Here is a 57,671-nt window from a genome sequence, read left to right on the forward strand (position 1 = left end):
AAGTTAACAAAAATAAGTATCCTAAAATCGGGATCCGCCCGATCATTGATGGTCGCTTGGGCGGGATCCGTGAATCGCTTGAGGATACAACAATGAGAATGGCCAAAGCCGTTGCGGCATTGTATACGAAAGAATTGAAGTACCCGGACGGTACGCCTGTTGAATGCGTGGTTGCCGACACCACTATCGGCGGGGTAAAAGAAGCGGTGGATTGCGCAAAGAAATTTGAGGCCAATGATGTAGGTGTTTCTTTGTCGGTAACCCCTTGCTGGTGCTATGGGTCGGAAACGATGGATATGAATCCTTTGGTCCCGAAAGGCATCTGGGGTTTTAATGGAACCGAACGCCCGGGGGCCGTATATCTTGCGGCTACATTAGCCGCGCACAATCAGAAAGGATTGCCCTGCTTTGGCATTTACGGTAAAGATGTGCAGGATATGGGCGACACCACTATTCCTGCAGACGTGCGGGATAAACTGCTCAATTTTGCCCGAGCAGGTATGGCCGTTGCAATTATGAAAGGACAAGCGTACCTGGCGATCGGGTCCGTATCAATGGGTATTGCCGGTTCTATTGTGGACCCCCAGTTCTTTCAGGAGTATCTTGGCATGCGTAATGAGTATGTCGATTCTTCCGAGGTACTGCGGAGGATTCAACTGAATATTTTTGATCCCGAAGAATATAAGAAAGCGATCGCCTGGGTAAAACAGCACTGTAAAGAAGGAAAAGATTATAACCGGAAAGAGAAAATAAAATCGAGAAAAGAGAAGGATAAAGACTGGGAGTTTGTTGTAAAAATGACGATGATCATCCGGGACCTGATGATGGGTAATGCTAAACTCCAACGGTTGGGGTTTGCTGAGGAAGCACAGGGGCATAGCGCCATCGTATCAGGTTTCCAGGGGCAGCGCCAGTGGACCGATTTTTTGCCTGACGGGGATTTTTCTGAAGCGCTGCTCAATTCCTCCTTCGACTGGAATGGCATCCGCAACCCTTATATGGTGGCAACGGAAAATGATTGCTATAACGGCGTATCCATGCTGTTCAATTATTTGCTGACCAACACGGCGCAGATCTTTGCAGACGTGCGTACTTACTGGAGCCCTGCGGCAACCGAACGCGTATCCGGTTGGAAGCCCGAGGGCCGTGCAAAGGATGGCTTTATTCATTTGATCAATTCCGGATCGGCTACACTGGATGGTACCGGGCAGCAATCAAAAAATGGAGCACCGGCAATGAAGCCTTTCTGGGAGATCAAAGAAAAAGAAGCGGCTGCTTGCCTGGCGGCTACTACCTGGAGCCCTTCTAACAGGGACTACATGCGCGGCGGGGGCTACTCTTCAACCTTTCTTACAAAAGGCAATATGCCGGTTACCATGTGCCGCCTCAATTTGATAAAAGGGCAGGGACCGGTATTGCAGATCGCCGAAGGGTTTACGATTGATTTGCCCGAAAAAGTGCATACTATATTAAACGAGCGTACGGACCGCATATGGCCCACTACCTGGTTTGTGCCGAACCTTACGGGTGACGGTCCGTTTAAAGATGTCTATTCGGTAATGGCCAATTGGGGAGCCAACCACGGTGCCATAAGCTATGGCCATATCGGCGACCAGTTGATCACGCTGGCAGCTATGCTGCGTATTCCTGTGGCGATGCACAATGTAGCGGCAGCAAAAATATTCAGGCCCTCTGCCTGGGGAGCGTTTGGGATGGATCCGGAAGGGTCGGATTACCGGGCCTGTTCGGTCTACGGTCCGCTGTATAAATAGTGAACGGTGAATAGTCAATAGTGAATCAACACCGTTTCCATAAGCGGCGGATTCGGGAGAATGCAGAATAAGAAATATTGAATAAGGAATGTAGAAGGGCATTGTTTTAGTGATATGCGGTGTTCGTTCTTTTTTGATGTTTTTTAATCGGGAAAGAAAGCATCTGAACGGACGGTCTTTGCCTATTTTGTATTGATAATTCAGTATCACTTTCTTAAAAAATACGAAAAATACATCTCTATAAAAGGACAATCGAACTTCCTGGAACGGATGTTACTTAGAAGGATTTGCGCCGGGCAGTGAAAGGGCAAATCAAGCGGAACGGCGGTTTTGACGCCGCGAGGCGACTTTTCAAAAATAGGGCAGCAGGAAGGTGTCATAACCAGGCCTGTAGCGCCGAGTTGACCGGTTCCGCCCCAGCCCGGCCGCGAAACAGGGGGCGGAATTCACCTTCCGGCGGAAAAAGATTTTTTGCTTACTTTTTTATTCCCGATAAATCGGGAGAAAAAGTGAGAGAAGAAACAAAATAAAATGAAGGCATCAATAAAAATGAAAAGACAATATTAGCAATCAAATTTTGAAAAGATCCGTTCCAAAAGCTTAAGGAAACGACATTGAATAGTGAATAGGGAAGAATGAAGGTGGATCGACCAATAAATTCGTGTCTGATTAAAGAATATTTACATTTTTATACCTTATATAAGTATCTCCAACGGATATACTAAAAAATATGTATTTTACCGCATTAAAGCGCAGCTAATAGTTTATAGGTGACTGCCAGGCAAATGCACTCCTGATGTTGGAGCCTGAAACCTGTAACTTGAAACCTGCAACATTCAAATAACCCATAATACTTTATTCGACGATTATGAGCGAAAAGAAATCATTATTTACCAGGGACGGTGTTAATTACGCAGCTCCCTTTGCAGCGATCAGTGCGTTGTTTTTTCTTTGGGGCATTGCCCATGGAATGCTGGATACCCTGGACAAGAATTTTCAGGAAATGCTCCATCTTAAAAAATGGCAATCCAGTTTTATCCAGTTTTCCTTGTACGGGGCGTACTGTATCATGGCAATACCGGCAGGGTTGTTTATGAAAAAATATGGCTATAAGAAAGGTATTATATTTGGATTGCTGCTTTTTGCTTCCGGCGCTATCATTGCTGCTGCTACTGCACCCTTACAATCATTCATATTGTTTTTACTTTGTTTGTTGATTATTGGCTCCGGCCTCGCTACGCTGGAAACGGCTGCCAATCCTTACACCACAAAATTGGGGCCGCCGGAAACAGCAGAGCGCAGGATCAATTTCTCGCAGTCCTTCAATGGCCTGGCCTGGACGATTGGCCCGTTGATCGCCTTGTATATTTACGGTAATCAAAGCCATGTGGAAGGCGAAAAAATGATGTCGATTGTTTTACCCTTTGCGATCATCGGCCTTGCCGTACTGGCGGTTGCGTTTATTTTTATGCGTCTGAAACTTCCGGAAATTACAGAGGAAGATGAGAACGCTGCACATGGCGCCCACGGCACATCAGCTACACCGGGCGCAACGGATATTGAAATAACAGATCCCGAAAACCCTGCGTATATTACTAAGAAACCTTTGTGGGCAAACCGCCATTTTAAACTGGGCTTTTGGGCGCAGGCCTGCTATGTTGGGGCACAAACAGGTGTTTTCAGCTATTTGATCAACTTTGTCAGCGATCATGATATGGAGCCTCACTTTGATGCAAAATACGGCCCTTATTTTTTAGCTATCGGGTTTGCACTATTTATGATTGGCAGAATTTCGGGCAGCGCATTAATGAAATATTTTAAGCCGGCCCGGTTACTGGCCTTTTATGCCCTGGTGATATGTATTTTATTGCCTCTTGTGGCGTCAGAAGCGGGGTGGATTTCATTGATAGCGCTTTATGGGGTGTTCTTTTTTATGTCGGTTATGTTCCCCACTATATTTGCTTTAGCCATTAGAGGTTTGGGGCCACAAACAAAACGCGGTGCATCATTTTTGGTTATGTCTGTTGCAGGAGGGGCTATATTCCCGCTTTTGATGGGTGCTATATCCGATACTTACGGCATGGCTACAGGATTCCTGGTGCCTATTCCTTTGTTTGTATTTATTCTTTACTATGCAACGAAAGGGTATAAGGTGGTAAACTGATTTTTAGCGATGCCCCTGCAAAATGATTGGAGCGTATCTTCCTGATGGAGGGTATGCTTTTTTTGTCGCCCCCCATTCGCCGCAAGTTTTTCCCGGATGCGCTGTGCGATCGATCTGTGCAGACCATTACTGTCGTCGCCGTTTCAACAGAACCTAATCCCGACAAAAGTCCTGTTGGGTGAATACATTTCTTGAAGATCATTAAGTAACGGGTACTTCAGCATCACCGGATGTGCGACAACTCAATAACGAATACCTGTTGAAATAGAGTTGGTGTAGTGTGCCCGGAGGGCATGATGTGAATAGCTCCTGGCGTAGCCAGGGGGAGCAGATGTCGTAGAGAATGCGGCCCCGGAGCGGTTGGATGTGATGAACGCAGATCCGTTTTTCGAAAGCTAAATGTAAATCATCCTTCCGCGTCGGGCTCATCGAAATGCGATGGCTTAATATGTTAGTGCCTTGATGATGTGGCTCCGCAAATCCTAATTCAGGTAACGGTATTCTTTTAATGTATAATTGGTATAAGAATAATTTTTTTTATTCATAAAGAAATAACTACTTTTGTTTAAACGATTAAGCTTTTGTGAGGCGATTGAACTTGTTTGCAGGAAAAATTGAGGGTGGGCTCGTAGGCGAAATGCAATAACCAGGCTGTATTATGTTTCTTTGCTTAAACGTTTAAGTAAATAACTCCGGGTACTTGAAATTCATTTCCATTTTTAATTTTCTATATTATGAACCCAAAAAGAATCTTCCTATTTCGCCGGCTGCTGCGCTATTGTATCATAGTTGTATTGAGCAGTTGTCTTGCCGGTGTGTATGGGCCGGCATTCGGCCATACCATGCGCAATGACGGTCTTTCCGGGCTTGCGAAAACTTTTTTTCAGGATACCCGCCCCGGAAATAGCTGGGTGTTGCACGGTACCGTAAAAGATGAAGCGGGTAAGCCCGTTCCGGGTGCTACGGTAAGAGTACTAAGAACCGGTGCTCCGGCAACTGCTACGGACCGGAACGGCAATTTTATGGTAGAGATAACTAGTGCGCAGGATACACTGGAAGTATCCTTTGTAGGGTATCAGACCCAGCACCTGGTTGTGGGAAACCAGCGAACGATTGTTATAACACTTTTGACCGATGTAGCCGCCCAGAATATGGAAGAAGTGGTGGTAAACACGGGGTACATGACACAACGGAAGGCAGATCTTACGGGAGCCGTATCCGTAGTTTCAGCCAAGGAACTTTCCAAAGGGCAGGGCGTCACAAACGTATTGCAATCATTGCAGGGGGTGGTGCCGGGCCTGCATATTACTACAGATGGTAACCCCACCGGTAATGTAGGCGTGCAATTAAGGGGCCTTACCAATATTGGAAACACCGCTCCGCTGATAGTAATAGACGGAGTGCCCGCCTATATAAATTTGAGAGATGTGAACCCGGAAAATATTGCTTCAATAACGGTTTTAAAAGATGCTTACTCCGCCAGTATTTATGGTACACAGGGTGGGGCCGGCGTTATTTTGATCGAAACAAAAAAAGGCAAGCCGGGCCGAACAAAAATAGATTACAGCACTACTATGGGCTTTGCCGAATTTAATAATAAGCCCGAAATGATGAACACCCGGCAATATGGACAGGCCATGTGGCAGGCGGCAGTCAATACCGGACTGGACCCCAATACTTCTACAAGAATATACAAGTACGACTGGCACAAAGATGCAAACGGCATTCCTGTTTTGGATAAAGTGACGCCCATTCAATACCTGAATGCAGACTCCACCATGCTTTCGGCTAATACGAATTGGCTGGATGCTATTTCCCAACGGGGGATCCAACAAAGCCATCAGTTAACGGTTTCGAGCGGCAGCGAAAAAGCCACTTCTTTGTTTTCCCTGAATTATACTGAAAATCAGGGAACACAGATCTACACCGGGTTTAAACGGTTTACTGCCCGTGTAAATACAGAGTATAAATTGCTGAATAACCGGGTGATCATTGGTGAGAACCTGGAGGCCTCGCATTTGATCGAACGGAATAATAACCAGATGCACCAGGCATTGGTGGAACCACCCATTGTACCCGTGCATACTACTACCGGCGGCTGGGGCGGCTCTGCTGTAGCGCTGGGTATGGATGATTACTGGAACCCCGTGCGGGAACTGACACTGAATAAAGACAATGGGAACAACTATAATAAATTGATAGGGGATGTGCATGCCAGCGTCCGGATCCTTAAGGATTTTGTGTTTCGTACGCAGTTAGGATTAATTTATACCGACGGCTACCACCGGAATATACAGTTCACCTTTAAGGAAGGCGGGGGAAAGGTCAATAACATCAATAGTGTAGATCAATGGTATTGGAGGGAAGCTGCTTTTGACTGGGCGAATACCTTAAATTATAGTTTGAGAAAAGACAAACATAGCTTGGATGTGGTAGCGGGGATAGATGCCAACAAATATGTTTCAGAAAATATGACGGCAAACCGTCAGGGACTGGCTTTTGAAAATTATGATTTTGCCTATGCATCCACAGCAACAGGCAATATGAGCGTATCAGGTGGCGGAGATAAGTACAATTTGTTATCCTATTTCGGAAAATTTAATTATTCTTTTAACTCAAGGTATTTATTATCCGGTTCGGTGCGGTATGACGGGTCCTCAAAATTTGGTTCCAACAATCCCTACGCATTGTTCCCCGCCATTTCAGCGGGATGGCGCATCAGCCAGGAAGATTTTTTGAAGGATAATGATGTGCTTTCTGATTTAAAACTAAGAGCCAGTTGGGGGAGAAATGGCACTCTCTCGAATATTAACTCCCTTAATAAGTATGCCTTTTATGGCGTAAATTATAATTTTACTTCTTATGCCATTGGGGGTAACGAAACCGGCAATCTGCCCTCCGGATTTTACAAATTACAAACCGCCAATCCGAATTTACAATGGGAAACAACCACCCAAACGGATATTGGTTTAGATTTTGGATTCCTGCATCAAACACTAACCGGGGCATTGGATTTTTATCGCAAATACACTTACGGGATGTTGATAACCCCTCCTTATTTGGGTACTATTGGAGAAGGCGGCTATCAAAATATTAATGCTGCAAATATGACCAATACCGGGGTGGAACTTACATTGGCTTACAATAGCACCGCAAATAAAGACTTCAGGTATCAGTTGGCAGGCAATGTTTCTTATAACCGGAATATGGTCAATGACCTGCCGGCTTCTGTAACCTATATCTACGGTGGTACGGCGCAAAAAAAGGATGGGATTGCCGGCCACCCATGGGGGGCTGTATATGGATTTATAGCAGACGGATTATACCAAAACCAGCAGGAAGTGGATAACGGTCCCAACCAGCCGGGCAAGGGCATTGGCCGGATACGTTATAAAGACATTTCCGGACCGGATGGAAAACCAGACGGAAAAATTGATTACGACTATGACCGGGTGTGGATCAGCGACGGCGACCGGCCAAAGGTCGAATTCGGGCTTAATATAAACCTGGCTTATAAAAACCTCGATTTCTCCATGTTCTGGCAGGGCGTAGCGGGCGTAAAAGTATATGATCAATGGAAGACTTACAGCGATTTTTGGAATGTATGGGTGCAAAACGGCTTTAATCATCCCACCCGCGTACTGGATGCCTGGACACCCGCCAACACCGGTTCTACCATCCCTGCGCTTTCCTGGAACAATTCAAATGATGAGCTAAGAGCATCTACTTATTTCATTGAACCCGGCCAGTATGTAAAACTCAGGAATATACAATTGGGATACAGCATACCCAAGTCGCTTATTTCAAAGATCAATATGGATCGGCTATATGTGTTTGTGATGGGGCAAAATGTATTAATGATCAAGAGTAAGAAATTTACAGGTCCCGATCCTGAAAACCCGGATGGCAGTTCTTATGCCAACCCCTATGTTGTTCCAAGAACTTTTAAAGCGGGTATACAACTATCTTTTTAAAGGATTGCAAAACATTATAAAAATTAAGAAGATGAACAAGATCTATCGTTATATCCTATTTTCAATAGTGATTTTTTCAGCAGGCAGTTGTAAAAAATTTTTAGAGGTAACCCCGCAAGGCGCGATTACCGAGGCCAATGTAAGCACACCGGATAAGGTGGACGGACTGGTGTTGGCAGCCTACGCCTGGCTGCCGCATGAGGGCACCATCAATGCCCGGATGAGCCCCTGGCTGGCCGATATTAAATCGGATGACTCTTATAAAGGTGGCGGCGGTATTGGCGATCAGCTACCCTGGTACCAATGGGAGGTTTTCTCATTAAACAATGCCGCCACCGGCAATAATGATGGTATCTGGTACGCTGAATACGAAGGCGTTTCACGCTGTAATCATGCCTTAACCGCGCTCAACAGCCTTAAAGAATCGGACTATCCTTTAAAGCAACAAAGAATTGCCGAGATGCGTTTTTTACGGGGTTATTTTTTCCTGGATCTGAAGCGCTGGTATAAGTGGATCCCTTATTTTGATGAAACCGTTTCGGTAGATGATATTAAGAAAGTGCCTAACCGGCCGGATGGGGCTACCAATGACCTTGCCATCTGGCAAAATATTTACAACGATTTTGATGCGGCGGCCAAAGGCCTGCCCGAAAAACAGGATGAAGTGGGGCGCGCTACCAAATATGCAGCACAGGCATTGATGCTGGAATGTAAGATGTGGATGGCCTATGAACAGGATGTAAACAATAAGGTCGTGAACATCAACAAAGAAACCCTGACGCAGGCGCTGACCATTGCCGATGGGATCATCAACAGCGGCAAATACAGCCTGGCGCCGGATTATGCCATCAATTTCCTTTTTGATTTTGATAATAAATCGCCCGAATCTATTTTCGAATGGCAATATTCACATAGTGACGGTACGCCCAATGGTAATTTAAATGCCGGCACACCGCTGAACGCACCCTGGTGGCCGCCTAATTTCAGTTGCTGCGATTTTCATAAAGCATCTTATAACCTGGTGAATGCCTTTAAAACAGATGCGAATGGCATCCCCGAGTTTGATGACTTTAACAACCAGGAAATTACTAATAAAGCGGCCTATTTCGCCAGTAGTAAATGGGATCCGCGTATTGGTCATACCGTAGCGATACCCGGCCTGCCCTGGAAATATCAGCAGAATTTGTTGTACGACAGCAGCGGCTCACGGGATCCGGCTAACTATGGTTATTTTAACTCTCTTAAAGAAAATGTGGAATCCAACTCTCCCGGTCTTGTAAACCTGTTCTGGATGTGGAATTCCAAGAATGAAATCGCTATAAGATATGACAGGATCCTGCTTCAAAAAGCCGAAATACTGATCCGGCTGGGACGGGAAGCAGAAGCATTGCCCATCATCAATTCGATCCGGCAACGCGCAGCTAACAGTACCGGGAGATTGAAATTTGCCAACGGGGCGTCCACACTATCTTATAATATCAGTTTATATCAAAATGGTGTAAATTGTAACTGGACGAATGATTTTGCGTGGAAGGCGCTGATGTTTGAAAACCGGCTGGAGTTTGCAATGGAAGGAACAAGATGGTATGATCTGGTTCGGTGGGGTATAGTGGCCCCAACGCTGAATGCCTATTTTGCCAAGGAATTACCCCGCGGCAGATCCTGGTTGAAGGATGGTAAATTTACAACCGGACGCGATGAGTTTATGCCCATACCGCAACCCCAGATGAATTATTCTTTTGGCGTGTATAAGCAAAATCCCGGCTATTAAGATTTAGTGTGGAAGTTTTTAAACCACATGGGGTCGGTAGAAAGCATGGCGTTTAAAGCGGTATAGAGGTAAAAGTTTTTTTGGCCCGCAGATCGCGCATCCTGATCAATCGGGAGCCGATGACGGGGTGCAGATCACACTTTTTTCGTCTGTGATCCCGATAGCTCTCGGGATCTGCGAAATCCGCGGGAGACTTATTTACAATAAGGTGAAACAGGTTCATCATCATCAAAAACAATGACCCATAAAAGTGAAGCATTTTCTTTTCTTGTTTTTTTTCCTGAATTGCACGGTAACTGTTTTTTCCCAAAAAGAAAAGACGGCTATTCCGCCTTTTAAGATCCGGTTAACCAATGGCGAAGGATTTACTTATCAGCAGGTAGATAAAAACAAGCCGCTGGTGCTTATTTATTTTTCGCCTTCCTGCGATCATTGCAAAGCCTTCACAGAAGCATTGCTTAAACAAAAAAAGAAATGGGCGGGCAAACAAATTGTAATGATCTCCTATGTGCATATAAAAGAGGTGCAGGCGTTCGATAAGCAATATCATTTGTCGGAGCATCCTAATATAAAAATAGGATCAGAAGGACAGACTTTTGTGGTGCAGCAATATTACCAGATACAGCATTTTCCGTTTGTAGGGGTGTTCGACAAAAATGGGAAACTGGTGAAAATTATTTCGGATAAATTACCACCGGAAAAAATGGTAGCGCAGATTTAAAAAATCTAAACAAGTTCATTAATATCTGATTAAAATGGACCGTACAAAGTTGCTGATTACAGGCGGCTTCCTGGGCGCCGGAAAAACTACGTTATTACAGCGGGCTTCAGCGCTTTTGGCGTCGAAAGGCCTGTCTGTGGGAGTGATCACCAATGACCAGGCGGAAGAGTTGGTAGATACGCACCTCCTGGCAAAAAGCAATGCTGTTGTCAAAGAGATCAGCGGCAGTTGTTTTTGCTGTAATTACAGTGGATTTGCTGATGTGGTTAAAGAATTAGCGGATCGTAAAAAAGCGGTTGATATAATCCTGGCAGAACCCGTGGGCAGTTGCACCGATATCTCCGCCACCATCCTTCAGCCTTTAAAAGAGCAGATGCGAACGCTTGTGGCAATGGCACCCTTTACTGTGCTTGCCGATCCGCAAAGACTGGAAAATATTCTCGATGGCGGCAATGCAGGGATGCACCCTTCCGCCGCCTACATTTATCGCCAACAGCTTGCGGAAAGTGATGTACTGCTGATTTCTAAAACGGATACCATTACAGCCGGGCGGCTGCAGGTGCTCACCGAAAAATTAAAACTGAGCTACCCCGGGCAACAAGTGTTGACGGTAAGCGCCAGAAGCGGGGCAGGCGTGGAAGCATGGCTGAACGATGTTTGTCAAAGCGCCGTTTCCGGAAGCAGGATCCTGGAGGTGGATTATGCAATTTATGCGGAAGGCGAAGCCGTACTGGGTTGGTTGAATGCATCCATACGCTTGCAGGGAAAAGGAGTGGATTGGGATTCGTTTCTGAAACAATATTTTCACCGGTTGAACAATTTGCTGGGTAATGAAAGGGCCATTGGTCATATAAAAATTATGATGGAAGCCATGGATAATCACTATATTATCGGGAATCAAACGGGACCGCCGGATACATTACAATTCAATAACAGCGCGGGGACCGGTAATATTGCGGATATGATCATTAATGCGCGGGTGGAATCGGATCCGGAGCAACTGAAGCAATTTGTATTTGAAGCGCTGGCGGCTACAACAGGGGGGCTCTTTTATGAGATCAGGCAATGTAAAACATTGAGCCCCGGCTACCCCCGGCCCCAGCACAAATACCAGCATGTTGTTGCATAAAGGGTTCAGGTTTTATAAAAATAAAAATGCGCGGGATGGATAATTATAAAAGCAGAAGATCGTTTCTAAAAAAAGTTGGGTTAGGCGGTTTAGCCACAGTAACCTCCGGGGTGGCGGGTGCCGTTGTTGCGGGTGAAAAAAATATCGATTCCGTCTTGTCAGGAAAAGAAGAAACACCCCGGACCTCCAGGGCTTACAACAGCGCCTACCGGGATGAACACCTTTCACGGGTGGCATTTCCTATTGGAGGGTTGGGTGCCGGAATGTTTTGCCTGGAAGGATCGGGTGCGGTTTCACATATGTCCATCAACAACCACCCGGAGATATTTTTTGAGCCCAATATATTTGCAGCAATAGCCATAAAAGGGGCGCAACCTATGGCGAAAGTACTGGAGGGGCCGGTACCGGAATGGAAAATCTTTGGTCAGCGGGGTACCGGCAACGGAGCGAGCGGCACCAACTACGGGCTGCCTCGTTTTGACAACGCCTCGTTTTTAGCCCGCTTCCCATTTGGGACGATTGAGCTAAAAGACAATGAAATGCCGATGGATGTGGCAATAAACGGCTGGAGCCCTTTTATTCCGGGAGATGAGGATAACTCAGGTATTCCGGTAGGAGCATTGGAGTATACATTTGCAAACAGGTCTTCAAAAACAGTTGAAGCCGTTTTTTCTTACAATGCAAAAAACTTTGTAGCAAGGGGTGAAAAAGCAGGGATCCGCAAGCTGGAAAATGGTTTTATTCTTTCGCAGGGACAGGGTAAGGATAAGCCGTTCACTCAAACGGACTTTGCTATTTATACTACCGCCAATGAACAGCCGGTAGTAGATTATTGCTGGTTCAGGGGCGGCTGGTTTGATCCCGTAACCATGATCTGGAATACGATAGCGGATGGAAAAGTTAGTAACACACCTCCGGTAGCGGCCGATGCGCCCGGCGCTTCACTATTTGTTCCCTTTAAGTTAGCCCCCGGTGCAAAAAAAATAATAAGGGTAATGATGGCCTGGTATGTGCCGGAATCAGATCTGAGTATACAGGATAAGGGGCCGGATGGAAAAGAAAACTGTCACAGCGCCGCATGTTGCATTACGCCGGCGGATTCCGGGCTGGAAGAGTATCCAAAATTTACAGGTAACAAATACAAACCCTGGTATGCGGCTAAATTTAAAAACCTGGAGGCCGTAGTGGATTATTGGACACGGGAGTATGATTCGCTTAAACATAAATCAACGCTATTTAAAGAGGCGTTTTACAGCAGCACGTTGCCGGCAGAGGTATTGGAGGCCGTTGCGGCAAATCTGACCATATTAAAATCGCCTACGGTGTTGCGCCAGTATGATGGGCGCATGTGGGCCTGGGAAGGATGTGGTGATGATAATGGCTGCTGTCACGGCACCTGCACCCATGTGTGGAACTATGCGCAGGCCGTTTGCCATTTGTTTCCCGGGTTGGAAAGAGGATTGCGGAATACCGAATTTTGTGAAGATCAAAGCGCGCAGGGCCATCAGACCTTTAGGGCTAATATGCCCATCAGCCCGGTGAAACACGATTTTCACGCGGCCGCAGACGGACAGTTGGGCGGCATTATGAAAGTGCACCGGGAATGGCGCATCAGCGGGAACCATACCTGGCTGAAAAAGATCTATCCCCTGGTAAAACGAAGTCTTGATTATTGTATCGAAACCTGGGATCCCGGGAAGAAGGGGGTGTTGGAGGAACCGCACCATAATACCTATGACATCGAGTTCTGGGGACCCGATCCCATGTGCACGACCTTTTACCTCGGCGCCCTGCAATCTATAATAGCCATGGGGCAATTCCTGAAGGAGGATATAACGGGTTACAGCTCCTTATTGAAGAAAGGGAAAATGTTTCTGGAAACCCGGTTGTTCAACGGCGAGTTTTTCTTTCAGCAGATACAATGGGAAGGGCTTAAAGCACAAAACCCCGCCCGGGCCCAATCTTTTGGAGGCAATTATTCGCAGGAAGCCATAGAAATATTAAAAAAAGAAGGACCGAAGTATCAGTATGGTAAAGGTTGTTTGTCAGACGGCGTATTGGGGAGCTGGATCGCAGCGATGTGCGGCCTGGAAGATCCTGTTGACAAGCGAAAAATTACCGGCCACCTGCTTTCGGTTCACAAGTATAATTTAAAAGCGACGCTTAAAGATCATGTTAACCCCCAGCGGCCGGCTTACGCCATGGGGCATGAGGGCGGCTTGTTGTTATGCACCTGGCCTAAAGGCGGGAAATTGTCTTTGCCTTTTGTGTACAGCAATGAAGTATGGACAGGTATTGAGTATCAGGTTGCGGCGCATTTAATGTTGATGGGGGCTGTAGAAAAAGGGCTCGATATTGTAAAGGCCTGCCGCAACCGGTATGATGGCCGCATCCGGAACCCTTTTAATGAATATGAGTGCGGACACTGGTATGCAAGGGCGATGTCCAGTTATGGGTTGATGCAAGGGCTTACCGGATTAAGGTATGACGCCGTGGAAAAAAAGTTATATGTGCTTTCGCGCATCGGCGATTTTACCTGCTTCCTGGCCACTGCTACAGGTTTTGGAACGGTGCGTTATAAAGGAGGCAAGGCTGAAGTGCAGGTGGCGTCCGGGAAAATTGAGGTTAACGATGTGGTCGTGCAAACTGCATAATATTTTCTCATCAAATCCTTTACGGAAATTCTTAAACAAAACGGATGCCGCTGTTTTTACTTTCCCTGTTGACGATGATCAGTTGCCGGGGGATCAATAAAATACCCTATAAAGATTCATTGCCGGTCGCAGCGCAAAATGAAATAGTACCGGTTAATTTAAAAAGAATCGCCCGGGTAACCGGTGCGGCGCTTAAAAAGGACAACTGCCCCAGCCCTAACAATACGGCGGTACGCTATAATGTTGGCGGCACTGACCTGGGCATTGCATGGGATATGGGAAAAGGTATTAAAGGACTTTTTTTTGGAGATACCTATGGGCGCGATTTTGTACCGGGTACGGGTGGGCCAGGCAATGCAACAGGCTGGCGTTCCAACGTCCTTGCATTTTCAACAGATGAAAACCTGCAGGATGGACTCTCCTTTTCGGGTATGCTGCCTGATAAAGGGCAGGAGGCAAAGGAAGTGATCGCTAGCAGGCACGACGCGAATTGCAAAGGTGACCGTACCATGATCCCTACTGCTGCTATTCATGCAGGTAATGCGGATTTTGTGCATTGCATGAATATAAATTGCTGGGGCGCCCCCGGTTACTGGACCACTAATTACTCCGCTTTGTTTAAATCCGCAGATCAGGGAAGAACCTGGAGTAAGTGCAGGGTTCTTTTTTCACCAGCAAGCAAATTCGGGCAGGCGGCCTTTGCAAAAAAAGACGGTTGGGTGTATCTGTTCGGAACCCCACCGGGAAGGCATGGGGCCATTTATCTGGCAAGGGTCCGCGAACAGGAAATGGAAATACCGGAAAGGTATGAATATTGGAACGGCATAAAGGGCTGGGTGAGCGGCGGCGAAGAACAGGCCCGTAAAGTAATTGACGCTCCCGCCGGGGAACTGTCTGTAACGTATAATACTAAATTCCGCCGCTGGATCGCCACTTATCTTGATGTAAGTAAAAAGGCAATTGTGCTGCGAGACGCACCGCAGGTAACCGGTCCCTGGAGTGCGCCGAAAATAGTGGTTCGCTCCTCAGAATACCCCGGTTTGTACGGCTCTTTCATATATCCGGTCGCCAATAATGAAGCGCAGCTTTTTTTCCTGATGTCAATCTGGAACGACTACAATGTGTTTCTAATGCGGGTTGATTTAAAGCCGGCTTCCGCACTCCCAGGCAGGAAAAGTGCATTTTAGTATTGATCTCCGTTCAAAAAAGGGCGTATGCTGATGAAATTGTTTCAAAAGTTCAGAAACATAACCACAGAATAAAGATTTATAGGCCGGGCCCGCCCGGATAGACCGGTTGGATGGGCCGATGGCTCTCTGGTTTCCTTCAGTCCCTTGTTAACTCATTAAACCGAGGCCACGCCTCTTCCAAATTCACGGATTGGGCGTTCAGGTTCGGTACGATGATACCCTTTACGTTGCAGAAAGCCAGAGGCTTCTTCATCAGATAAATCCGGAATTTATTCCGGATTAAAGGGCCTGGTAGAGAATTGAGTGCCATTGGCACGATCCATTTGAGCTTAAAAGTCATGAACAAGATTTTTTAATCGCTTGTTGCCTTCACCCATAGCCGGCTAAAAAATACTTTTTGATTACGTCCTTCTCAATGTAAAGCCAAGAAAACATAGGTCACAGAGATTTTTCTGTGCTTCAGGGCTTCTGTGGCATATTATCGGCCAATCTGCTAAATTTGCAGACTATGAACGGAGAAAATAAAGCAGAAGAACAAAAAAGTCTGAATTTCCTGGAAGAGATCGTGGAAGCCGACCTGGCGTCAGGGAAATATAAATCAATCGTTACCCGTTTTCCGCCGGAACCCAACGGCTACCTGCATATTGGCCACGCCAGCAGTATTTGTTTGAATTTTGGCCTTACACAACAATACGGGGGCTATACCAACCTGCGGTTTGATGATACCAACCCGGTTACGGAAGATACCGAATATGTAGAGAGCATCAAACAGGACATTCAATGGCTGGGATTTCAATGGAAAAATGAATTTTACGCATCCGATTATTTTGACCAGTTGTATGCCTTTGCAATAAAGCTGATTAACGAAGGCCTGGCCTATGTTGATGACAGCACCAGCGAGGAGATCGCTGCTCAAAAAGGAACGCCCACGCAGCCGGGGCGCCGGAACCAGTTCGCAGAAAGAAGCGTAGCCGAAAACCTGGAGTTGTTTGAAGCCATGCGCGACGGAAAATATAAGGATGGGGAAAAAGTGTTGCGGGCAAAAATCGATATGGCATCCCCCAATATGATCATGCGCGACCCGATCCTGTACCGTATCAAACATGCCCATCATCACCGTACGGGCGATAAATGGAATATTTACCCGATGTATGACTTTGCTCACGGGCAAAGCGATTCTATTGAACATATTACCCATTCCGTTTGCACCATGGAATTCGTGCCGCACCGCGAAGTGTATAACTGGCTGATCGAAAAACTGGAGATCTATCCCTCCCACCAGTATGAGTTTGCGCGCCGTAACCTTTCCCATACGGTCATGAGCAAACGCAAGTTGCTGCAACTGGTGAATGAGCAATATGTGAGCGGCTGGGATGACCCGCGGATGCCTACCATTTCCGGATTAAGAAGAAGAGGCTATACCCCTGAAAGCATCCGGGATTTTACCGGGCGTATTGGAGTGGGAAAAAGAGATAATATTGTGGAATTGGGGTTGCTGGAATTTTGCGCGCGGGAGCATCTTAATAAAATCGCCCTGCGACGGATGGTGGTATTTGATCCGTTGAAAGTGATGCTTACGAATTATGAAGGAACCGGCGAATTGCTGTCTTCAGAAAATAATCCTGAGGATGCCAATGGTGGCAGCAGGGAAATTACTTTCAGTAATGAGTTGTATATAGAGCGGGAAGACTTTATGGAAGATCCACCAAAAAAATATTTCCGCCTGGCGCCGGGCAAACAAGTGCGCCTGAAGAGCGCCTATATTATCCAGTGTGATGAAGTGGTGAAGGATGAGACGGGTAATATTGTTCAGTTGAACTGTACTTATTTTCCCAATAGTAAAAGTGGCGAAGACACCTCTGGGTTGCATGTAAAAGGAACGCTGCATTGGGTGAATGCCAAAGACTGCATACCGGTTCAGGTGAACGAATACGATCGCTTATTCACCGTGGAAAACCCTTCGGATGAAGAAGGTGCATTCACTGACTATATCAATAAGGACTCGTTAAAAATTGTTGAAAAAGCATGGGCCGAACCGGCGCTAAAAGCCGCTGTGGTTACGGACCGCTTCCAGTTTTTACGGAAAGGTTATTTTACGCTGGATCCGGACAGCACCGCCACGCACCTGATCTTTAACCGCACGGTTACTTTAAAGGACAGTTGGGCAAAAGCGGGCAGTAAGTAAGGGCTCTTAGATAAGGTATAACAATTGTTGAATGCCCTCAGTGCTTCAGCGGCAAAAAAATCGCCGGCTGCGAAATACTTAACGGGTAGAAAATTAATAAAGTATTAAATTTTACCCTTCGGATAAGCGGTTCCCCAAAAAAGAGGTAACTTACTGTAGTAAACGATTTCAAAACTCTTTAAATTTTTGGTTATGGAACTGAATGAAACGGTTTTTACTGAGGATGAATTGCAGGTGACGCGTATTACAGGAAACACTATTACCGAAATGGATGGTGACGGGGCCGATGGGGATGGTAGCGATGGCGACGGTTCGGATGCTTCAGACGGCGACGGAGGGGCGGATGGTGATGGGGGAGAAGATGGCGATGGGGGAGATGCAGACGGTGCTGATAATGCCTGATCCGGAAATGAATTAGCAAAAAGCTGTGGTGTTTTTTATGCTGCAGCTTTTTTTAGTATCTTGAATAAAATAACTACATGGCCTTCTTTTTTGATAAATTAATTGCTCCGTTTAATACGGAGGCATTTTTTAACGCCTATCATGAAAAGGACCTGTTACATATTCAGCGAAATAATACTGATTATTATAAAGACGTTCTTACCGCTTCCGAGCTCTCTGCCTTCCTGGACCGGCAGGATATTTTTTATCCATCATTAAGAATTGTGAGGGACGGCAAGGAAATCCCTTCGGGAGAATATACGCTAAAGGGTGTTCCCATTGGTCATCACAAGAAAGATGGTATTGTTAATACGGAAAAAGCATTTGCCTTATTTAATGATGGCGCTACGCTGGTTGTACAAGCGGGGCAGCGGTATTTTGACCATTTGTCGGCCTGCTGCATGGAGCTCTCCCGCAGGTTTAATGCACCGGTTCAGGCAAACCTGTATCTTACTCCCAATAAATCGCAGGGATTTAATCCGCATTGGGATACGCACGACGTTTTTGTACTGCAGCTCTCGGGCACAAAGACCTGGCATTTGTACGGATTTGAAAAGGAACTACCAACGAAAAGCCAGGGGTTTGTGAGTAATGATTATTCCAAACAGCCCCTGCAAACGATCCAACTGGCCCCCGGCGATTTTCTTTATGTACCCCGGGGCTATGTGCACGATGCGGTTGCGGACGACGGGATATCGGCGCATATTACCATCGGGATTTTATCCTTTACCTGGGTGCGCTATTTCGCAGAATTATTTGGTCAGTTAGAAAATGAAAAAACATTCAGGGAAGCGATTCCATTCTGGCGGAGCGATATAGAAAGCATCGTAAAGGAAAAAACCGCATTGTTAAAAAATACAATCGATCAACTGGATGCGGAGGACGTGTTGAAAAAGCTAACCGCTCAATACGAAAAAATACAGCCGCAGGCATTGCATAATTATTTTGGAAGCCTGCTGCAATTGGATAAGCTACATGAGGACTCCGTGATACGGCTAAACCGGGAAGTGTTTTTTGAGCGGGGCATGCAGAACGGCCAGGTATATGTCAAATGTTTTGGAAAGATTATCAGCTTTCCGCAATCTTTAAAACCGGTTATTGACATAATATTTGAAACTACCAGTGTTACCCTGCGGGAACTGCCGGGTGAAATAGACCCGGACAGCAAACGGGCTCTCATAATTAAATTAATTAAAGAAGGCGTGGTGCATCTGTTAGAGCGCCATTAACCGATTATATATTTCTTTTGAGTAAGAAACAAACAGAGAACGTATTTTTTTGCAGCGCGGCTTCCAGGTATTTTAAAGAAGATATTCATGGAACCGCAGCTAATTACAATGGATTTATCCTGCTGGAGCATTTTGATCCGTTTCCGGAAAAAATAAACGCAGCTCATTTTGATCAGCAGTTTATAGCCAGCCTGCAGGATCTTGCAAAACGTAAAAAAGCAAAGCTGTTGCTGATAAGGAACAGGAGCAGTAATACCCGGACCTGTCATCTTTTATACGTAGATTGTTTACGGCAACGTTACCTGCGGTTAAGCGCCAATACCGCAGATGTAGCGGCCATCCGGCTTGAGCACTACATGGAACATCCGGGAACCATTTGGGAATCAGATCCGTTTTTTGTGGTATGCACTAATGGGAAAAAAGATAAATGTTGCGCCAAGTTCGGATTCCCTGTTTTCAAGTTTATTGAAAATCATGAAAGCCGGGTTGCTGTTTTTGAGAGCACACACGTTGGGGGCGACCGGTTTGCTGCAAATGTGGTGTGTATGCCGGTAGGTATTTATTACGGCCGTGTAATGGTGGAAGATGTAGATCCGATCCTGGAAGCAACAAGCCGCCGGCAAATTTATTATCCTAATTACCGGGGGAGCTGCACCCGGTCGTTTTTTCATCAATCGATAGAGTGCCTGTTACGGGAGCGGCTGAACGATTTTTCGCTCGGTTTCGCAATGAGCATAGAATCAGTAGCAGAGGAAGCAAATCGTTTCCGTGTTATTGCCTCAACCGTAAATACCAGCTTTCAGCTAACCATTCGCAAAGAAACCATTCCTTACCCGTATCTGCTTACCTGCAAAGCATCCAAAACGGGAACTATTACCAAGTATCTGCCGGAAGCCATCGAAAAAATTTAATGCAGGCTACAATGGCCCCACGGAAAAGGAAACGGTCACGATGGTGGCCCCATTTTGTACCCGCTCCACCGGGTCCAGCATAACAATGCTGCGCATATTTTCCGAACCGTAATCGAACTCTTTCCCAAAGGCAAGCCGCCCATGCTTGTTATCAGCGGTATGCTGAATTAAATCATCGAGCTTGTGGATGCCCTTTGCTAAATCAATAGGGGCATTCAGGCCCTGCAGCACTTCTTTCATAAGCATGCTCCCGGCTTTAAACCAGTATTTTTGAGAAACTGAGTCGCGGTTAAACCGGGAAGTTTCAAACCGGAAAATCAGAGAGCAATACGCACAACCTGTATTGGTGATGGTAAGCTTGTCGCTATTGTCAAATAACACCGTTTCAACACCGCTAAGGCTGTCTTTTTGTAAAACAAAATTTGTTTTTGGAAAGACTTTCTTCCTCACGATCGGAGCGGGGATCCCTCTTACACAGTCGGATGCATGAACGGCTGTACCCGGGGGGCTTTTTACAGCGGCGTAAGGAAGTGTTGCGGTAGTGTCAAACGAGGCTTCTTCTTCGGAGTTGGAGTAATTGCTGAAAGAACCCGTACCGCAGCCGGTTATTAAATAGAATAGCAACAGATGTAGAGGGAGGGCCGTTTTTTTCATGATACCCGTTTTGGCTGATCAAATTTAAATGAATTCTGCTTTTTACAGAATAAATTCTGCCAAATAGTAGATACAGTTTCTGGTAATATCGAAAGGGTATACCATATTGGTAATGAAAAATCGCTGCCTGCTGGTCGGCATTCAACTTTGAGATATTCTTGTTGACCGATTGTTATCGCCTGTTGAGCCACTGGTTCTTTTTTTGATCAGAAACGGCTCTAACTTCAATTAGTTTATAAAACTCATATTGTTTAAAACCTTTAAAACTAAAAAGAGATGAAACGTTTACTTCTTGCATTGATCCTGAGTGGAGGTCTGTGTGCAGCGACGCAGGCACAAACAGCAACACCGGCAACAACCGCGAAGGCATCAAAGAAAGCTACAGGGCTTACCAAATCCGGCAAGCCGGATATGCGTTTAAAAGCGAATAAAGAAGCGGCAAAGGCCCAGGCGCAAGCGCCTGTAGCTCCGGCCCCTGTTGCACCTGCACCCGCTCCCAAAGCAAAAGCTGCGGTTGCTAAAAAAACAGCCCCGGCCCCGGTAGTGGCTCCGCGTCCCGCAGTTGCACAAAAGGCACCGTCTGCAGACCAGACAATTGGCACTGATGCGAAAGGCAGAACCTTGTACAGAGGGCCCAGGGGCGGAACCTATTACATTAATAAAAACGGTCACAAAGAATACGTTAAGCAATAATAAAATTTGTCTCTATTCAATATTGATCAATAATGGCGCAGCGATGCGCCATTTTGTTTTAAACGATGTATTTTTATCCGGATGGATACCACAATTATAAAAAAACTGAAGATCATAAATGTTGTAACGGAAACCAATGATGCCAAAACGTTTATCGTGGAACCAATGGAAGGATGGGGGCCGGTGTACAAAGCGGGTCAGTTTATTACGCTTGTTTTTTACAATCATTTGGGAGAACAACGCCGCTCCTTTTCTATTTCCTCCAGTCCGGATACTGATAATTTTCTATCCTTTACCGTTAAGAAATTAGACAATGGAGAGTTCAGCAGGCAACTGGTCTATAAAGCAACGATAGGAACGATTTTGCTTTCTTCTGGCATCGGCGGTTTTTTTGTATTGCCCAAAACTACAACCGGGAAGGTATTCTGTTTTCTTGCAGCAGGCAGCGGTATTACGCCTTGTTATGCGCTTATAAAAACGCTACTAACCACCACGAAGGAAAAAGTGATCCTGCTGTATAGCAATCGCTCGGAAAAAGACACTATTTTTTACGAGGCGTTAAAAAACCTGCAGGCAAGCTATAGTGAACGGTTTATCATTTATTTTAAGTTTAGCGATCACGAAAAAGTGCTGCATCGAAGACTGAGCCATTATGTGCTGACGGACTTTATAGAAAATAATTTGGGCGCAGCGAAAGCCCACACCAGCTTCTATATATGCGGGCCCTATGATTATATGGTGATGGCGGATATTTCACTAAAAAGCAATGGCGTATTAAAACAACAAATTTTCAAAGAGGATTTTTTCCCTTTTAAAAACGTGTTACATCCGAAACCGCCTGATACGGCGGCTCACAAGGTGCTGTTTTATATTGCCGGACGCCGTTATGAAGTAACCGTCCAATATCCGCATACCATCACCGCGGCGGCAAAAAGGGCGGGCATTGCGGTTCCGTACAGTTGCGAATCGGGGCAATGCGGCAGTTGTGTGGCAACCTGTACCAGCGGAAAAATATGGATGGCCTATAATGAGGTGCTGACCGAAGAGGAATTGGCTAAAGGGCGCGTGCTAACCTGCCAGGGATATCCTGTTGAAGGGGATGCAACAGTAGTCTTTTGATTGTTTTAAGATGATTCGGGTTGGCGAATAAGGCGGCCCCATGAGCTTTGTCCGGAAAATGGAAGTATTCACAGGATAGAACCGCGGTTTCGGCGAATTTTCCGAAATAATATCCGGGTTGCAGGTACTTTTGTGTTACATAACCGCTTAGGAGCAGGTTGACTATTTCCAAAAAATGTATCCAGCCAAAACTAACTGTTCTTAAATATCCTTTTTAATCTGTACCATTTTTATTAAGCCTGTGTTTATCGCCGGGATCCAGATGCCGTGTGCCGGTTGCTGGCGGGAAAACGGAACGATCTTGTTTTCCATCGCTCAAAGTTTACCCGGCAGATAAAAATCTTTTAGAGGCGATGCCGCTCCTCTTGTTTTTCATCAGTGTTAAGTTGATCGTGAAAAGTCATTCCGATACTACAGGATATTTTGCAATTAATACCGATTGAATATCCGCAAGGCAATGTCATTTCTTTTAGAGAAACTGGAACGACTGCCGGGGTGGTGCGTTCTGATGCTTTCTGTTCCAGGTTGCAACATATCAAAAAGAACGAACATTAAATGTTATCGAATAACGCCCTTCTACATTTCTTATTCAAATTCTTTATTTTACATTCAAAGGTGTTTACCATGTATCCCGCAGGGAATTTATTAAGAGAAATCTGTATATTCGTAACCATCCTTTTAATTAAAAATACACACATGAAAAGAGAAAAACTGAGGGTAGGTATGATTGGTGGGGGCAAAGATGCTTTTATCGGCGCCATACATCGCCTGGCGCAGAATATGGATGGACAAATCGAATTGTGTTGCGGGGCGTTAAGCGTGCATCCGGAAGTGGCCAAAGAATCGGGGGAGATGCTTTTTTTGCCTGATGACCGCATCTATTCCAGTTATGAGGAAATGATAAAAAAGGAAAGTGAATTACCGGCAGACAAACGTATGCACTTTGTATCCATTGTTACGCCCAATTTTGTGCACTTTGCACCGGCGATGCTGGCACTGGAGCACGGCTTTCATGTGGTAATTGAAAAACCGATGGTGTTTAGCCTGGATGAAGCCAGGCAATTGCAAAAAAAAGTAAAAGATTCCGGGCTGCTGCTTTGCTTAACCCATACTTATACGGGCTACCCTATGGTAAAGCAGGCGCGGCAAATGGTAGCGGAAGGCGCATTTGGGAAAATAAGAAAAATATATGTAGAATATCCGCAGGGCTGGCTCAGCCGGCTGACCGAACGGGAAGGGAATGCCCAGGCGGCCTGGCGTACGGACCCGTCAAAGAGCGGCAAAAGCGGTTGTATGGGCGATATAGGGACCCATGCTGCTAACCTTGCGGAATATATAACCGGACAGAAAATAATAAAGATGTGCGCAGACCTGAATACAATCGTTGAAGGCCGCCGGCTGGATGACGATGGCGCAGTATTATTGAAATTTGACCAGGGTGCCTCAGGAGTACTGATCGCGAGCCAGGTGGCTGCCGGTGAGGAGAATGCCCTGAAAATAAAAATATATGGAGAAAAGGGCGGACTGGAGTGGCACCAGCAGGAGCCCAATACCCTGCTGGTAAAATGGCTGGATGCGCCTACGCAGGTGTATCGAGCGGGTAACGGCTACCTCGGCAACTACGCTAAACATAATACCCGTACACCCGGGGGGCATCCGGAAGGCTACCTGGAGGCTTTTGCCAATCATTACCGGAATTTTGCGGAGACCTTGCGTGCCCGGCTGAATAATGAAACGCCTTCAAAAGAAAGCCTCGATTTCCCGTCTGTTGATGATGGCGTTAGGGGAATGGCTTTTATCGACAACGTAGTTGCTTCGGCAAATTCGGATCAGAAATGGTGGGATTTTGAGATGTAATATATCCCCGTTAACTAAATAATTGAGAGATAATAAAAAACGCCGCCCGGATGATCCGTTCGGACGGGCATTAAGGGGTTAAGTTCGTTAAGGTGTCCCTTAATATTCTTAATTTCTTAATGGTTAATTTTTTTTATCGCCATTTCGATGAGTCCGCCAAAGGCGGATGAAGAGAAATTTCGTTGTCAAAAAAACGGGATTTCTCTTCATACTGGCGTCGGATTCGAATCCGATATCGGATGATGGAGGCTACTTAATATGTTTCTTTTTTAAGAGCAGATAACGATACCGGACATCGCTGTAAATGATCCCGACAAATAAACAGCCAATAGCGAGGAATAAGATCCGGTTATTATACCGGGTGTAACCCAGGCCGCCGATCACACCGCCCAGGAAAAAAAAGCTAATAATAGCAAAGCGCAATTTTACGGAGGCGTTTAAACGACTCAGTTGCTCTGGTCTGCGGTAAAAAAATAGCTGAGACAATTCAATACCCAGGTCGGTAAACAGTCCTGTGAGGTGGGTGGTTCGTACTACGGAATCAGAGATTTTTGTAACCAGTGCATTTTGCAATCCCATGGTAAATAGTAACGTGCATACGACACTATCGGCATAGCGCTGCATGATAGTTGCCGGCAGCACTGCAACAACCGTAAGCAATACCAGTTCCGCCAGCACCGGTATTGCATTGGCATAACGCTGATTCACTTTGGATGTAAGCTCAATCAGCAGATTAGAGAAAAAAGCGCCCAGCAAAAAACAAATGATGTACAGGAGATAAAGCCCGGCCGTAAAAAAATGCTGTTTTACTACTTCGTCGGCAAAATAGGCAAAGTGCCCCGTTACATTTGTTGTTAATCGCTGCACGGAGAAAAAACCGGCCACATTTACAATGCCCGCAACAAAAGAAAGCAGCGAAGCCAGCTTCAGGTTATGCACTAATGTACGGGCCCTGCCCCTGTGTCTAAACATATATCAAAAATAGATCCAACAAACAAGATCAGCAAAAGCAAAAAGTTAACTACATAGGTACATAGAATGGTTCATCATAAAAGTAACAAATAAAATCCGGACAGGGATGCCGGTCAATGCGCGGCGTCCTGTTTCAGGATAACGCCTTTCAAGCGCATTAATTCTATCTCAGAAACTTTGGCATTATACCGGGCGGCGATCAGGCGGTCGTAGGCCTGGGCCAGGCTTAGTTGCGCTTCGCGCAGTTGTACTAAAGTAGCCATGCCTAATTTGTACGTTTCAAAAACGATCGATACATTTTCTTTTGCCAGCAGGATATTTTCCTCTTCAAGTTTCAGGGCACGTTTTTGCTCATCATAGCTTTTATAGGCATTTACGATCGCCAGGTTCAGTTGGGAACGCTGGCTTTCATAATTGAGCTGCTGCATATTCAATAATAGTTTGCTTTGCTTAATATCCCTTCTCGCGGCAAACCGGTTGAAGATAGGAATATTAGCGCTCAGCCCGTAGTTGTAACCATTGCTCTGGTTAAACAAAGGGGAGAACTGGTTGATCACTTTCTGGTTATTGGTTCTGCTGAAATTGTACATGGAATTAAAAGAGAGCGTAGGCAGTAGCTCCGCCTTGCTTTCTTTTAAAGCATAGCCGGCAACATCCACCTGGGAGCGGGCCAGCAGCAGGGCCGGACTGGTTTGTTCGATCCCTTCCTGCAGATCTCCAAGATTCAGCGTCGAGGTAAGGGGAATAGTATCCGGTATATCGAACGAAGCGCCGGTTATTTTGCTGTTCATCGCCTGGGCCAGTTGTTCTTTCAATTGTTCTACCTGGGTTACCTGCTGCATGCGCAAAGCCTTCTGGCTGTTAAGGTCTACTTTGCTCTGGAGCACATCCGGCTTGGCGCCCACGCCAATATCCAGCTTGTTTTGCGCCAGTTTAGCGCGCTCAGCATTCAGGTCGATCTGCACATCCGTGGCGGCTATTAATTGTTTGTTGCGGGCAATTGCATAATAATTGCTGATAACAGCGGCGATGGTGTTAATGACCTGCTCTCGGGCGGTATAGGATCCGGAAGCTAGCAGCGCAGCGGCTTTGTCTCGTGTGGCAAACATTTTCAATCCGTCGAACAACACCCAGTTCAGTGCCACATTGGCCTGTACATTGTTACTCTTGATCCCGTTTGATTTTCGCTCTGATTTGTCCGCCAGCGTTTGTTTCTGGTTATTATTGTTTTTGGTATAACCGGCTGCCCCATTTAGTGTGGGCAGAAAAGCTGTGTTCCGGTAACTGTAGTCAATTGCGGCAACCAACGAATCATTCCGGGAAAGCTGGATATCATAATTGTTCTGTAAAGCGGTTGCAATTGCTTCATCAAGTGTAAGGATGCGCTGTGCTGCCGCAGGTTTCACCAGTAACAGTATAATACCTGCAACGGCAGGAAGTATTTTAATAAGCTTATTCCTCATTGTCCAGGGGGTGTGGGGGTTGTGTGGCTTCTTCCGCCTGAAGCACTTCGTCAAATTCTTTATTTTTTTTGTTGGCGGACATATAGCTGTACACAGCCGGAATTACATAAAGGGTTAATGCCAGCGAGAAGATGATCCCGCCCACAATTACGATCCCTAAAGGGATACGGCTGGTGGCGGCGGCGCCCAATGAAAGGGCGATAGGCAAGGCGCCCAGGGCCATGGCCATGCTGGTCATTAATATGGGGCGCAGCCGTTGCCCGGCAGCGAAAACTACCGCATCGGCCTTGCCCATTTTCCGCTTCCGGCTTTGGTTGGCAAATTCAACAATAAGGATCCCGTTCTTGGTAACCAGGCCAATCAGCATGATCATCCCTATCTGGGAAAATATATTCAGGGTCTGACCAAAGATCCATAAAGATAACAAGGCGCCTGCTAATGCCAGCGGTACGGTGATCATGATAATAAACGGATCAACAAAACTTTCAAATTGTGCGGCAAGGATGAGATAAATAAGTCCCAGCGCCAGCAGAAAAGCAAAACTGGTATTACCGCTGCTTTCCGCAAAGTCACGCGCGGAGCCGGTCAGTGATGTAGTAAAGGATTCATTCAGCACTTTTGTGGCGATGCGGTTCATTTCCGCCACTCCGTCGCCAACCGTATGCCCCTCTGTAAGCCCTGCGGAAATGGTAGCAGATTTATACCGGTTAAAATGATAAATGGTAGGCGGTGTGGTGGATTCTACTGCGGTGGTGATATTATCCAGGCTGATAAGCTGCCCGGCACTATTTCTTACGTATATTTTTTTAAGATCATTGGGGTCGTCCCGGTTGATCCGGTCTACCTGGGCCATCACTTGGTATTGTTTGCCGCTGCGGGTAAAATAGCCCAGCCGCTGATTGCTGTAGGCGGTTTGTAATGCCTGCGATACATCGGCAATGGTAACGCCCAACTGGGCCGCTTTTAACCGGTCTACATGCACCCTCAGTTCAGGCTTGTTAAATTTCAGGTCGGCATCCGCCTGCTGAAAAACAGGGCTTTCGCTCACTTCCTCCAGGAAGCGGGGCAATACCACAGACAGGGTATCAAAATTATTATTCTGGAGCACAAACTGAACCGCCTGCCCGCCGCGCCGGTTTACCTGTATGGTTTGATCCTGTATAGCAAATGCGCGCGCCTCGGTGAATTTTGAAATATGCCGGTTTACATACTCCACAATCTCTTTTTGCGACCGCTTTCGCTCACCGGGCGGTACCAGCCGCACCCTTACAAACCCTGAGTTGGCATTGCCGCTGGAACGGGAACCGGTAACGGAAAGGACGATCTCATTTTCCGGAACGGAATCGATCAGGAACTGGGATACTTTGTCAACATATTTATCCATTGCGTAGAACGAAGTTCCTTCCGGCGCGGTGAGGTTGAGCCGGAACTGGCTCTTGTCTTCCATCGGCGCCAGCTCTGATTGTATATGGGTGCCCACGAAAACAATGATGCCCAGGCAGGCGGCTATCAGTACCCAGGCCATCCATCTTATTTTCATAAACCCTTTCAGGCTTTTTTCATACAGCCGCTCCATGCCTGTAAAAAAAGGCTCGGTCTTTTTATAGAACCAGGAATGCTTATGCACATCTTTTTTTGCAACCAGCACATTCAGCACCGGCGTTAGGGTGAGCGATACGAATGCCGATATCAATACCGCACCGGCTACCACAATACCAAATTCCCTGAAAAGCCGTCCTACAAATCCCTGCAGGAACACAATGGGGAGGAAAACGACCGCCAGGGTGATCGACGTGGCAATAACGGCAAAGTATATTTCTTTTGAGCCGTCGAGCGCCGCCTTGTGTTTGCCCACGCCTTTTTCAAGCCTTTTGAAAATATTCTCCGTCACTACGATCCCGTCATCTACCACCAGCCCTGTTGCCAAAACAATGGCAAGTAGTGAAAGCACATTGATGGTATACCCCAGGAGGTACATAATAAAGAAAGCACCGATCAGGGAAACCGGGATATCTAAAAGGGGGCGTATGGAAAGGATCCAGTCCCTGAAAAAAAGATAAATGATAATAATTACCAGGCCAATAGCTATAAAAAGGGTTTCTTCAACTTCGGTGATCGATTTTTTAATATAATCGGTCTGGTCCAGGGCGATATTCAGTTTTATATCCTTCGGAACTTCTTTTTTGATCTCTTCGATGCGTTTGTAAAATTCGTCAGAAATGGAAACGTAATTGGCGCCGGGTTGCGGTACCACCGCCAAAGCGATCATGGGAACGGCGCTTTCTTTTAACTGCGATTCTTCATTCTCCGGCCCCAGCACCACTTTGGCCACATCTTTTACCCGTATATCGGCGCCGTTTATATTTTTAATAACAATATTTGCAAATTCTTCTTCCGTATCAAGCCGGCCAAAGGTCCGTATGGTCAGCTCTGTATTATCACCGGTCAGTTTTCCTGAAGGTAACTCAATATTCTCCCGCTGCAAGGCTGTTTGTATGTCGCCCGAAGTAATTCCAAATGCGGCCATTTTATTAGGGTCGAGCCAAAGACGCATGGCGAACCGTTTTTCGCCCCAGGTATCAATACTGCTCACCCCTGGAATGGTTTGCAACCGGTCTACAAGCACATTGGTGGCATATTCGGTCAGTTCCATAGGATTTTTGGTGTCGCTTTGCACCGTCATGGCCAATATCGGGTCGGCGCTCGCATCAGCCTTGCTAACGGAGGAGGGGGCTTCAAGATCGGGCGGCAGTTGTCTTTGGGCTGCTGAAACTTTATCCCGTACGTCATTGGCCGCCGTTTCCAGATCAGCGCCTACATCAAATTCAACATTAATATTACTGCTTCCGTTACTGCTGCTGGAAGTGATGTTCCGGATTCCGGGGATCCCGTTTATGGCATCTTCAAGGGGCTCGGTTATTTGCGACTCAACAATATCAGCGTTGGCCCCGGCATAGCTGGTACGCACGCTGATATTGGGCGGATCGATGGCCGGATAATCGCGCACTCCTAAAAATTTAAAGCCGATAATACCAAATACGATGATGACGATGTTCATCACGATTGCTAAGACCGGCCTTCGTAAACTTAACTCCGAAATATTCATTACCTCTTTTTTTTGATAATTAAGTTGAGTTTAATTATCAATTAACTATTTTATTTATCCTGATCTTTGACCCTGGCCGGGTGGTCATAATGCCAGTGGTAAGAATGGTATCCCCCTGTTTTAAGCCCTTTAATATTTCTACCCGGGAAGAGTCCCTGGCACCTGTTTCCACATCTGAAAACAAGGCTTTACCACCTGTTACCAATAGTACTTGCTTGCCTCTTATATTGGGAATAACGGATTGGGTAGGTATAAAAACTGTATTTGGCCTTGGAGCAAAATTGATCGTTACTTTAGCAAAGGATCCGGGGATCAGTCCCTGGGTGCTTCCCGTAACCAGGCCCCGGACCGTTAAGCTTCTGTTAGTAACAGTAATATTGGATTCCCGCGCCATTACTTTTGCTGTATAAGCGCGGGGACTGCCTTCCACGGTGAAATTTACTATTTGGCCATTCAATATCTGACCAGTATATTTTTCGGGAACGGTAAAATCAATTTTTAAAGCGCTTACCTGGTTGATGGTAGCAATAACAGTTGCAGGTGATACATAAGCTCCCGGGCTGATTTCTTTTAAACCCATTTTACCACTGAAAGGCGCACGAACAATTGTTCTTGATATTTCGGTTTTAACCAGCGCCATGTCGGCCTGAATATTTTTTACGGCCAGCACGCTGTTGTCATAATCCTGTTTGCTGATGCCCTGAATATTGACCAGTTGCTGCGCGCGGTTCTCATTGACCTGTGCTATTTTTAGCTGGGCCTCCAATTTGTTCAGTTGGGCCTGCAGGTCGCCATCATAGATCCTGGCCAGCACCACACCCCGGGATACGAACTGGCCTTCCCTGACATTCAGTTGTACCACCCTCCCCGAAACTTCGGGATGGATTTCAGTAACCTCATTGGCAACAATCGATCCTGGTACCTCAATGGTTTCAGAATAAGGCTCGGTTTTTACAATATAGACATCTACCTTTTCGCTCCCCCGTTTTTGATTCGGCGCTGCTGTTTTTTTCTTCTCAGTACAAGCCAGTATGCACACTGCCAGTAACAGGCAGGAGGCCGTTGATTTCAGGATCAAATGTTGTGGTTTTAGTTAAACGATAATATGTTAAGATTGTTAGACGCTTTTGTGGTCAAAACCTTGTGTAAAGATCTGTATTTTAATTATGTAAAAAGGAGAAGCGTTCTTTTTTTATTTAGAGGGCAGGAGCGCGCTGCTGCAGAGCTGAAATAAAGTACCGGCCTGATTTTCAGAGGTTTCCCATCAGTTAGTTATAGGACGCAGCTCAGGGCAGGAAGACGTGTTTTTTACTCCGGGACCGGTTTGATTGCCCGGAAGGGTTGACCTGCCGGGCCTTTCAGAAGAGGAAAATGGATTCCCGCTGCCTAATCCCTGGTGTGGCTGATTACGGAAAGCCCATGTTTAATTTTATTAGCCTTATGTAATAAATCAGCCTTTTCATTGCTGATGACGGTTACATGGCCCATTTTGCGGCCGGGCTTGGTTTGCTTTTTGCCATACAGGTGAAAAAAAGCGTTCTCTATTTTCAACAGCTCCTTCAGGCCCTCATAGTGGGCTTCGCCGGAAAAACCGTCTTTCCCCAGAATATTAAGCATTACCGAGGGCATGATCGCCTCGGTGCTACCCAAAGGATAATTTAGCAGGATGCGCCAAACCATATCAAACTGCGAACTGTAATGGGCTTCAATGGTGTGATGACCGCTGTTATGCACGCGGGGGGCGGTTTCATTAACCAGCACATTGCCTTCGGGGGTTACAAAAAGTTCAACGGCGAAAATACCGGGAGAGTTAAAGTTCTTTACGGTCGTTAATGCAATGGCTTCCGCCTTCCAATAGGTTTTTTCTTCCATTTCGGCGGGGCATAACTGGAAATCGAGCAGGTTCAACCCTTTATCAAAGATCATTTGTACCGGAGGGTAGATGGCTATATCGCCCGAGCGGGAAATGGCAATCATGAACGCTATTTCCTTTTCGATGGTTACCTGTTTTTCCAGCACCGACATAGCGTCAAAACCCTTTGCAACGTCCTGTTCAGTTTCTATGATCTGCACCCCACGGCCATCGTAGCCGCCTTCAGCGATTTTGTGCACCGCCGGGAAAAAATGCGCCTGGTCCGCCAGCTCCTGGATATTATGGGTAAGTATATATTCGGATGTAGGTATCTGGTGGTCGGTATAATATTTTTTCTGAGTGGCTTTGTTGCGGATCGTTCTCAATACAGAAGGATGCGGGATCACCGTTACCCCTTCTTTTTCGAGCGCCTCCAGGGCATCCACATTTACATTCTCGATTTCAATGGTGATGGTATCCAGGTTCTTGCCAAAATTGTAAACGGCGTCATAATCTTTGATATCTCCTTTGGTAAAATGGTCGCAGAGATGTGCCGCCGGACAATGGTCATCATTTTCAAGTACAAATGTTTCAACCGGGTAATTGGCCGCCGCCTGTAATAACATGCGGCCTAACTGACCACCTCCTAGGATACCTACTTTTTGCATGGCGCAAAGATAGGGAAGGGAGGCTGTCTGGCATTCTTAAATCTGTGTGGGATGGCAACAGGCTGAATTTTCGCGAAATAGGCGCTGATAAACAGGGCGGCCTCATCTGCTTAGATCTGTGCTGCATGCTGATCCGCGAAATCAGCGGGAAATATTATATCCCGTTTTGTACATTCGTGTTTTATAATTCTCTAAAATAAATTGTATGCGTCTTGATTACAGTAAAGCATCGCCTGAAGGGTACAGAGCCCTGTTGGGTATGTATGGATATCTGAGGAACAGCGCTCTTTCCCCGGCATTATTGGATATCGTATATCTGAAAGTGTCCCAGATAAACGGTTGTCCCTATTGTGTGGACCTGCACTGGCAGGATGCTATAAAAGCCGGCGTGGAGGGCCGCAAACTGAATGCCGTTTCCAACTGGAAGCATATGCCTTTTTTTACGGAAGCAGAACGGGCGGCATTGGCGCTGGCCGAAGAAGTTACGCTGCTTCCGGACCAGGAAGTGAGTGACGGGGTATATGAAAAGGCCCGGCAATATTTTAATGACAAGGACCTGCTCGACCTCAGCTTTGCCATCGCGCACATGAATATGCTGAACCGGGTGGCGATCACCTTTCACAAGGTGCCGGAAAAATAATTGTTTCCGGCACGCACTGTTTTATATTTTATCCGTACCCCTGCTTTCTTTATCCAGCTTCTGAATATCTTTTAGCTGGCTTGCGGGAATGAGGTTGTTATAATCCCAGAAAGCCGCAACGCAAACGATCTTCCACTGGCCGTTTTTCTTTTCCATTACCCGAACCTCCTTACTGTGCCGGTAACTGCTGTCTTTGTTACTGTTAAACTGGTCCCAGGTTAAAAAACAGGCATCGGGCCCATAGAATTTGAACCGGATCTGTTTTCTTTCGATGGGCGCCAGGTTCGTCTGGGGTTGGGGGTTGTCATGGATATACTTTCCGATCGTATTATCAATATCGGGCCAGCCTACGCTTGCGTCAAAAGTGCCATCCCGGTTGCTCCAGGCCTGAAAGGCATAATCGTCCTGGGCGTAAGTCGACTTCCAGGTGTCGTAGTCGCGGGCAAAAAAGGATTTACTTTCTTTTTCGATCGTGGCCATGATCGAATCTTTGTCGGCCTGAATTGTTTTTGCATCCGGTTCTTTTTCATTAGCCTTCGAAGTGCAACCGGCAAAAACAATACTTAATGCCAGGGCGAGGAAAAAAGGAACAGTGCTCAGGAAAATGCGGTTGTTGAATGGGGGTGCCGGTACATGCTTCCCACAATCGTTGTTTAGGGGAGTTGTTTGTTGCTGGAACATAGTGACAAGTTTTATTGGTTAAATACATCCCTGTCCTCATCAAAGTCCATTACATAAAACCCATCTTTTAAAAGACGGATTTGCCACTGTTAAGTTAATTCAAAAAATCCTATTTTCCATGATCCGGGGCATATTTATTTTTAAACATGCCCCGCAATCGCCTGAAAATAGGATCTTACAATAAATACCGGAGTGCCTTTAAATCCGGCTTAAAATTTCCAAACCAATAGCGTCTGTTCCCAATATTTTTTCTTTCGGAGTGGTGCTATCTGCAATATCGCCCGTGCGGAATCCGGCTTTTAATACCTGGTCCACCGCATTGATCACGTCTTCGCTTTCTTTTTTCAGACCAAAAGAAATATCGAGCAACAACGCCGCGGACAATACAGAAGCCATAGGGTTGGCAATGCCTTTGCCGGTAATATCGTGCGCTGAGCCATGTATCGGTTCATAAACGCCGGTGCCGTCGCCTATAGAAGCCGAAGCCAGCATACCCATTGATCCGGCGATCTGGGAAGCTTCATCTGTGAGAATGTCACCAAATAAGTTAGCTGTAACCACTACATCAAAACGTTTAGGGTCTTTGATCAACAACATGGCGGTAGCATCCACAAACTGGTGCTCTACCTGCACATCGGGATATTCTTTAGCTACCTGCTGCACCACTTCGCGCCAGAGGCGACTGGTCTCAATCACATTGGCTTTATCAACCGAGCACAATTTTTTACCACGGGTGCGGGCGGCTTCAAAGGCTTTGCGGGCGATACGCTCTACTTCGTAACGACTGTATTGTGCGATATCATAAGCGGTATCGCCGTTGTCTTTGCGGCCTTTTTCCCCAAAATAAATGTCGCCGGTCAACTCGCGGAAAAATAAGATATCCGCGCCTTTTAAGATCTCGGGTTTAATGCTGGAGGCGCTCAGCAGTTCGTCGAATAATTTTATCGGGCGCAGGTTGGCGTAAAGACCCAGTTCTTTGCGCATCTTTAATAATCCCTGTTCCGGCCGCACTTTGGCAGAAGGGTCATTATCGTATTTGGGATGCCCTACGGCACCGAATAATACGGCATCTGATTTTTTCATTTTTTCCAGGCTTTCATCCGGCAGCGGGTTTCCTGTTGCTTCAATAGCAGCATGACCGATCAACGCTTCATCATAAACAAATTCATGACCATATTTGGCTGCGATCTTATCTAATACTTTTTTACCTACGGCGGTCACTTCCTGACCAATCCCGTCCCCGGGAACAATGAGAATATTTTTTTTCATGAACCTTCTTTTAATTGCTTTCAGCCATATGGCCTGTTTGTTAGAAATTATTTAAAACACCGCTTCGGCGGGCCTCTAAGATAAGGAAGCAGAGCTGTTTTTTAAAAAAAACTATAATCATTTCAGGCGGTTTATAACCCTGTACCGGCTTTGCTTAAAAAGCTATGGAGCGAACAAAAAAATAGCTTAGTTGCTCATATACCGGTTTTAATACCTGTAATACTATTATCGAATGCCATCCCGATAGCTATCGGGATGGCATTTCTTGAGTTTATGCGTTGCCCTGGAGGTGTTGCGAACTGGTGAAAAATAAGAGAAATTGAAGTATCTTTCGCTTATGCAACAACCATCGCCCCGATTGCTTTCGCTTGATTTTATGCGTGGATTGATAATGGTATTGCTGGCGCTGGAAAGCACCGGTTTATACGAGCATTTATCCCATGCATCCGCCGGTACCTGGTTTGAGGGTATTATGCAGCAGTTCTTTCACCATCCCTGGCATGGCCTGCATTTTTGGGATCTCATTCAGCCGGGATTCATGTTTATGGCCGGCGTGGCAATGGCGTATTCGCTCCAAAAACAAAAGCAGCGGGATTATACCTGGAACCGGTCGCTTAAAAAAACGTTACGGCGCAGCGGGTGGCTGTTCTTTTGGGGGGTACTGGACTATGCCGTGAGGAAAACAGGCTTGTCCTTTGAGTTGTGGGATGTACTGACGCAGTTGTCGTTTACAACCCTGGTCGCTTTTCTGATATTTGAATGGCGCGTAACGACGCAGCTTGTGGTCTGCGCCCTGCTTTTATTATTAACGGAGGCCCTGTACCGGTTTACCAATATCCCCGGTTTTGATCAGCCGTTTACGGACCAGCATAATTTCGGGAATTATGTAGACCTGCTTTTGATGAATAAAATAAATCGCGGGGGATGGGTGGCCATCAATTGTATTCCTACTGCCGTGCATACCATCGCTGGCGCTTTGGCGGGCAAACTGTTTTTAAGCAACAAGGGCAATAAAGTAAAACCGCTTTTAATTTGGGGAGCGATCTGCCTTGTTGCGGGATATGGGTTAGACGCTGCCGGTATTACGCCCATTATAAAACGTATTGCAACCTCCTCCTTTACGCTGGCTTCGTTAGGCTGGTGTTTGTTGGGGCTGGCGTTTTGTTATTGGTGGATCGATGTGCTGAATCATAAAAAACGGCTGCAGTTTTTCCTGGTGATCGGAATGAATTCACTTTTCATTTATTTGTTTTTCGAGATTGTGGGGCACCGGTGGTTTAATGAATACATCACCGCAATAAGCGGCGGCCTGATGCAAATAATAAAAGTACCTGAACTGCCACGGGCGATTCTTTCATCCCTTTGTATTTTCGGACTGGAGTGGGGGATGTGTTATTTTCTTTATAAGAAGAAAATCTTTTTTAGGTTGTAGGGAGCTTGCAGGTTACAGATTACAAATCGCTGGTTGATCAACGCGGAAGGCTAAACGCGTAATGCTGAATGCTGCTCCAACCCTGAACTATTTTATTCACCATTCATTGTTCAATGTCGGTTACTTAAGGGAATCCGAAGATATCATTGGAATCGACCCTGAAAGGGTCGCCCTTTAATAGCCGGCGGTGCAACCGCCGGTTCGGTTGTAGTAGATGTATTGAACCCCGGCTGGGGTTCAACTGTAATTTTGTGCTAACCCACGCGTTTCACGCGCGGTTAAACGGATTACACCCTTTCAGGGTTTCTCACCGTTTGAGTAAACAACATTGATTAATTGTTCACCTTTTCGTCTACGGTAAACGTCAAACCTCAAACGCAGAATCTTGTTGAAACCTGTAACGTTTCTTAAACCAGGTTCAACATCTTCTGCGTGGCCTTAATTGCAGCTACAGTCTGGTCACTATCCAAACCGGTGGTCTTTATCTCTTTGCCATTATAATCCCAGGTGATGACGGTTTCGCAAAGTGCGTCTGTTTTGCCGCCTGGTGGTATGCGCACCACGTAATCCGTCAGTTTGGCAAGGGGTAATTTTTTTTGAGCGTAGATCTTTTTGAGCGCATTCATAAAGGCGTCGTATTGCCCGTCGCCAGGGGAATTTTCTTCTACCGTACCGTCTTCAAACCGGATACGGATGGTTGCCGAAGGCTTCATATTTTTGGAATGCGTCAGCACATAGTTTTCTACGGCTACTTTTTCACCAATGGCGCTACTATCCAGCACATCGGAAATGATGTAGGGCAGATCGTCCTGAGTTACGGTTTCTTTCCGATCGCCCAGTTCAATAATACGTTGGGTTACGATCTTCAGGTCTTCATCGCTTAGCTGTATCCCCAGTTGCTGTAAATTATTTTCAATATTGGCCTTGCCGGAAGTCTTGCCCAGGGCGTATTTGCGCCGGCGGCCAAAGCGCTCCGGCATCAGGTCGTTATAATAAAGATTCTTCTTTTTGTCGCCGTCGGCATGAATGCCGGCTGTCTGTGTAAATACATTTTCTCCTACAACCGGTTTGTTTGCGGAGATACGGAAGCCTGAAAAAGCTTCCACCAGCTTGCTTACTTTGTAAAGCGCTTTTTCATTAACCGTTGTTTTTACATCTTTTTTAAAGTCGTTCAACACGGCTACAACGCTTTCCAGTGGCGTGTTGCCGGCACGCTCGCCCATGCCGTTGATGGTGAGGTGCAATCCTGTGACGCCGGCATTTACGGCTTCCAGGGCATTGGCAACGCTCAGGTCGTAATCGTTGTGTCCGTGAAAATCGAAATGAAGGGTGGGGTAGCGCTGAATAATTTCATGAAGGTATGCATAGGTTTCTGAGGGGATCAGCACGCCCAGTGTATCCGGCAGCATTATGCGCTGGACGGGTTGGGTCGCTAAAAAGTTGAGGTATTGAAACACATATTCTTTTGAATGGCGCATGCCATTGCTCCAGTCCTCCAGGTATACGTTAACGGCAATTCCTTTTTTATTGGCCGATTTAACAACGGCCGCAATTTCTTTAAAATGCTGTTCCGGCGTTTTCTTTAATTGATGGGTCAAATGGTTCAGCGACCCCTTGCTGAGCAGGTTCATTACTTTTGCTCCCGCTTTTTGCATCCAGTTGATGGAGGTGTCGCCATCCACAAAAGTGAGCACTTCTATTTTATCCAGGTGCCCGTTTTGCGCTGCCCATTCGGTGATGCGTTTCACCGCCTGGAACTCGCCTTCAGATACGCGTGCCGACGCGATCTCGATCCGGTTTACCTTTACTTCGGTCAATAATAACTGTGCGATCGTTAATTTCTCCGATGCTGAAAAGGATACGCCGCTGGTTTGTTCCCCGTCGCGCAGGGTGGTATCCATTATTTCAATGTGTCGTTGCTTCATCTTTTCGGGCTAAGAGCTAAAAAATATTCTTTAAACCGGGGAGGCGGTAAGTCGGTATGTAATCTTTTCCGCCTTCCCGTATTTCCCGGCAATCTTCGGTTCGTGGCTTTTGCGTCAGCCCAATTGTCTAGTATAAACTTTTTGCTGCAAAGGCTTTGATGTCTTCTTTTGCTGACTGCAAATAGTCGATATCATCAAAGCCATTCAGCATATTATGCTTTTTATAGCCATTGATATCAAAACTTTCTTTTTCGCCGGTGGCTAAAATGGTGATAGTCTGCTCCGGAAGGTTTACCTCGATTTCAGCTTTGGGATCTGCTTCGATGGCCTTAAATATTTTGTCCACGAATGCTTCGCTAACGGTTACGGGCAACAGGCCAATGTTTAATGAATTTCCTTTAAAGATATCAGCGAAAAAGCTGGAGACAACACAGCGAAAACCGTAGTCATAAATTGCCCAGGCTGCATGTTCGCGGCTGCTGCCGCTGCCAAAATTTTTACCACCTACCAGGATCTTCCCGGAGTAAATGGGGTTGTTTAACACAAAATCTTTTTTTGGAGTATCATCACTGTTATACCGCCAGTCGCGGAACAGGTTATCGCCAAAACCCTTGCGCTCTGTTGCTTTCAGAAAGCGCGCAGGAATGATCTGATCCGTATCCACATTCTCAATGGGCAAAGGAACTGCTGTGGAAGTGAGTACTGTAAATTTATCGTAAGCCATTTTTCTTAATTTCTGATTTTTAATTTCTGATTTCTGATTTTTCCCGATGCAACTGGTGTTGCTTTTTGTTGTGCCGTACAAGAGTGTCCCGATAGCCATCGGGACAACGAAGCTGATAGTAGTGCTAAAGCCGGGTAAATAGATACGAGGCGCTATTGACCATTGACTATTAACTATTCACTTCTGCCATCAACTCCCGTGGATCGGTTACCACACCCGTTACTGCTACTGCTGCCGCCACATAAGGACTGGCCAGCAACGTGCGGGCACCGGGGCCCTGACGACCTTCGAAGTTGCGGTTGCTGGTGCTTACCGCGTATTTGCCGGCAGGGATCTTGTCCTCGTTCATCGCCAGGCAGGCGGAACATCCGGGCTGACGTAATTCAAACCCCGCTTCATTTAAAATATCCAGGATGCCTTCTTCCTTAATCTGCGCTTCAACAATATGCGAGCCGGGCACCAGCCAGGCGGTGATATTTTCGGCTTTCTTTTTTCCTTTTACAATGGAGGCAAAGGCACGGAAATCTTCGATGCGGCCATTGGTACAGCTACCCAGGAATACATAGTCGATTTGTTTACCGATCAGGGGCTGGCCTTCTTCAAAATTCATATAAGCCAGCGATTTTTTATAAGAGGCTTCGCCGTCTTTTACTTCTGTTGCTTTGGGTATAGAATGGGTGATGCCTGTACCCAACCCCGGGTTGGTGCCGTAGGTGATCTGCGGTTCAATATCGGCCGCATCAAAATGCAGTTCTTTGTCAAACGCAGCACCAGCATCGGTTTTCAGCGTTTTCCAGTAAGCCAAAGCTTTATCCCAGGCTTCACCTTTGGGCGCTTTATCTTTCCCGTTCACATAATCAAAAGTGGTTTGATCCGGAGCGATCATACCACCACGCGCGCCCATTTCGATGGACATATTACAAACGGTCATACGCCCTTCCATGCTCATGTTTTCAAAAACCTCCCCTGCATATTCTACAAAATACCCGGTAGCGCCGCTTGCGGTGATCTGGGAGATCATATACAAGGCCACATCTTTTGGTAATACGCCCCTGCCCAGTTTACCGTTGATGGTGATGCGCATTTTTTTGGGCTTGGGCTGCATGATGCATTGAGAAGACAGCACCATTTCTACCTCTGACGTACCAATACCAAAAGCGATACAACCAAAAGCACCATGTGTTGAAGTATGGGAGTCGCCGCAAACGATGGTCATGCCGGGCTGGGTGATGCCATTTTCCGGTCCTACCACGTGCACGATACCGTTTTTAGGACTTCCCAGCGCCCAAAGCGAGATACCCCATTTGGTGGCATTACTGGAAAGTGCTGCTAACTGGTTTGCTGATAAGGGATCTTTAACCGGTTGGTCCTGGTTAAGAGTGGGCGTATTATGATCTGCCGTCGCAAATGTGCGTTGCGGATATAACACAGGAAGGTTTCTTTTTTCCAGTCCCAGGAAGGCCACAGGGCTGGTTACCTCGTGGATAAAATGACGATCGATAAACAATACATCCGGGCCATCCTCAATATGGCGTACCTGGTGTGCGTCCCAAACCTTATCAAACAAAGTAGTAGCGTTGCTCATGCTGTAAAACTTATTTTTAATAAACTAATGAATCCCTAACTATGAGGGTCTGTAAAATTAGAAATATTTTTAGAGAAACATTCCGTTATTGGATGGTATTTAGCATTTTGAGCGAAACAGTAGAAATTTTGGAAGATGTAAAAAATCCGGATGAGATTGGGTCCCAAAAAACAGGGTGGTATATCAGAAAGTATTTTTGTAAATAATTGATAATAAATATATTATAATTAATTTTATTTAATTATCGGAGAGCAGATTACGATGCGGATCACTAAGGACGCACCTTTGGGTAGCGTATCTGCTGGAAAAATAAATGGCTACTGCCGCTTCAGCGCATATATTTCGCCAACCCCGTTTTTGCTTAAAATCGATAAAAACAAACTGTCACCTTTCTGCTGCAGAGCGTACTTATTGTTAAACAGTACGACAAAGCCGGATGAATAGGGGACCACGGGCAGTGAAATAGTGTTAATAAAAGCGACACTATCGCCTGAAACCTGGTAAGTGCCGCGGTTTATTCCAATGGTGACGGAACCATTTACGATTACCGTATCATTAGGAGTGGCGCTCCATATGCCGTTGTTTAGCAGGAGCTGTATCTTTTGGGGGGGAATGGGGGCAAAAGAAGGCATTACCCGCTGGAAGGTTCCCTCATAATTTCCATTAAGGGCGCTTGAATTATAGCCTGACTTACTACAGGAGATCAGGCAACAAGTAATAACAATTGATAAAAGCGTTTTCATATGACCCCGTTTTTGATAACTGACGCAGTTTTGGAAGAATGTGCAACAGGTTTCCCCCAGATTTGCACAGATTTTAAAAGTGTTCTGTGAGAATCTGTGTAATCCGTGAGCCATATAATTGCGATTAAGCAGTTGGTTATTTATATTTTTTTCTCACAGATTCCGCAGATTTGCACAGATTGTAAAAAGCGTTCTGTGAGAATCTGTGTAGTCTGTGAGCCGGCTGCTCTTCAACATTAAATAAAGCATGTTATTCAACCTGGAGTTGCTTCCGCATCACATAATCGTTCATAAAATAACCATTCCCGATGTTATTGTCTTCTTCTTTTACGATCTCGTATCCCTGGCTTTTGTAAAAATCAACCGCTTTATTATGGCGGTTTACATTCAGATAAAGATAAGTGGCACCATAGTTCTTTACAATTTCTTCCATTGATCGTAACTGGAATTTTCCCAGGCCCCTGCCATGTAATTTTTGTGAAAGATAGATCTTGTGCAATTTATAAGCGGTTTCGTCTTTGCGCTCAATGGCCGTGTAACCTACATCAACACTATCAACATTCAGTATATAAAAGGCAACACCCCGCTCCATTTCTTTTTCTAAAACGTCGACTGCGTACATCATTTGCAGCATATAATCTATTTGCTCCGGCGAAAGAATGGCGGCAAAGGCTTTGGGCCAGATGTCCAGCGCAAGCTGATGCAGCAGCCCTGCTTCCCCGTTTTGCAATTTTCGGATCCCGGTCATCCCTCAAAGATAGGAGAACCCACAAAAAAACCGCTTCAAAAGAAGCGGTTCCCTGTTTAGTGTTGTATAGCTTAGAATTTATAACCCACCGAAATTCCGAATGCGGAATTTTTGAATTTACCGTCAGGCTTTTGTCCGTTAACATTGGGTGCAATATTTACCAGACCTAACTGCCCGTTCAACTGGAACGAAAGTTTGTTTGCAAATTCATATCCTACCAATAAATTGGCGCCAGCATCAAAGGGTTTACCGTAGATGGATTTGTTATCTGATGCGTCTTTAGTATCGTTCTTGAACTCCAACTGTCCGTCGCTGCTGTTAGTAGCTGTAGAACCTCCGCTGGTAGCAACAGCGTCGTATTTCCATTTACCTCCCAATCCATAAGCTACGTATGGACCTGCGCCCAGCAATAATTTACCTTCACCTAATTCAGGCTTGTACAGGAAGTTTACCGGTACCTCAATATAAGAAGCTGTTTCTTTATAAGTGCCGTTGTAGGTAGCGCCCAGAGCACTTGCTGCATCTGTGGTCTTGAATCCTTTAGTACTGAATAATGCTCCCGGCTGAACGTAAAACTCATCAGCAATCGGAATATCAAAAGTTACGCCGGCATGCCAGCCCGGATTCAGCTTTGTGTCTACTTTTTTGCCGTTGGCATCTTTCCAGGTAACGTTTGAAAAGTTTGCCCCGGCTCTGAGGCCGATTTCAACCTGTGCCATTGCCGTTCCTGAAATGGCAACGGCCGTCGCGATCATAATTGTTTTTAATACTTGCTTTTTCATAATGAATAAGGTTTATTATTTGAGGGTGACTAAAAGTATTTACCAGCCGGTAAGGCGGTGACACCGCAAGATCTTTCCGTCTTTCCGCATTCCCGGCTTTTTGGTCTGCCATTAACCGTTGCCGGCTTCTTTCTTGGCGTCGGCCTTCATTTTATCATTTGCTGAGATCACGAATTCTACCCGGCGGTTTTGCGCCCTTCCTTCAGCTGTGGCGTTGGTATACTTCGGATTGTTCAGTCCAAATCCTTTGGTTTCCATACGCTCCAGTGCAATACCATTGCCGCCCAAATAATTGGCAACAGAGGACGCCCTTCTTTCTGATAATGCCTGGTTGTATTTGGCAGTACCGGTATTATCAGTATAGCCTTGAATTTCCAGATCGGTATCGGGATATTTATTTAAGATTTTGATCAGATCATTGAGGGTCCCCTGAGCGTTGGATGTAATGCTGGACTGATCGAACCCAAATAATACGGCGCTGTTAAATTCGACTGTAATGCCTTCGCCCACGCGTTCTACTTTGGCCCCCGGCACTTCCTGTTTGATCTCTTCCGCCTGGCGATCCATTTTTTTACCAATAATGGCTCCTGCTGTACCCCCAACGGCTGCACCAATGATGGCGCCCAAACCGGTATTTCCGGCTGCCTTGCCAATTACGGCTCCCATAGCGGCACCGCCCCCGGTTCCGATTATGGCCCCTTTTTGTGTACGGTTCATTGAATCACAACCGGCAAGTGTTAGTCCGGCTAACGCCAATCCTAATGATAGATGTCTTAACTGTTTCATTCTAATAGTTTTGTAATCATACTTTGCCAAATAATATGCCAAAGCAGGGTTTAATTAACATTGTTCCGGAAAAAGAGGGATTTGCAAATAAAAGGGTTGCCTGTTTTACGGACAACCCTTTTAATTTTACATTTAAATTGATCTGTATCAATTCATTGTAGTCTCTTTTGTAGCGGCGGTGGCAGGTGTTGACGGACCGCCGATTTTTGACCCGGTATAGGTTATACCCTTAATAACAGGTTTTGCCGGCTTTTTAACCTTTTTCGAAGTAGTTTCATCCATAGTAGTCATTGCCATAGCAGCACTATCTGCCCCGGCTGTCATTTCAGGAAAAACATAAGTGGGGTTATCCTCGTTAAATTTGCTGCCGATATTTACATATAAAGCATTGGCGTCCTTATCATAAATAAGGGTTCCTTCGTGTATGGAGCGGCCGCTCACTACTTTACTTTTGGATTTAGTTGTTGTAGACGAACTGGTTTCTGTACTTTCCATAGAGGAAGTACTGCCTGTTTCGTCATTGGCTAATGCTTTTTGAGCAGGGATCATATAGGTTGCTGGTGAGGCTTTTAGAAAAGCTTTGAATTTTCCTTCGGGCAATCCGTTTACCCATACAATACCTTTATTCTCCGCATCTCTTGTGATAGTTACCTGCGCAGCGTCTCCTTTTTTATCCGTGAGATTGAAAGACCCCAAAACAGGGAAGATGGCTTCATCTGTTAAAGAATCGGGCATGGGCAGTAATTCTTTGGGTGCCGGTTTATAATTCCTTGGAACTTCGGGAGTTGATTGGGCAAACGTTACACATGCAATAGCAAAAGCTAAAAATGCAGTAAGAAGCGACTTCTTTTTCATAAATCCATTTTTTTTTAACAATAATTCAATTAATAAAAGCTGTACTGAAATTATTATGCCAAACAGGAGAAACAGGGGATAAAATATATATTTTAATTTTTGCTTATGATATTATTTAAACGAGAAGATTCGTTTAAGTTTATTTTCGAATCACATATTTGGCCGGGAAGCCGGTGCGACGGTAAGTCAAAGGCAATTGAAAAACAATATCTTCCCGTATTTCCCTGCATTTACTATGATTAAAATTTAAAGGACTTAAATAAAGCGCGGCGCTGTTAGTATATTTGTGACCTGTTTTTTTAAAATCCCAAACTTACACATATTTGAAACCTGAAAATGAAGCAATTGAGGTAACCGGGGCCCGGGTGCACAATTTGAAAAATATCAACATCTCCATTCCTAAAAATGAATTGGTGGTTATTACCGGGATCAGCGGCAGCGGCAAGTCGTCGCTGGCTTTTGATACCATCTATTCTGAAGGACAGCGCCGGTATATGGAAACCTTTGGCGCTTACGCCCGCCAGTTTATCGGAAATATGGAGCGCCCGGATGTGGACCAGATCACCGGGTTGTCGCCTGTGATCTCAATCGAACAGAAAACAACCAACAAGAATCCAAGGTCAACCGTAGGCACTATTACCGAAGTGTATGATTTTTTCCGGCTGCTGTTTGCCCGGGTAGGCGAAGCCTATTCTTACAACACTGGCAAGAAAATGGTTAAATGGAGTGAAGAAGAGATCGTTGAAAATATTTTCGAACGCTTCAAAAATAAAAAGATCAACCTGCTGGCGCCGCTGGTAAGAGGGCGGAAAGGACATTACCGGGAGCTGTTTGAAGATGTGCGGAAGAAAGGTTATGTAAAGGTTCGGGTAGACGGGGAAATAAAAGACATCGTGGCCAAGATGCAGGTAGACCGGTACAAGATCCACGATATTGAACTGGTGGTGGACCGGCTGGAAGTGAATCAGGCGTCAAAAGCGCGCCTGAGCCAGAGTGTGCAGGAAACCCTGCGATTGGGTAAGGAATTGCTGTTTTTACTGGAAAACGGCGCCGAACAACCGGTGCAGTACAGCAAGCAACTGATGTGTGAGGATACCGGTATCAGTTATGAAGAACCATCGCCCAATTCTTTTTCTTTTAACTCGCCCTATGGTGCCTGCCCCTACTGCAAGGGCATCGGCACTGCTTATGCGATTGATATGGAGGCCGTTTTGCCGGACCGGAAGCTGAGCATCAGCGACGGCGCCATTGCACCCCTGGGCGAAGAGCGCAATGCCAGTGTGTTTCAGCAGGTGTCAGGATTTGCAAAAAAACATAAGATCAATCTTGCAAAACCGCTGGAAACATTACCGGAGGAACAGCTGAATCTTTTATTATATGGTGATGGGGAGGCCGTTCGCAGCCTGGAGCTGGACGGTTCTGATGATTCTGTTCCCGACTTGTACACCGGCAGTTATGAAGGCATCATCCCGATGCTGAAGCGCTGGTTTTTTTCTACCCAAACCACCGAATGGCTGCGGGAATGGGTAGAGCAGTTTATGGTGTTGAAATCATGTCCTTCTTGCAACGGCGATCGCTTGAAAAAGGAAAGTCTTTGGTTTAAGATCGATGAAAAGAATATCGCGGAGCTGAGTTCTTTAAACCTTGATAAACTGGGCGTATGGCTGCAGGGCATAGAAAAGCGTTTGTCTAAAAAACAAAATGCCATCGCAAAAGATATTCTAAAAGAGATCAGGGAGCGATTACAATTTTTGCTTGATGTAGGCCTGACCTATCTTACATTGTATCGTCCTTCGCGAACCCTCAGTGGGGGAGAATCGCAGCGCATCCGGCTGGCCACGCAGATCGGATCGCAGTTGCAGGGGATCACGTATATCCTGGATGAGCCTTCTATCGGGTTGCATCAAAGAGATAATCATCGTTTGATCCAGTCGCTACAAAATTTGAGAGATATTGGCAACAGTGTACTGGTGGTGGAGCATGATAAAGATATTATGCTGGCAGCGGATTACCTTATCGATATCGGGCCCAAGGCCGGCTTTCACGGCGGAAAAGTTGTAGCGCAGGGAACACCAAAGGAGCTGTTGAAGCTGGATACGATCACTTCCGGGTATTTAAACGGCCATCTTAAAATTGAAGTGCCGGCAGCGCGTAGAAAAGGCAATGGTAAGGTTTTGGAATTAAAGGGCGCCAGCGGTAATAATCTGAAAGACGTAACGGTAAAGTTCCCGCTGGGGAAAATGATCGTGGTTACCGGTGTTAGTGGTTCGGGTAAATCCACTTTAATTAATGATACGCTTTACCCACTGTTAAGCAATCACTCTTTTCCTGCCAGCAAAATGCAGGCGATGCCTTATAAATCCATAAAGGGTTTGGAGCATATTGATAAGGTAGTGGAGATCGATCAGTCGCCCATCGGGCGTACGCCGCGGAGCAACCCGGCCACCTATTGCGGGTTCTTTACAGATATCCGTACGCTTTTTGCGGCGGTGCCGGAGGCGAAGATCAGGGGGTATAATGCGGGCCGTTTTTCCTTTAACGTAAAAACCGGTCGCTGCCCTGTCTGTGAAGGCGGCGGTATGCGCGTTATCGAGATGAATTTTTTACCGGATGTATATGTGCCCTGCGAAAAATGCAATGGCAAACGATACAATCGCGAAACGCTGGAGATCCGGTATAAAGGAAAATCAATTTCTGACGTTTTAGATATGACGGTGGATGATGCTGTGGAATTTTTCCAGGCGGTTCCTTCTATTTACCGCAAAATAAAAACCTTGCAGGATGTGGGCCTGGGCTATATTACCCTGGGGCAAAGCGCTGTAACCCTTAGCGGGGGCGAAGCACAACGCGTAAAACTGAGCACCGAACTTTCAAAGAAGGACACGGGTAAAACCTTTTATATTTTAGACGAACCCACCACGGGCCTGCATTTTGAAGATATCAAACATTTATTGCTGGTACTGAATAAACTGGTAGACCGCGGTAATACGGTGCTGGTGATAGAACATAATATGGATGTGATAAAAGTTGCAGACCACATCATCGACCTGGGGCCTGAGGGTGGCGATGGCGGCGGCCGGATCTTATTTGAAGGCACACCGGAAGCGCTGGTAAAATGTAAAGAGAGTTATACCGGGGTGTATTTGAAGGAGGAGTTGTAGGGGAAGAGCAGTTCGCGGAGCGGTCTTTACGCCGTCATTCAAGTGCAAATGAATTAAAAAGAAGATTAGCTGTTATAATCGCCAGAGGCGATAAAATAAAGCTGCGAGGCGATGGACGCCTCGCAGAGCTGGGGGAGCTAAATTAAAAGATATGCGCGCTGGGTTGTTTAACCCCGCCAGAATGAATCTTTCGGGCCGGCGCAAGGGCGTGGAGGCGCGAGGGGTGTAAGTGGAGCAATGAAGATTTAAGGCTCTTTGTTACCCGTCGCACCAGTCCTACAGGCCCCACCAGGCGTTTGTGGGACAAAGGTGACTTATGGGACAAGCTGCTATTATTTTTCATCCGAAAAACTATTTGCTTTTGAATTTGATTTTGAGGAATGAAAACTTTTTCTGAACTCAATGAAATATCCGTAATCAATGTTCGATTTAGCTCCGTAGGAGCCTTGTGTTTGTAGAATGACAATTATAGGAAACCGGCTCTGGTAGGAAGCCGCGTCAACACGGGGCTCCTACAGAGCCCAATCCTCATGCTTCAACAATGCTATAAACACGGTGCTCCTGACGGAGCAGGGCACACGAGTTCTTAAATATACGCATTTATTCATCGTTAAACGATTGCAATCATTTGCAAATGCTCAAATTCCTGTCTTTGGGAATCTTGTTTTTAAAAACGCCTATCCGCAATTACTGTTCCCTTTTCAATCTGGCTCCGGAGGAGCGATGTGTTTGTAGAATGATTGTCGTTTTAAGAAACCGGCTCCGTCAGGTGCCGCGTCAACACGGGGCTCCCGCAGAGCCCAATCCTCATGCCTCAACAATGCTATAAACACGGCGCTCCTGACGGAGCAGGGTAAATCTTTGAGTGGGAAAAGTGACTAGTGAAAACACCAGTAAATTAATTCATCTCCACCGCCACATTCCAGTTGGCCTGCTTCGCCAGGTATTCGATCAGTTCACCATTCATTTCAAAGCCTTTGCCCTGGGTCATCAGGTCTACCTGTATGTCTTGCGCCACATCCTTGATGGAGAGTTTTAAAACACTTCCGCCCTTGTGCGCTTTTAAATTGGACTGGATAAACTGAATGGCGTCGGTTGTTATTTCTTCTACCGGCAACTCGATCTTTAATTTTTTGGTCTGGTTTTTTATGACGCTTTCTGCGAGATAAATAGAGGTGATCTTAAAATCAAAATCACCATTAAACCGCTGCTTAAAATACCCCGTTAAATAAACGGTAGCGCCTAGTTGCAGCATAGCAGAATACTTCATGTAATCTTCAGAGAAAAGCACGAGCTCCAGCTTGCCGCTGTAATCCTCAATCACAAAACTTCCGAATTTATTACCCGTGCGGGAGAGGCGGTGCTGGGCATCGGAAACCAATCCCATCACTTTAAACGTAGCAGCAGAGCTGATCTTTTCTTTTTCCTGCAGCTTGTATTCGTTCAGATAGGAGATCTTTGAAATGCCGTAATGCTCCATTTCAAAACGGTAATCATCCAGCGGGTGGCCACTGATAAAAATTCCCGTTACCAGTTTTTCATGATCCAGTTGCACTACCAGCGGCCAGGGCGTGCACTCGGGGATTTTTGGTACCTGCACTTCCATCACTTCCGACAGATCACCAAACAGGGTATTAGTAGTGTTTTGCGATTGGGCCTGGCATACCTGCCCGTACTTTACAATCTTTTCCAGACCATTGGTGGTATCGCCCTGCGGCACGTGAAAATATTGTGCGCGGGTCAGGTCGGTAAAACAATCGAAAGCCCCGGCGTAGGCCAGACTTTCCAATGTTTTTTTATTCACCGTGCGTTGGTTTACGCGCTTGATCATATCAAAGATGGAAACATAGGCACCGTTATCGTCGCGCTCTTTGATCAGGCTTTCCACTGCAGCTTCACCCACGCCTTTTAAGCCGCCCAATCCGAAACGGATCTCGCCTTTTTTATTTACGGCAAATCCTTTTTGCGATTCATTGATATCCGGTCCCAGTACCGGCAATCCCATGCGTTTACATTCCTCCATAAAGAAGGTGATCTTTTCCAATGAGCCGGCGTTGTTCAACACACCCGCCATATATTCGCTGGGGTAGTGGGCTTTCAGGTACGCTGTTTGGTAAGCTACAAAAGCATAACAGGTAGAGTGCGATTTGTTGAAGGCATATTGCGCAAAAGCTTCCCAGTCGGTCCAGATCTTTTCCAGGCTTTCCGCCGGGTGCCCTTTCTGAATGGCGCCTTCCACAAACTGCTTTTTCATTTTGTCCAGTACCGCTTTTTGCTTCTTACCCATCGCTTTCCGCAGCACGTCCGCATCCCCCTTGCTAAAGCCGCCGATCTTCTGGCTCAGCAGCATCACCTGCTCCTGGTATACCGTAATACCATAAGTATCTTTCAGGTATTCTTCCATTTCCGGAAGGTCATAGGTCACTTCTTCACGACCATGTTTGCGGTCGATATATTGCGGGATATAAGCAATAGGACCCGGGCGGTACAAGGCGTTCATGGCAATCAAATCGCCAAATCGGTCAGGTTTCAGTTCGCGCAGGTATTTTTGCATCCCCGCACTTTCAAACTGGAAGGTAGCGTTGGTTTCGCCTCTCTGGTAAAGCTCGTAGGTGGGCTGATCATCCAGCGGTATATCATCAATCTCAATATCAACATCATGGTTTTGTTTGATCAGGCGTAGTGCATCTTTAATAATGGTAAGGGTTTTTAACCCCAGGAAGTCCATTTTAATAACGCCCGCTTCTTCAATCACGCTGCCTTCAATCTGTGTTACCCACAAATCCGAATCCTTGGCCGTGCTTACCGGGATCAGCTCCGTTAGGTCTTTCGGTGCAATGATAATACCCGCCGCGTGGATGCCCGTGTTGCGCACGGAACCCTCCAGGATCTCGGCCTCATGCAGCACTTTACTTTGCAGATCGCTGCCGTTGTATACCTCGCGGATCTTTTTTACATTTTCAATATCGTCCGCACCCAGTCCTTCTTTTTCGATCAGCGATTTTTCGCCCGCCTTGGGCTGTATGGGGGCGTGAAGCACTCTTTTGAGTGATATGCCCGGCTTTTCCGGAACCAGTTTGGCCAGGGCATTGGATTCAGCCAGTGGCAGGTCCATTACCCGCGCCACGTCCTTGATGCTCATTTTAGCGGCCATGGTACCATAGGTGATGATCTGGGCTACCTGGTTCTTGCCATATTTCTGCACCACATAATCGATCACTTTCTGACGGCCTTCATCATCAAAGTCAGTATCAATATCCGGCATCGATTTACGGTCAGGGTTCAGGAAACGCTCAAACAGCAGGTCGTATTTTATCGGGTCAATATTCGTGATGCCGATACAATACGCTACCACGGAACCCGCGGCAGAACCCCGTCCGGGGCCGATGAATACGCCCGCATCCCTCCCGGCCTTAATAAAATCACTTACGATAAGGAAGTAACCGGCAAACCCCATGGTCTTGATGGTAAAGAGCTCAAAGTCGATCCGCTCTTTTGTGGAATCGGGCATTGAACCGTATCTTTTTTGAGCGCCTTCATAGGTAAGGTGTTTCAGATACTCCCACTGGTTGAGCGAATCGGCGGTAACCGTTCCCTTATCTGTTTTTTCATCCTGTGTATGCTTCTGGAACCCATCGGGGATGGGGAAATTGGGCAGGAGGATGCTTCGCTTCAGATCCAGCAATTCGATCTTATCAACGATGGCATTGGTATTGTCAATGGCCTGCGGAATATCATGAAACAGTTTGCTCATTTCTTCCGTGTTCTTAAAATAGAACTGGTCATTGGCAAAGGCGAAGCGCATGTTCTTCATGTTCACATCGTCATCCGCAAAATCGCCCCGGAAGGCAGGCGTGGATTGCTTTTCGCCGGTATTGATGCAAAGGAGGATGTCGTGCGCGTTAAAGTCGTCCTGTTCCACATAATGCGAATCATTGCTGGCGATGATGGGCACATTATATTTCGCTGCAAATTTCAGCAGCACTATGTTTACTTTATCCTGGTCGCCGATACCATGACGTTGTAATTCCACATAAAAATCATCTCCAAAAAGATCCAGCCACCATTTAAATTCCTGTTCGGCTTCTGCTTCTCCTTTGCGTAAAATGGCCTGCGGCACGGAGGCTCCGAGGCAACAGGTGGTCGCTATAAGCCCTTCGTGGTATTGCAGGATCAGTTCTTTATCAATCCTCGGGTATTTACCATATAAGCCCTCGATAAACCCGAGGGAGGTCAGTTTGGTCAAATTCCGGTAGCCTTTTTCATTTTTTGCCAGCAGGATCTGGTGGTAGCGTTTATCTTTTTTTTCTTTAGTAAAGGTTTTTTCATGACGATTCTCTACCAGGTAAAATTCGCAGCCTACAACGGGTTTTACTTTGGGTTTGCCATTCTCATCCACATGTTTATACGCCTCCGCGACGAACTGGAAAGCGCCAAACATATTGCCGTGGTCGCTGATGGCCAGTGCCGGCATGCCATCGGCGATCGCTTTTTTATACAGGGAACCGATAGGGGCGGCGCCATCCAGTAAAGAGTATTGCGTGTGAACGTGTAAATGGGAGAATTTCATGCCGCTAAAATGCTATAAAATGATAAAATATGCCGCGAAATTTATGCACATCGTATAATTAACAAGAAACCGGGTAAGGGGTTTAATAAGCCGGACCATGCACAAAGTTTTTTAATTGTTCACAGGCTGAGTTTTAATACTTGTCTAATGCCACTAATACACGAATGCGGGTCTGACCAAAACGACGCGAACAAATGGTTGGCCGGGAATTCGGGAAAATGGGAAGGTCTGTTTTTCAATCTTTTAAAATTTACCGTCTTGCCGCCTTGCCGGCAAAAATGCTTTTAATCACCCCCAAAGGATTTCAGCTTGTTTTCTTTACAGGCGAGATGATAAATGAGTCATTCGTGTCCCGATAGTCGGGATGGGACTTTTAGAACCGGTTTAATATGGGTACTGATTTGTTAGTGTTTTTATAATTATTAGTATATTTTAATATTTAAATAATTTATTATCAAATGATTATATTTTTAATAAATAAAAATATATCAAAAGGGCAATATTCCTTAACATTTGGCGTTTTTACACTATTGTAAAATTAGGATTTGCTTAGACTGGCATTGTTCTGATTAATTCGTAAAAATTTTTAAAAGTACCCGTTTTGAGATATTTATTGACTGGTTTTAGCATTGTGGTGTTGCTGACGAGTTGCTCAACCACAGCTAAAATTTTTGGAACAGCCGATAGAAAAAATGTTGCCAAAACAACTGTTACGCCGCAGCCTCCTGCACCGGCCAAACAGGCATTTATGGACCAGGTGACCATCTCTCCAAGGAATTCTAAGAGCGACACGCGGATGGCGCGTATTGAAAAAACCATCGCTTCCTCAGAAATAAAAGACATTAGTACGGTTGATGATTTTGTTGCCGTACCCAAGGCTCTTCCGGCTACTCAATTACAGATAAAATATGCTTCTCTTTTGAATATGATGCCGGGGTCTATTACCAATAATAATTTGCTGGAAACGCTGGACAACTGGTATGGTACCCGTTATGTATATGGCGGAACCTCCAAGAGAGGTATTGACTGCAGCGCGTTCACCCGTGAAATGTATCGGAGTGCTTATGGCATTGAATTGCCCCGCACGGCGCACGAGCAGTATGGCCGGGTGCGTAAAATCTCTACTACGGAGCTGAAGGAAGGAGATCTGGTGTTTTTTAATACTACCGGAGGCGTATCGCATGTGGGACTGTACCTGGGCAATAATAAATTTGCGCATGCTTCCACCAGTCGTGGCGTAACCATCAGTGATCTGTATGAAACCTATTACATCACGCACTATATCGGTGCAGGACGCATTGAGAACGCCGGCAGTTTTTATGCTACCGTTCCGGCACGCATAGCGGGCACAACCAACTAAAAGTTCGATAATAATCATACGGGCCTCGCAGATGCGGGGCTTCTTTGTTGAGGTTAACCAGCGAAGAGAGCATTAACTGGCCGGGAAGCCGGAAAAACGGGAAGGTATTGTCCTTCATTTACCGCCTTCACGCCTTACCGGCCAAACACTTTTATTTTCTTTTAAACCGCTTCACCAGCGATTGCAGCACGGGTTTGAAATCGGGCGTAAGGTTTAGGAAGTATACACCGCAGATAAAAGAAGCCAGAACGAAACTGCTACGTATAAAAAGACCCGGAAAGCCGTGCATATTTTTAAATAAAAGCCAGCTTATCACATAAACGATGCTGCCTAAGATAATGGCATAAAGAGAGTTTATGGTAAACGGGAACAACCTGAATTTCTTCCAGAGAAATACAATCCGTATGATATTGTAGATCGTGATGGATATAAGGTTGGCAACAGAGGGGCCCATCAGGTCATAGCGTTTCGTCAGGATATAGGTGAGCGGAAGCATAACCACAAGAAGAATAATACTGCTGATCAGGTCAAATTTCCAGTAAGTTGAAGTGCCAATGATCTGGGCATTTACTCCCGTGCCCATATCAACGATCTGTTTTAGGCCCAACAGAATAAACGGCGTAAAACCCAGCAAAAAAGTAGTTCGTAACTTCAGGGCGATGATGGCATCCGTATAATTCAGCGCTATTAAAATAAATAAAAGACTTGCAAATAACAATTGATTGATAGAGGAGCGCTGATAAATACTTTGTATCTGTTGCAGTTTTTTGTCTTTCCAGGCTTTTGATATAAAGGGAATGGAAGCGGCAATGATACCACGTTGCGGCGCCTGGATCAAACTGGTTAAAAATTGGGCCAGGGTAAAGATTCCCACATTCTTTAACCCCGCCTCGGTTACAGAAGCCAGCACGATCGTGTCGAATTGCTGCGATAAAGAAACAATAATTACCCCTGAATACACAAAGAGAACAAAACGGGCTATTTTTTTAAAATACCTGCGGGTGACCTTGCTTACCTTAAACGTAAGATGGATCTTTTTAGTAAGAATGAGATAGGCGAGCAGGATAATGGCCACTACAGGATAGGTGAAAGAATAAAGCTTTATAAATAAATCAAAATCGGGGATAATCTTAAAAATAAATAACACGATAAGCGCTGTTACCAGTATCCGCCATTGCACTTCTTTTAAAAATGTAGTGACGATCGATTTGTTCAGGCTCCATCCGTAGGCTTCCAATATTCCAAAAATGGTTAACCCGAAAGAGATCGGGTACATCCAGTAATAATAGTAAACAGCCAGTGCGGAGCCATTACTGAATTTTCTTGAAAAAAGACTTTCAAACGCAATGCCCAACAAAAAAATAATGGTAAAGCATATTAGCCCTGTTAGCAGAGCCCATGCCAGCATATCGTTTTTTCTTGTTGCGAGGTTATCGTTATAATAATGATAAAACTTATAAATATAAGAGGGCATTCCCAAAGAAGCGAAAGATACAAGCAGTTGGGCTGTGGCCATGAATAGCTGTGTAAGCCCGTACTGTTCTTCCGTAAACAGACCTTCTTTTGTAAACAGATAAACATTTACGGCGCCAATGGCAAACCCCGCGTAGATAACCAAAGATGAAATAATGCTATGCTTTCGTATCTGTACGCTCATGTTCGCTAGTTCCCCGCCTTTTCCACGTTAATAAAAAAGTTTGGATTCACGGCCAGTTTTCCCTCACTTAAAATAGATGCACCGGCCTGCTGTTCTTTTTCTGAGGGCTGCAGCCATTTGCCATTTTCCAGTTGCACGGGCATTGCAAATCCTGCTACACAGTTGGTCCATTTATAGGCTACCTTATTTCCGTTGACGGTATATCTTAAAACAGGCACTTTTGTGGTTCTCAGGTATTGGTCAAATATCTTCTGCAGGGGCTTGCCGGATTGTTTGATGATGTAATCTTCAATCTGTTTTGTAGTTACGGTTTGATGGTAGAACGTCTTATTTAATCCGCGTAAAATTGCTCTGAACTTTGCGTCATCATTAATTATATACCGGATCGTGTTCAGCATATTGCCACCCTTGTAATACATGTCGCCACTGCCTTCCTTGTTCACGCCATAGGGGCCAATGATAGGGATGTCGTTACGTATCGCTCTCCTGGTGCCGATCACATATTCAGATCCTGCTTTTTTCCCGTATTGACATTCGGTAAAAAGGGATTCGCTGTAGTTGGTAAAACTCTCGTGTATCCACATGTCCGCAATATCTTTCGAAGTGATATTATTTGCGAACCATTCATGCCCGCTTTCATGTACAATAATAAAATCCCATTTCAATCCCCAGCCGGTGCCACTAAGGTCGCGGCCAAGATAGCCGTTCTGGTAATGATTACCATAAGCAACAGCACTTTGGTGCTCCATGCCCAGGTGCGGTGCATCTACTAATTTATAACTGTCTTCATAAAAAGGGTAGGGACCAAACCAGTATTCAAAGCAATGCAACATTTGTTTGGTAACCTCCGGGAAATGTCTTTTTGCTTTTCCAAGATTATAATCCAACACCCAGTAGCCGATATCCAGCTTCCCTTTTTCGCCGTGTATCGTATCATTAAAGTTCGTATAATGACCGATATAGGGCGTGATGAGGTAGGTATTGATCGGCTGTGTTACCGTCCATTTCCAGGCGGTGGTGCCATCCTCATTTTTTGTTTTTGCTGTTAACCTTCCGTTGCTTACAGCAGTCAGCTCATCGGGTACGCTGATGCTAAAGGTTACGCCTTTATCAGGCTCATCTCCCTGGTAATCTTTGCAGGGCAGCCAGTTGCTGGCGCCCAGGCCCTGTACAGCGGAGCTAACCCAGGGCCGGCCTAATGAATCTTTGGTCCAGATCCAGCCGCCGTCCCACGGAGGTTTAACGGCTACTTTTGGTTTACCGCTGAAATAGATCCGTATTTTCTTTTGCTGCTCGTTGGCTGTAAAGCCAGTGGTATGTAACCAGAAAACATTCCCGTCTCTTTCAAAACGGATGGGCTTGTGTGTACCAGGCTCCTCTACTTTTTCAATTTCCATCGGCTCCTGTAAATCGATCTGCAGGATGCCATCCTTCGGTTTTTTTAAAACAGAAAAAGTAATATCATTATACCCTTTGATGGCCTGCGCAGCAATATCAACTTTTATGTTGATGTCGTATTTGATCACGTTCCACCAGCTTCTTCCGCTGCCGTTACTGCCCAAAAGAGTATCCTGGTGGGTAAATGTTTTTTTTTGATGCAGCGGTTGTGCATTGGCAATGCCGGAGATCAGGAAAAGAAAAAATAAAGGCCTGATAATATTTTTGAAAAAAATCATTTTAGGAAAGGTTTGAATTGTAAATTTAGGCGTTCATGATAAAAAGAACTTTTGCATATTATTATATTCTAACAGTATTCATTTGTTGTGCCTGTTGCATTGGCTGTAAAGATAACGCAGATAAGGGTAGAAAAATTTTCAGGTATAATGAATTTGCAGGCATCGCATCGCTCGATCCGGCTTTTGCCAAGAACCTTTCCACTATGTGGCCGGCGCACCAGTTGTTCAACTCTTTGGTAGAGATCGGGGATAGTCTTACTATTAAACCGTCGCTGGCTACGCATTGGACTATTGCTGATGATAAACGTACCTATACTTTTTACCTCCGGAATGATGTGTTTTTTCACGATGATGCTGTTTTCCCAAATGGCAAGGGCAGAAGAATGGTGGCTTCGGATATTGTTTTTAGTCTGAACCGGATCATTGATCCAAAAGTGGCCAGCCCCGGCGCCTGGATCTTTAACGGCAAAGTGGATTCCCTGCATCCCTTTACTGCCATCAATGATACCGTGTTTCAATTAAAGCTGGCAAAACCCTATCAACCGATATTGG

Annotated in this window: 40 protein-coding genes (2 of these 40 cut by a window edge); 21 read left to right on the top strand and 19 right to left on the bottom strand. The window is 45.8% G+C overall.

From position 1 onward, the window contains the following. From NIASO_RS00490 to NIASO_RS00560, 12 genes are all read left to right on the top strand, one after another. Window positions 1-1,772 carry the 3' portion of an L-fucose isomerase gene (locus NIASO_RS00490; RefSeq protein WP_025298568.1) on the top strand. It extends 16 nt beyond the left edge of the window, so only the last 1,772 of its 1,788 coding nucleotides appear in the window; its start codon lies off the left edge, out of view; it ends in the stop codon at window positions 1,770-1,772. Between the two features lie 868 nt (window positions 1,773-2,640). Next, window positions 2,641-3,936, top strand: a complete 1,296-nt coding sequence (locus tag NIASO_RS00500) for a sugar MFS transporter (protein ID WP_008582256.1) — start codon at window positions 2,641-2,643, stop codon at window positions 3,934-3,936. Window positions 3,937-4,670: 734 nt separating this feature from the next. Beyond that, window positions 4,671-7,910 carry a SusC/RagA family TonB-linked outer membrane protein gene (locus NIASO_RS00505; protein ID WP_008582255.1) on the top strand — a complete coding sequence of 1,080 codons (3,240 nt, stop codon included), beginning with the start codon at window positions 4,671-4,673 and terminating at the stop codon, window positions 7,908-7,910. Between the two features lie 31 nt (window positions 7,911-7,941). Then, window positions 7,942-9,681: a RagB/SusD family nutrient uptake outer membrane protein gene (locus NIASO_RS00510; protein WP_008582254.1), complete on the top strand. Its 1,740-nt coding sequence runs from the start codon at window positions 7,942-7,944 to the stop codon at window positions 9,679-9,681. 250 nt (window positions 9,682-9,931) lie between these two features. Further along, window positions 9,932-10,402, top strand: a complete 471-nt coding sequence (locus tag NIASO_RS00520) for a TlpA family protein disulfide reductase (protein ID WP_008582253.1) — start codon at window positions 9,932-9,934, stop codon at window positions 10,400-10,402. Window positions 10,403-10,436: 34 nt separating this feature from the next. Beyond that, window positions 10,437-11,531, top strand: a complete 1,095-nt coding sequence (locus NIASO_RS00525) for a GTP-binding protein (RefSeq protein ID WP_025298571.1) — start codon at window positions 10,437-10,439, stop codon at window positions 11,529-11,531. A 35-nt stretch (window positions 11,532-11,566) separates the two neighbouring features. Then, window positions 11,567-14,185: a GH116 family glycosyl hydrolase gene (locus tag NIASO_RS00530; RefSeq protein ID WP_008582250.1), complete on the top strand. Its 2,619-nt coding sequence runs from the start codon at window positions 11,567-11,569 to the stop codon at window positions 14,183-14,185. A 44-nt stretch (window positions 14,186-14,229) separates the two neighbouring features. Continuing rightward, window positions 14,230-15,372 carry a DUF4185 domain-containing protein gene (locus NIASO_RS00535; protein ID WP_008582249.1) on the top strand — a complete coding sequence of 381 codons (1,143 nt, stop codon included), beginning with the start codon at window positions 14,230-14,232 and terminating at the stop codon, window positions 15,370-15,372. 511 nt (window positions 15,373-15,883) lie between these two features. Beyond that, window positions 15,884-17,560 carry a glutamine--tRNA ligase/YqeY domain fusion protein gene (locus NIASO_RS00545; RefSeq protein WP_008582245.1) on the top strand — a complete coding sequence of 559 codons (1,677 nt, stop codon included), beginning with the start codon at window positions 15,884-15,886 and terminating at the stop codon, window positions 17,558-17,560. 192 nt (window positions 17,561-17,752) lie between these two features. Beyond that, window positions 17,753-17,962, top strand: coding sequence for a hypothetical protein (locus NIASO_RS00550; RefSeq protein WP_008582243.1), 210 nt, complete (start codon window positions 17,753-17,755; stop codon window positions 17,960-17,962). Window positions 17,963-18,039: 77 nt separating this feature from the next. Continuing rightward, window positions 18,040-19,230 carry a cupin domain-containing protein gene (locus tag NIASO_RS00555; protein ID WP_008582241.1) on the top strand — a complete coding sequence of 397 codons (1,191 nt, stop codon included), beginning with the start codon at window positions 18,040-18,042 and terminating at the stop codon, window positions 19,228-19,230. Between the two features lie 17 nt (window positions 19,231-19,247). Then, window positions 19,248-20,141, top strand: coding sequence for a sucrase ferredoxin (locus NIASO_RS00560; RefSeq protein ID WP_008582239.1), 894 nt, complete (start codon window positions 19,248-19,250; stop codon window positions 20,139-20,141). Window positions 20,142-20,147: 6 nt separating this feature from the next. Here NIASO_RS00560 and NIASO_RS00565 read toward each other — a convergent pair whose 3' ends face one another. Beyond that, window positions 20,148-20,795, bottom strand: a complete 648-nt coding sequence (locus NIASO_RS00565) for a hypothetical protein (protein ID WP_008582237.1) — start codon at window positions 20,793-20,795, stop codon at window positions 20,148-20,150. Window positions 20,796-21,071: 276 nt separating this feature from the next. Between NIASO_RS00565 and NIASO_RS19995 the strand changes: the two genes are divergently transcribed. From NIASO_RS19995 to NIASO_RS00580, 3 genes are all read left to right on the top strand, one after another. Beyond that, complete coding sequence (locus NIASO_RS19995) at window positions 21,072-21,488, top strand: hypothetical protein (protein ID WP_008582236.1); 417 nt, start codon at window positions 21,072-21,074, stop codon at window positions 21,486-21,488. A gap of 81 nt (window positions 21,489-21,569) precedes the next feature. Next, on the top strand, window positions 21,570-22,607 hold the full coding sequence (locus tag NIASO_RS00575; protein ID WP_008582234.1) for an iron-sulfur cluster-binding domain-containing protein: 1,038 nt from the start codon (window positions 21,570-21,572) through the stop codon (window positions 22,605-22,607). Window positions 22,608-23,303: 696 nt separating this feature from the next. Next, entirely contained in the window at window positions 23,304-24,464 is a 1,161-nt protein-coding gene (locus tag NIASO_RS00580) for a Gfo/Idh/MocA family protein (RefSeq protein ID WP_008582233.1), read from the top strand. A 249-nt stretch (window positions 24,465-24,713) separates the two neighbouring features. Here the strand turns inward: NIASO_RS00580 and NIASO_RS00585 are convergent, their stop codons facing one another. From NIASO_RS00585 to NIASO_RS00600, 4 genes are all read right to left on the bottom strand, one after another. After that, window positions 24,714-25,436 (bottom strand): YoaK family protein, encoded by a 723-nt coding sequence (locus NIASO_RS00585; protein WP_008582231.1) that lies wholly within the window; start codon window positions 25,434-25,436, stop codon window positions 24,714-24,716. A 113-nt stretch (window positions 25,437-25,549) separates the two neighbouring features. After that, complete coding sequence (locus NIASO_RS00590; protein WP_008582229.1) at window positions 25,550-26,899, bottom strand: TolC family protein; 1,350 nt, start codon at window positions 26,897-26,899, stop codon at window positions 25,550-25,552. After that, window positions 26,889-30,005 (bottom strand): efflux RND transporter permease subunit, encoded by a 3,117-nt coding sequence (locus NIASO_RS00595; protein ID WP_008582227.1) that lies wholly within the window; start codon window positions 30,003-30,005, stop codon window positions 26,889-26,891. The genes NIASO_RS00590 and NIASO_RS00595 overlap by 11 nt, the downstream gene beginning before the upstream one ends. Before the next feature lie 37 nt (window positions 30,006-30,042). Continuing rightward, a complete protein-coding gene (locus NIASO_RS00600) occupies window positions 30,043-31,083 on the bottom strand; it encodes an efflux RND transporter periplasmic adaptor subunit (RefSeq protein WP_008582225.1) in 1,041 nt (346 codons plus the stop codon). A 27-nt stretch (window positions 31,084-31,110) separates the two neighbouring features. On the opposite strand from NIASO_RS00600, the gene NIASO_RS20545 reads away from it, so the two are divergent. Then, window positions 31,111-31,239 carry a hypothetical protein gene (locus tag NIASO_RS20545; protein WP_008582224.1) on the top strand — a complete coding sequence of 43 codons (129 nt, stop codon included), beginning with the start codon at window positions 31,111-31,113 and terminating at the stop codon, window positions 31,237-31,239. Window positions 31,240-31,391: 152 nt separating this feature from the next. On the opposite strand, the gene NIASO_RS00605 is transcribed toward NIASO_RS20545, so the two are convergent. Further along, entirely contained in the window at window positions 31,392-32,525 is a 1,134-nt protein-coding gene (locus NIASO_RS00605; RefSeq protein ID WP_008582221.1) for a 5-(carboxyamino)imidazole ribonucleotide synthase, read from the bottom strand. A gap of 205 nt (window positions 32,526-32,730) precedes the next feature. On the opposite strand from NIASO_RS00605, the gene NIASO_RS00610 reads away from it, so the two are divergent. Further along, window positions 32,731-33,165, top strand: a complete 435-nt coding sequence (locus NIASO_RS00610; protein WP_008582220.1) for a carboxymuconolactone decarboxylase family protein — start codon at window positions 32,731-32,733, stop codon at window positions 33,163-33,165. Between the two features lie 21 nt (window positions 33,166-33,186). Here NIASO_RS00610 and NIASO_RS00615 read toward each other — a convergent pair whose 3' ends face one another. After that, the gene (locus tag NIASO_RS00615) at window positions 33,187-33,846 is read right to left on the bottom strand and encodes a hypothetical protein (protein WP_025298574.1); all 660 of its coding nucleotides are present in this window, start codon (window positions 33,844-33,846) and stop codon (window positions 33,187-33,189) included. 198 nt (window positions 33,847-34,044) lie between these two features. After that, window positions 34,045-35,115, bottom strand: coding sequence for a 3-isopropylmalate dehydrogenase (gene leuB, locus NIASO_RS00620; protein WP_008582216.1), 1,071 nt, complete (start codon window positions 35,113-35,115; stop codon window positions 34,045-34,047). A gap of 319 nt (window positions 35,116-35,434) precedes the next feature. Between leuB and NIASO_RS00625 the strand changes: the two genes are divergently transcribed. Next, complete coding sequence (locus tag NIASO_RS00625; protein ID WP_245605207.1) at window positions 35,435-36,547, top strand: acyltransferase family protein; 1,113 nt, start codon at window positions 35,435-35,437, stop codon at window positions 36,545-36,547. Window positions 36,548-36,954: 407 nt separating this feature from the next. Here the strand turns inward: NIASO_RS00625 and NIASO_RS00630 are convergent, their stop codons facing one another. From NIASO_RS00630 to NIASO_RS00665, 8 genes are all read right to left on the bottom strand, one after another. Continuing rightward, a complete protein-coding gene (locus tag NIASO_RS00630; RefSeq protein ID WP_008582212.1) occupies window positions 36,955-38,472 on the bottom strand; it encodes an alpha-isopropylmalate synthase regulatory domain-containing protein in 1,518 nt (505 codons plus the stop codon). Between the two features lie 127 nt (window positions 38,473-38,599). Then, complete coding sequence (gene leuD / locus NIASO_RS00635; protein WP_008582211.1) at window positions 38,600-39,196, bottom strand: 3-isopropylmalate dehydratase small subunit; 597 nt, start codon at window positions 39,194-39,196, stop codon at window positions 38,600-38,602. A 169-nt stretch (window positions 39,197-39,365) separates the two neighbouring features. Then, on the bottom strand, window positions 39,366-40,781 hold the full coding sequence (gene leuC, locus NIASO_RS00640) for a 3-isopropylmalate dehydratase large subunit (RefSeq protein WP_008582209.1): 1,416 nt from the start codon (window positions 40,779-40,781) through the stop codon (window positions 39,366-39,368). 317 nt (window positions 40,782-41,098) lie between these two features. After that, a complete protein-coding gene (locus NIASO_RS00645) occupies window positions 41,099-41,524 on the bottom strand; it encodes a hypothetical protein (protein ID WP_008582206.1) in 426 nt (141 codons plus the stop codon). 250 nt (window positions 41,525-41,774) lie between these two features. After that, window positions 41,775-42,272: a GNAT family N-acetyltransferase gene (locus tag NIASO_RS00650; protein WP_008582204.1), complete on the bottom strand. Its 498-nt coding sequence runs from the start codon at window positions 42,270-42,272 to the stop codon at window positions 41,775-41,777. Between the two features lie 71 nt (window positions 42,273-42,343). After that, window positions 42,344-43,054 (bottom strand): porin family protein, encoded by a 711-nt coding sequence (locus NIASO_RS00655; RefSeq protein WP_025298576.1) that lies wholly within the window; start codon window positions 43,052-43,054, stop codon window positions 42,344-42,346. Window positions 43,055-43,165: 111 nt separating this feature from the next. Next, a complete protein-coding gene (locus NIASO_RS00660) occupies window positions 43,166-43,840 on the bottom strand; it encodes an OmpA family protein (protein WP_008582200.1) in 675 nt (224 codons plus the stop codon). A 147-nt stretch (window positions 43,841-43,987) separates the two neighbouring features. Next, window positions 43,988-44,695 carry a hypothetical protein gene (locus NIASO_RS00665; RefSeq protein WP_008582199.1) on the bottom strand — a complete coding sequence of 236 codons (708 nt, stop codon included), beginning with the start codon at window positions 44,693-44,695 and terminating at the stop codon, window positions 43,988-43,990. A gap of 323 nt (window positions 44,696-45,018) precedes the next feature. Between NIASO_RS00665 and uvrA the strand changes: the two genes are divergently transcribed. Next, on the top strand, window positions 45,019-47,856 hold the full coding sequence (gene uvrA, locus NIASO_RS00670; protein WP_008582198.1) for an excinuclease ABC subunit UvrA: 2,838 nt from the start codon (window positions 45,019-45,021) through the stop codon (window positions 47,854-47,856). 898 nt (window positions 47,857-48,754) lie between these two features. Here uvrA and dnaE read toward each other — a convergent pair. Then, complete coding sequence (gene dnaE / locus NIASO_RS00675) at window positions 48,755-52,426, bottom strand: DNA polymerase III subunit alpha (protein WP_008582197.1); 3,672 nt, start codon at window positions 52,424-52,426, stop codon at window positions 48,755-48,757. A gap of 601 nt (window positions 52,427-53,027) precedes the next feature. Here dnaE and NIASO_RS20000 point away from each other — a divergent pair. Further along, window positions 53,028-53,786: a C40 family peptidase gene (locus NIASO_RS20000; protein ID WP_008582196.1), complete on the top strand. Its 759-nt coding sequence runs from the start codon at window positions 53,028-53,030 to the stop codon at window positions 53,784-53,786. A gap of 151 nt (window positions 53,787-53,937) precedes the next feature. On the opposite strand, the gene NIASO_RS00685 is transcribed toward NIASO_RS20000, so the two are convergent. Continuing rightward, window positions 53,938-55,443: a lipopolysaccharide biosynthesis protein gene (locus NIASO_RS00685; protein WP_008582195.1), complete on the bottom strand. Its 1,506-nt coding sequence runs from the start codon at window positions 55,441-55,443 to the stop codon at window positions 53,938-53,940. A gap of 5 nt (window positions 55,444-55,448) precedes the next feature. Next, window positions 55,449-57,119: a M1 family metallopeptidase gene (locus NIASO_RS00690; RefSeq protein ID WP_008582194.1), complete on the bottom strand. Its 1,671-nt coding sequence runs from the start codon at window positions 57,117-57,119 to the stop codon at window positions 55,449-55,451. A gap of 35 nt (window positions 57,120-57,154) precedes the next feature. On the opposite strand from NIASO_RS00690, the gene NIASO_RS00695 reads away from it, so the two are divergent. Next, window positions 57,155-57,671: the beginning of an ABC transporter substrate-binding protein gene (locus NIASO_RS00695; protein WP_008582193.1), read on the top strand. Its footprint extends 1,121 nt past the window's final position; the window shows 517 of its 1,638 coding nt (coding positions 1-517); the start codon lies at window positions 57,155-57,157; its stop codon lies beyond the right edge, outside the window.

This window comes from Niabella soli DSM 19437 (genome assembly GCF_000243115.2).
In the GTDB taxonomy this organism is placed as follows: domain Bacteria; phylum Bacteroidota; class Bacteroidia; order Chitinophagales; family Chitinophagaceae; genus Niabella; species Niabella soli.

Excerpts from the sequence above, each read along its gene's own strand:
- NIASO_RS00500 (WP_008582256.1), top strand. The coding sequence starts at position 2,641 with ATGAGCGAAAAGAAATCATTATTTACCAGGGACGGTGTTAATTACGCA.
- NIASO_RS00505 (WP_008582255.1), top strand. The coding sequence starts at position 4,671 with ATGAACCCAAAAAGAATCTTCCTATTTCGCCGGCTGCTGCGCTATTGT.
- NIASO_RS00510 (WP_008582254.1), top strand. The coding sequence starts at position 7,942 with ATGAACAAGATCTATCGTTATATCCTATTTTCAATAGTGATTTTTTCA.
- NIASO_RS00525 (WP_025298571.1), top strand. The coding sequence starts at position 10,437 with ATGGACCGTACAAAGTTGCTGATTACAGGCGGCTTCCTGGGCGCCGGA.
- NIASO_RS00530 (WP_008582250.1), top strand. The coding sequence starts at position 11,567 with ATGGATAATTATAAAAGCAGAAGATCGTTTCTAAAAAAAGTTGGGTTA.
- NIASO_RS00535 (WP_008582249.1), top strand. The coding sequence starts at position 14,230 with ATGCCGCTGTTTTTACTTTCCCTGTTGACGATGATCAGTTGCCGGGGG.
- NIASO_RS00545 (WP_008582245.1), top strand. The coding sequence starts at position 15,884 with ATGAACGGAGAAAATAAAGCAGAAGAACAAAAAAGTCTGAATTTCCTG.
- NIASO_RS00550 (WP_008582243.1), top strand. The coding sequence starts at position 17,753 with ATGGAACTGAATGAAACGGTTTTTACTGAGGATGAATTGCAGGTGACG.
- NIASO_RS00555 (WP_008582241.1), top strand. The coding sequence starts at position 18,040 with ATGGCCTTCTTTTTTGATAAATTAATTGCTCCGTTTAATACGGAGGCA.
- NIASO_RS00565 (WP_008582237.1), bottom strand. The coding sequence starts at position 20,795 with ATGAAAAAAACGGCCCTCCCTCTACATCTGTTGCTATTCTATTTAATA.
- NIASO_RS19995 (WP_008582236.1), top strand. The coding sequence starts at position 21,072 with ATGAAACGTTTACTTCTTGCATTGATCCTGAGTGGAGGTCTGTGTGCA.
- NIASO_RS00575 (WP_008582234.1), top strand. The coding sequence starts at position 21,570 with ATGGATACCACAATTATAAAAAAACTGAAGATCATAAATGTTGTAACG.
- NIASO_RS00580 (WP_008582233.1), top strand. The coding sequence starts at position 23,304 with ATGAAAAGAGAAAAACTGAGGGTAGGTATGATTGGTGGGGGCAAAGAT.
- NIASO_RS00585 (WP_008582231.1), bottom strand. The coding sequence starts at position 25,436 with ATGTTTAGACACAGGGGCAGGGCCCGTACATTAGTGCATAACCTGAAG.
- NIASO_RS00590 (WP_008582229.1), bottom strand. The coding sequence starts at position 26,899 with ATGAGGAATAAGCTTATTAAAATACTTCCTGCCGTTGCAGGTATTATA.
- NIASO_RS00595 (WP_008582227.1), bottom strand. The coding sequence starts at position 30,005 with ATGAATATTTCGGAGTTAAGTTTACGAAGGCCGGTCTTAGCAATCGTG.
- NIASO_RS20545 (WP_008582224.1), top strand. The coding sequence starts at position 31,111 with ATGTTAAGATTGTTAGACGCTTTTGTGGTCAAAACCTTGTGTAAAGAT.
- NIASO_RS00605 (WP_008582221.1), bottom strand. The coding sequence starts at position 32,525 with ATGCAAAAAGTAGGTATCCTAGGAGGTGGTCAGTTAGGCCGCATGTTA.
- NIASO_RS00610 (WP_008582220.1), top strand. The coding sequence starts at position 32,731 with ATGCGTCTTGATTACAGTAAAGCATCGCCTGAAGGGTACAGAGCCCTG.
- NIASO_RS00615 (WP_025298574.1), bottom strand. The coding sequence starts at position 33,846 with ATGTTCCAGCAACAAACAACTCCCCTAAACAACGATTGTGGGAAGCAT.
- leuB (WP_008582216.1), bottom strand. The coding sequence starts at position 35,115 with ATGAAAAAAAATATTCTCATTGTTCCCGGGGACGGGATTGGTCAGGAA.
- NIASO_RS00630 (WP_008582212.1), bottom strand. The coding sequence starts at position 38,472 with ATGAAGCAACGACACATTGAAATAATGGATACCACCCTGCGCGACGGG.
- leuD (WP_008582211.1), bottom strand. The coding sequence starts at position 39,196 with ATGGCTTACGATAAATTTACAGTACTCACTTCCACAGCAGTTCCTTTG.
- leuC (WP_008582209.1), bottom strand. The coding sequence starts at position 40,781 with ATGAGCAACGCTACTACTTTGTTTGATAAGGTTTGGGACGCACACCAG.
- NIASO_RS00645 (WP_008582206.1), bottom strand. The coding sequence starts at position 41,524 with ATGAAAACGCTTTTATCAATTGTTATTACTTGTTGCCTGATCTCCTGT.
- NIASO_RS00650 (WP_008582204.1), bottom strand. The coding sequence starts at position 42,272 with ATGACCGGGATCCGAAAATTGCAAAACGGGGAAGCAGGGCTGCTGCAT.
- NIASO_RS00655 (WP_025298576.1), bottom strand. The coding sequence starts at position 43,054 with ATGAAAAAGCAAGTATTAAAAACAATTATGATCGCGACGGCCGTTGCC.
- NIASO_RS00660 (WP_008582200.1), bottom strand. The coding sequence starts at position 43,840 with ATGAAACAGTTAAGACATCTATCATTAGGATTGGCGTTAGCCGGACTA.
- NIASO_RS00665 (WP_008582199.1), bottom strand. The coding sequence starts at position 44,695 with ATGAAAAAGAAGTCGCTTCTTACTGCATTTTTAGCTTTTGCTATTGCA.
- dnaE (WP_008582197.1), bottom strand. The coding sequence starts at position 52,426 with ATGAAATTCTCCCATTTACACGTTCACACGCAATACTCTTTACTGGAT.
- NIASO_RS00685 (WP_008582195.1), bottom strand. The coding sequence starts at position 55,443 with ATGAGCGTACAGATACGAAAGCATAGCATTATTTCATCTTTGGTTATC.
- NIASO_RS00690 (WP_008582194.1), bottom strand. The coding sequence starts at position 57,119 with ATGATTTTTTTCAAAAATATTATCAGGCCTTTATTTTTTCTTTTCCTG.